At 64.1% G+C, this 56020-nt stretch carries 56 protein-coding genes, 1 tRNA gene and 2 rRNA genes (2 of these 59 only partly in view); 27 read left to right on the forward strand and 32 right to left on the reverse strand.

The window, feature by feature from the left end:
• From LB525_RS19885 to LB525_RS19900, 4 genes are all read left to right on the forward strand, one after another.
• Positions 1-848, forward strand: a 23S ribosomal RNA gene (locus tag LB525_RS19885); it begins 1976 nt to the left of the window's first position.
• A 286-nt stretch (positions 849-1134) separates the two neighbouring features.
• Positions 1135-1249, forward strand: a 5S ribosomal RNA gene (rrf, locus tag LB525_RS19890).
• A 237-nt stretch (positions 1250-1486) separates the two neighbouring features.
• Positions 1487-1563, forward strand: a tRNA-Met gene (locus tag LB525_RS19895).
• Between the two features lie 177 nt (positions 1564-1740).
• On the forward strand, positions 1741-2382 hold the full coding sequence (locus LB525_RS19900; RefSeq protein ID WP_224546136.1) for a ThuA domain-containing protein: 642 nt from the start codon (positions 1741-1743) through the stop codon (positions 2380-2382).
• Positions 2383-2401: 19 nt separating this feature from the next.
• Here LB525_RS19900 and LB525_RS19905 read toward each other — a convergent pair whose 3' ends face one another.
• The 3 genes from LB525_RS19905 to LB525_RS19915 form a co-directional block, all read right to left on the reverse strand.
• Positions 2402-3757, reverse strand: coding sequence for a glutamine synthetase family protein (locus LB525_RS19905; protein ID WP_224546139.1), 1356 nt, complete (start codon positions 3755-3757; stop codon positions 2402-2404).
• Positions 3758-3995: 238 nt separating this feature from the next.
• A complete protein-coding gene (locus tag LB525_RS19910) occupies positions 3996-4694 on the reverse strand; it encodes a GntR family transcriptional regulator (protein WP_224518592.1) in 699 nt (232 codons plus the stop codon).
• 143 nt (positions 4695-4837) lie between these two features.
• A complete protein-coding gene (locus tag LB525_RS19915; RefSeq protein WP_140845068.1) occupies positions 4838-5650 on the reverse strand; it encodes a helix-turn-helix transcriptional regulator in 813 nt (270 codons plus the stop codon).
• A 116-nt stretch (positions 5651-5766) separates the two neighbouring features.
• On the opposite strand from LB525_RS19915, the gene LB525_RS19920 reads away from it, so the two are divergent.
• From LB525_RS19920 to LB525_RS19940, 5 genes are all read left to right on the forward strand, one after another.
• Complete coding sequence (locus LB525_RS19920; protein WP_224546141.1) at positions 5767-6903, forward strand: ABC transporter ATP-binding protein; 1137 nt, start codon at positions 5767-5769, stop codon at positions 6901-6903.
• A complete protein-coding gene (locus tag LB525_RS19925) occupies positions 6884-8047 on the forward strand; it encodes a PotD/PotF family extracellular solute-binding protein (RefSeq protein ID WP_224532099.1) in 1164 nt (387 codons plus the stop codon). Before LB525_RS19920 ends, LB525_RS19925 begins: the two co-directional genes overlap by 20 nt.
• Before the next feature lie 77 nt (positions 8048-8124).
• The gene (locus tag LB525_RS19930; RefSeq protein ID WP_224546143.1) at positions 8125-8988 is read left to right on the forward strand and encodes an ABC transporter permease; all 864 of its coding nucleotides are present in this window, start codon (positions 8125-8127) and stop codon (positions 8986-8988) included.
• Entirely contained in the window at positions 8988-9800 is an 813-nt protein-coding gene (locus LB525_RS19935) for an ABC transporter permease (protein ID WP_040987444.1), read from the forward strand. The genes LB525_RS19930 and LB525_RS19935 overlap by 1 nt, the downstream gene beginning before the upstream one ends.
• 11 nt (positions 9801-9811) lie before the next feature.
• Positions 9812-10573 (forward strand): SDR family NAD(P)-dependent oxidoreductase, encoded by a 762-nt coding sequence (locus tag LB525_RS19940; RefSeq protein WP_224546146.1) that lies wholly within the window; start codon positions 9812-9814, stop codon positions 10571-10573.
• Between the two features lie 18 nt (positions 10574-10591).
• Here LB525_RS19940 and LB525_RS19945 read toward each other — a convergent pair whose 3' ends face one another.
• The gene (locus LB525_RS19945) at positions 10592-11032 is read right to left on the reverse strand and encodes a GFA family protein (protein ID WP_224546148.1); all 441 of its coding nucleotides are present in this window, start codon (positions 11030-11032) and stop codon (positions 10592-10594) included.
• A 113-nt stretch (positions 11033-11145) separates the two neighbouring features.
• On the opposite strand from LB525_RS19945, the gene LB525_RS19950 reads away from it, so the two are divergent.
• The 4 genes from LB525_RS19950 to LB525_RS19965 all read left to right on the forward strand — a co-directional run bounded on the left by LB525_RS19950 (position 11146) and on the right by LB525_RS19965 (position 15059).
• Entirely contained in the window at positions 11146-11445 is a 300-nt protein-coding gene (locus tag LB525_RS19950) for a hypothetical protein (RefSeq protein ID WP_224546150.1), read from the forward strand.
• Positions 11446-11518: 73 nt separating this feature from the next.
• On the forward strand, positions 11519-12889 hold the full coding sequence (locus LB525_RS19955) for a glutamine synthetase family protein (protein WP_224546151.1): 1371 nt from the start codon (positions 11519-11521) through the stop codon (positions 12887-12889).
• 2 nt (positions 12890-12891) lie between these two features.
• Positions 12892-14190, forward strand: a complete 1299-nt coding sequence (locus LB525_RS19960) for an NAD(P)/FAD-dependent oxidoreductase (protein ID WP_224546153.1) — start codon at positions 12892-12894, stop codon at positions 14188-14190.
• Positions 14191-14270: 80 nt separating this feature from the next.
• On the forward strand, positions 14271-15059 hold the full coding sequence (locus LB525_RS19965; RefSeq protein WP_224546155.1) for a DeoR/GlpR family DNA-binding transcription regulator: 789 nt from the start codon (positions 14271-14273) through the stop codon (positions 15057-15059).
• A gap of 5 nt (positions 15060-15064) precedes the next feature.
• Here LB525_RS19965 and LB525_RS19970 read toward each other — a convergent pair whose 3' ends face one another.
• The 6 genes from LB525_RS19970 to LB525_RS19995 form a co-directional block, all read right to left on the reverse strand.
• Positions 15065-15571: an L-2-amino-thiazoline-4-carboxylic acid hydrolase gene (locus LB525_RS19970; RefSeq protein WP_224546157.1), complete on the reverse strand. Its 507-nt coding sequence runs from the start codon at positions 15569-15571 to the stop codon at positions 15065-15067.
• Between the two features lie 57 nt (positions 15572-15628).
• Complete coding sequence (locus LB525_RS19975; protein WP_224546169.1) at positions 15629-16405, reverse strand: ABC transporter ATP-binding protein; 777 nt, start codon at positions 16403-16405, stop codon at positions 15629-15631.
• Positions 16402-17403, reverse strand: coding sequence for an ABC transporter ATP-binding protein (locus LB525_RS19980; RefSeq protein WP_318012414.1), 1002 nt, complete (start codon positions 17401-17403; stop codon positions 16402-16404). Before LB525_RS19980 ends, LB525_RS19975 begins: the two co-directional genes overlap by 4 nt.
• Positions 17400-18230 (reverse strand): ABC transporter permease, encoded by an 831-nt coding sequence (locus LB525_RS19985; protein ID WP_224546171.1) that lies wholly within the window; start codon positions 18228-18230, stop codon positions 17400-17402. The genes LB525_RS19980 and LB525_RS19985 overlap by 4 nt, the downstream gene beginning before the upstream one ends.
• The gene (locus LB525_RS19990; RefSeq protein ID WP_224546173.1) at positions 18227-19213 is read right to left on the reverse strand and encodes an ABC transporter permease; all 987 of its coding nucleotides are present in this window, start codon (positions 19211-19213) and stop codon (positions 18227-18229) included. The genes LB525_RS19985 and LB525_RS19990 overlap by 4 nt, the downstream gene beginning before the upstream one ends.
• Positions 19214-19471: 258 nt before the next feature.
• The gene (locus tag LB525_RS19995; RefSeq protein ID WP_224546174.1) at positions 19472-21082 is read right to left on the reverse strand and encodes an ABC transporter substrate-binding protein; all 1611 of its coding nucleotides are present in this window, start codon (positions 21080-21082) and stop codon (positions 19472-19474) included.
• A gap of 333 nt (positions 21083-21415) precedes the next feature.
• On the opposite strand from LB525_RS19995, the gene LB525_RS20000 reads away from it, so the two are divergent.
• The gene (locus tag LB525_RS20000) at positions 21416-22606 is read left to right on the forward strand and encodes a M24 family metallopeptidase (protein WP_224546176.1); all 1191 of its coding nucleotides are present in this window, start codon (positions 21416-21418) and stop codon (positions 22604-22606) included.
• Between the two features lie 310 nt (positions 22607-22916).
• Here LB525_RS20000 and LB525_RS20005 read toward each other — a convergent pair whose 3' ends face one another.
• Genes LB525_RS20005 through LB525_RS20015 form a run of 3 tightly spaced genes read right to left on the reverse strand, consistent with a single transcriptional unit; the run spans position 22917 to position 25392 of the window.
• Entirely contained in the window at positions 22917-23333 is a 417-nt protein-coding gene (locus LB525_RS20005; protein ID WP_224546178.1) for a cupin domain-containing protein, read from the reverse strand.
• A 4-nt stretch (positions 23334-23337) separates the two neighbouring features.
• Positions 23338-24183 (reverse strand): phosphoenolpyruvate hydrolase family protein, encoded by an 846-nt coding sequence (locus LB525_RS20010; protein WP_224546180.1) that lies wholly within the window; start codon positions 24181-24183, stop codon positions 23338-23340.
• Positions 24184-24195: 12 nt separating this feature from the next.
• The gene (locus LB525_RS20015) at positions 24196-25392 is read right to left on the reverse strand and encodes a Tm-1-like ATP-binding domain-containing protein (protein WP_224546182.1); all 1197 of its coding nucleotides are present in this window, start codon (positions 25390-25392) and stop codon (positions 24196-24198) included.
• Positions 25393-25544: 152 nt separating this feature from the next.
• On the opposite strand from LB525_RS20015, the gene LB525_RS20020 reads away from it, so the two are divergent.
• The 7 genes from LB525_RS20020 (at position 25545) to LB525_RS20050 (ending at position 32259) form a co-directional block, all read left to right on the forward strand.
• On the forward strand, positions 25545-26240 hold the full coding sequence (locus LB525_RS20020) for a TetR/AcrR family transcriptional regulator (RefSeq protein WP_224532084.1): 696 nt from the start codon (positions 25545-25547) through the stop codon (positions 26238-26240).
• A 350-nt stretch (positions 26241-26590) separates the two neighbouring features.
• Positions 26591-27907, forward strand: coding sequence for an ABC transporter substrate-binding protein (locus LB525_RS20025; RefSeq protein WP_095769194.1), 1317 nt, complete (start codon positions 26591-26593; stop codon positions 27905-27907).
• A 64-nt stretch (positions 27908-27971) separates the two neighbouring features.
• Positions 27972-28877, forward strand: a complete 906-nt coding sequence (locus tag LB525_RS20030) for a carbohydrate ABC transporter permease (RefSeq protein WP_095769195.1) — start codon at positions 27972-27974, stop codon at positions 28875-28877.
• A 1-nt stretch (position 28878) separates the two neighbouring features.
• A complete protein-coding gene (locus LB525_RS20035) occupies positions 28879-29835 on the forward strand; it encodes a carbohydrate ABC transporter permease (protein ID WP_095769196.1) in 957 nt (318 codons plus the stop codon).
• Complete coding sequence (locus LB525_RS20040; protein WP_095769197.1) at positions 29832-30053, forward strand: hypothetical protein; 222 nt, start codon at positions 29832-29834, stop codon at positions 30051-30053. The genes LB525_RS20035 and LB525_RS20040 overlap by 4 nt, the downstream gene beginning before the upstream one ends.
• On the forward strand, positions 30050-31156 hold the full coding sequence (locus LB525_RS20045) for an ABC transporter ATP-binding protein (RefSeq protein ID WP_224546184.1): 1107 nt from the start codon (positions 30050-30052) through the stop codon (positions 31154-31156). The genes LB525_RS20040 and LB525_RS20045 overlap by 4 nt, the downstream gene beginning before the upstream one ends.
• Positions 31156-32259, forward strand: coding sequence for an ABC transporter ATP-binding protein (locus LB525_RS20050; protein WP_224546186.1), 1104 nt, complete (start codon positions 31156-31158; stop codon positions 32257-32259). Before LB525_RS20045 ends, LB525_RS20050 begins: the two co-directional genes overlap by 1 nt.
• A 138-nt stretch (positions 32260-32397) precedes the next feature.
• On the opposite strand, the gene LB525_RS20055 is transcribed toward LB525_RS20050, so the two are convergent.
• Positions 32398-32745, reverse strand: a complete 348-nt coding sequence (locus LB525_RS20055; protein WP_224546189.1) for a GFA family protein — start codon at positions 32743-32745, stop codon at positions 32398-32400.
• Between the two features lie 119 nt (positions 32746-32864).
• On the opposite strand from LB525_RS20055, the gene LB525_RS20060 reads away from it, so the two are divergent.
• Positions 32865-34160, forward strand: coding sequence for an amidase (locus LB525_RS20060; protein ID WP_224546191.1), 1296 nt, complete (start codon positions 32865-32867; stop codon positions 34158-34160).
• Between the two features lie 80 nt (positions 34161-34240).
• Here LB525_RS20060 and LB525_RS20065 read toward each other — a convergent pair whose 3' ends face one another.
• The 4 genes from LB525_RS20065 to LB525_RS20080 form a co-directional block, all read right to left on the reverse strand.
• The gene (locus tag LB525_RS20065) at positions 34241-35221 is read right to left on the reverse strand and encodes a hydroxyacid dehydrogenase (protein ID WP_224546193.1); all 981 of its coding nucleotides are present in this window, start codon (positions 35219-35221) and stop codon (positions 34241-34243) included.
• Between the two features lie 180 nt (positions 35222-35401).
• Positions 35402-36118, reverse strand: coding sequence for a FadR/GntR family transcriptional regulator (locus tag LB525_RS20070; protein ID WP_095769202.1), 717 nt, complete (start codon positions 36116-36118; stop codon positions 35402-35404).
• A gap of 2 nt (positions 36119-36120) precedes the next feature.
• Positions 36121-37290 carry a mandelate racemase/muconate lactonizing enzyme family protein gene (locus tag LB525_RS20075; protein WP_140845158.1) on the reverse strand — a complete coding sequence of 390 codons (1170 nt, stop codon included), beginning with the start codon at positions 37288-37290 and terminating at the stop codon, positions 36121-36123.
• Between the two features lie 46 nt (positions 37291-37336).
• Complete coding sequence (locus tag LB525_RS20080) at positions 37337-38224, reverse strand: sugar phosphate isomerase/epimerase family protein (RefSeq protein ID WP_224546195.1); 888 nt, start codon at positions 38222-38224, stop codon at positions 37337-37339.
• 401 nt (positions 38225-38625) lie between these two features.
• Between LB525_RS20080 and LB525_RS20085 the strand changes: the two genes are divergently transcribed.
• The 3 genes from LB525_RS20085 to LB525_RS20095 all read left to right on the forward strand — a co-directional run bounded on the left by LB525_RS20085 (position 38626) and on the right by LB525_RS20095 (position 42087).
• A complete protein-coding gene (locus tag LB525_RS20085) occupies positions 38626-39681 on the forward strand; it encodes a sugar phosphate isomerase/epimerase family protein (RefSeq protein ID WP_095769299.1) in 1056 nt (351 codons plus the stop codon).
• 144 nt (positions 39682-39825) lie between these two features.
• Positions 39826-41013, forward strand: a complete 1188-nt coding sequence (locus LB525_RS20090) for a Gfo/Idh/MocA family protein (protein ID WP_224532078.1) — start codon at positions 39826-39828, stop codon at positions 41011-41013.
• Positions 41014-41235: 222 nt separating this feature from the next.
• Positions 41236-42087 (forward strand): sugar phosphate isomerase/epimerase family protein, encoded by an 852-nt coding sequence (locus tag LB525_RS20095; RefSeq protein ID WP_224546197.1) that lies wholly within the window; start codon positions 41236-41238, stop codon positions 42085-42087.
• A 295-nt stretch (positions 42088-42382) separates the two neighbouring features.
• Here LB525_RS20095 and phnE (LB525_RS20100) read toward each other — a convergent pair whose 3' ends face one another.
• The 9 genes from phnE (LB525_RS20100) to LB525_RS20140 form a co-directional block, all read right to left on the reverse strand.
• On the reverse strand, positions 42383-43750 hold the full coding sequence (phnE, locus tag LB525_RS20100; protein WP_224546199.1) for a phosphonate ABC transporter, permease protein PhnE: 1368 nt from the start codon (positions 43748-43750) through the stop codon (positions 42383-42385).
• 1 nt (position 43751) lies between these two features.
• Positions 43752-44705 carry a phosphonate ABC transporter, permease protein PhnE gene (gene phnE, locus LB525_RS20105; protein ID WP_224546201.1) on the reverse strand — a complete coding sequence of 318 codons (954 nt, stop codon included), beginning with the start codon at positions 44703-44705 and terminating at the stop codon, positions 43752-43754.
• Positions 44706-44761: 56 nt separating this feature from the next.
• Entirely contained in the window at positions 44762-45670 is a 909-nt protein-coding gene (gene phnD / locus LB525_RS20110; protein WP_224546203.1) for a phosphonate ABC transporter substrate-binding protein, read from the reverse strand.
• 141 nt (positions 45671-45811) lie between these two features.
• Positions 45812-46669: a phosphonate ABC transporter ATP-binding protein gene (phnC, locus tag LB525_RS20115; protein WP_224546213.1), complete on the reverse strand. Its 858-nt coding sequence runs from the start codon at positions 46667-46669 to the stop codon at positions 45812-45814.
• A 116-nt stretch (positions 46670-46785) separates the two neighbouring features.
• On the reverse strand, positions 46786-47490 hold the full coding sequence (locus LB525_RS20120; RefSeq protein ID WP_263492833.1) for a DUF1868 domain-containing protein: 705 nt from the start codon (positions 47488-47490) through the stop codon (positions 46786-46788).
• Between the two features lie 521 nt (positions 47491-48011).
• Positions 48012-48623 (reverse strand): DapH/DapD/GlmU-related protein, encoded by a 612-nt coding sequence (locus LB525_RS20125; protein WP_224532073.1) that lies wholly within the window; start codon positions 48621-48623, stop codon positions 48012-48014.
• The gene (gene phnL, locus LB525_RS20130; protein ID WP_224532072.1) at positions 48620-49327 is read right to left on the reverse strand and encodes a phosphonate C-P lyase system protein PhnL; all 708 of its coding nucleotides are present in this window, start codon (positions 49325-49327) and stop codon (positions 48620-48622) included. Before phnL ends, LB525_RS20125 begins: the two co-directional genes overlap by 4 nt.
• 2 nt (positions 49328-49329) lie before the next feature.
• Complete coding sequence (gene phnK, locus LB525_RS20135; protein WP_042640728.1) at positions 49330-50106, reverse strand: phosphonate C-P lyase system protein PhnK; 777 nt, start codon at positions 50104-50106, stop codon at positions 49330-49332.
• Complete coding sequence (locus tag LB525_RS20140) at positions 50103-51002, reverse strand: alpha-D-ribose 1-methylphosphonate 5-phosphate C-P-lyase PhnJ (protein ID WP_224532071.1); 900 nt, start codon at positions 51000-51002, stop codon at positions 50103-50105. The genes phnK and LB525_RS20140 overlap by 4 nt, the downstream gene beginning before the upstream one ends.
• A 59-nt stretch (positions 51003-51061) precedes the next feature.
• Here LB525_RS20140 and LB525_RS20145 point away from each other — a divergent pair, with 59 nt between their 5' ends.
• The gene (locus tag LB525_RS20145; RefSeq protein WP_224532070.1) at positions 51062-51244 is read left to right on the forward strand and encodes a hypothetical protein; all 183 of its coding nucleotides are present in this window, start codon (positions 51062-51064) and stop codon (positions 51242-51244) included.
• 2 nt (positions 51245-51246) lie between these two features.
• Here LB525_RS20145 and LB525_RS20150 read toward each other — a convergent pair whose 3' ends face one another.
• The 3 genes from LB525_RS20150 to phnG are packed head-to-tail and all read right to left on the reverse strand — an operon-like array spanning position 51247 to position 53436.
• A complete protein-coding gene (locus LB525_RS20150) occupies positions 51247-52362 on the reverse strand; it encodes a carbon-phosphorus lyase complex subunit PhnI (protein WP_224532069.1) in 1116 nt (371 codons plus the stop codon).
• A 1-nt stretch (position 52363) separates the two neighbouring features.
• On the reverse strand, positions 52364-52975 hold the full coding sequence (gene phnH, locus LB525_RS20155; RefSeq protein WP_224546215.1) for a phosphonate C-P lyase system protein PhnH: 612 nt from the start codon (positions 52973-52975) through the stop codon (positions 52364-52366).
• Positions 52975-53436, reverse strand: coding sequence for a phosphonate C-P lyase system protein PhnG (phnG, locus tag LB525_RS20160; protein ID WP_224546226.1), 462 nt, complete (start codon positions 53434-53436; stop codon positions 52975-52977). Before phnG ends, phnH begins: the two co-directional genes overlap by 1 nt.
• A 139-nt stretch (positions 53437-53575) precedes the next feature.
• Here phnG and phnF point away from each other — a divergent pair, with 139 nt between their 5' ends.
• Positions 53576-54319, forward strand: coding sequence for a phosphonate metabolism transcriptional regulator PhnF (gene phnF / locus LB525_RS20165; RefSeq protein ID WP_224546228.1), 744 nt, complete (start codon positions 53576-53578; stop codon positions 54317-54319).
• A gap of 332 nt (positions 54320-54651) precedes the next feature.
• Here phnF and LB525_RS20170 read toward each other — a convergent pair whose 3' ends face one another.
• Together LB525_RS20170 and LB525_RS20175 are read right to left on the reverse strand one after the other, a co-directional pair.
• A complete protein-coding gene (locus LB525_RS20170) occupies positions 54652-55668 on the reverse strand; it encodes a zinc-binding alcohol dehydrogenase family protein (RefSeq protein ID WP_224546230.1) in 1017 nt (338 codons plus the stop codon).
• A gap of 68 nt (positions 55669-55736) precedes the next feature.
• Positions 55737-56020, reverse strand: the 3' portion of a protein-coding gene (locus tag LB525_RS20175; RefSeq protein WP_224546232.1) for an ABC transporter permease. 682 nt of this gene lie beyond the right edge of the window; the window shows 284 of its 966 coding nt (coding positions 683-966); its start codon lies beyond the right edge, outside the window; it ends in the stop codon at positions 55737-55739.

A 56020-nucleotide genomic window follows, 5' to 3' on the forward strand; every position in this document is an offset into this window, starting at 1 on the left:
GGTTCCTGCGGTTAGACGGAAAGACCCCGTGCACCTTTACTATAGCTTTACATTGGCATTCGTAGTGGCATGTGTAGGATAGGTGGTAGGCTTTGAAGCCTGGGCGCCAGCTCAGGTGGAGCCACCCTTGAAATACCACCCTTATCACTATGGATGTCTAACCGCGGCCCGTTATCCGGGTCCGGGACAATGTATGGTGGGTAGTTTGACTGGGGCGGTCGCCTCCTAAAGAGTAACGGAGGCGCGCGATGGTGGGCTCAGAACGGTCGGAAATCGTTCGCTGAGTGCAATGGCATAAGCCTGCCTGACTGCGAGACTGACAAGTCGAGCAGAGACGAAAGTCGGTCATAGTGATCCGGTGGTCCCGCGTGGAAGGGCCATCGCTCAACGGATAAAAGGTACGCCGGGGATAACAGGCTGATGACCCCCAAGAGTCCATATCGACGGGGTTGTTTGGCACCTCGATGTCGACTCATCGCATCCTGGGGCTGGAGCAGGTCCCAAGGGTATGGCTGTTCGCCATTTAAAGCGGTACGTGAGTTGGGTTCAGAACGTCGTGAGACAGTTCGGTCCCTATCTGCCGTGGGTGTAGGAATATTGAAAGGATCTGTCCCTAGTACGAGAGGACCGGGATGGACGGATCTCTGGTGGACCTGTTGTGGCGCCAGCCGCATTGCAGGGTAGCTATATCCGGACGGGATAACCGCTGAAGGCATCTAAGCGGGAAACCCACCTTGAAACGAGTATTCCCTGAGAACCGTGGAAGACGACCACGTTGATAGGCCGGGTGTGGAAGAGCGGCAACGCTTGAAGCTTACCGGTACTAATAGTTCGATAGGCTTGATCGTTCTCATTACTTATATCCATCAAGGCGCAATCCGAAGGATTGTCGCCATTCTCACTCACGCTTGTTCCGCCCTGCGGGCGGCGCTACGTGGGTGCGGCGCAACAGCGCCGACGGTCGGTCGACCTTGCGAAGCTTCGCTTCGAAGGGCGCCAGGCTGAAAGAACGTCAAAGGCACAACAAAGACCAGCGAACAGTTTAGAGAAAGCAGCAAATAGGGCTCCCTATTCGCTACTCACTATTGGCTATTCGCTCAAACAGCTTCTCGATTTGAACATGCGTTTTGCCGACCTGGTGGTTATGGCGGAGCGGCTGCACCCGATCCCATTCCGAACTCGGCCGTGAAACGCTCCAGCGCTGATGGTACTTCGTCTCAAGACGCGGGAGAGTAGGTCGCTGCCAGGTCTGCAAAGCGCATGTTCACCTCACATCCGGATCACAGTCTCCGGATGAAGACAATCTTCTCTCTACGATCTTAAGGCCCGCCAAACGGGATCACGGGCCGCGCAAGCGGCCCTTTCATTTGGCGGCTCTTGAATCAGGTAAGATCAAACTTACCTCCAAGGACGCAAGCAAACGCTTGCTCGTAATCGCAAGCAAACGCTTGCTCGTGGTCGCAAGCAAACGCTTGCTCGTAGTTGACGCGGGGTGGAGCAGCCCGGTAGCTCGTCAGGCTCATAACCTGAAGGTCACAGGTTCAAATCCTGTCCCCGCAACCAAATACAAAAACGGCCCGCTCCTCGCGGGCCGTTTGCGTTTGTGCGCTTCTCTTCGCAATCCAATCGGCGAGTGCCGCAGGCGATGCCATGCAATTTCCAGCTTGCGCTGCTGCCGGCTTGTGTTTCAGCTTGCTGCCTTCCCCAAAGCCAATGCGGGGCTAAACGACGGAGACAAAGATGCGGCAAGCGCTGATCGTATGGGGCGGCTGGGACGGGCATGAGCCCGAAGCCGGCGCGCGCGCCGTCAAGGCGATGCTCGAGGAAGAAGGCTTTGCCGTGCGCGTCGAAAACACGACGGCAGCTTTTGCCGATCCGGCGATCGCCGATCTCAGCCTGATCGTGCCGATCTATACCATGTCCAAGCTCACCAAGGCCGAAGAGGCGAACCTAACCGAGGCGGTCGAAAACGGCGTCGGCCTCGGCGGTTATCATGGCGGCATGGGCGACGCTTTTCGCGAATCAACGAACTACCAGTTCATGTGCGGCGGCCAATGGGTCGCGCATCCCGGCAACATCATCGATTATCAAGTGAACGTCGTGCGGCGCGACGACCCGATCATGCAAGGCATCGAGGATTTCTCCTACCGCTCCGAACAGTATTACATGCATGTCGATCCATCCAACGAGGTGCTGGCGACCACCACTTTTTCTGGCGACCACGCGCCGTGGATCGACGGCGTCGTCATGCCGGTGGTGTGGAAGCGCCGGCACGGCAAGGGGCGCGTGTTTTATTCCTCGCTCGGTCACGTGGCCTCGGAGTTCGAGGTCCCGCAGATGCGCACCATCCTGCGCCGAGGGCTGGCGTGGGCGGCGCGCTGAGCGACCGGCTGGAGGTCGGCTAAACACTTTCGAGATAGGTCTCGATCTCGAAGTCGCTGACGTTGAGCGCGAAAGTGTTCAGCTCCTGGCGCTTGCAGGCGACGAAGGCGTCGCGCAGCACGTCCGGGAAGATTTCGGCGACACGCTGGCCCGCCTCGAAGGCGGCGATCGCTGAGGCCCAATCCGGCGGCAGTTTGGCGAGCGTCAGCCCCTGGCCTTCGCCGCCGGTCGGCTCACCGGGCGAGAGCTGGCGCTCGATACCGATCAAGGCCGCGCCGAGAATCGCCGCCAGCACCAGATAGGGATTGGCGTCGGCGCCGGAGACGCGGTGCTCGATGCGGCGTGCGGCCGAGGGGCCACCCGGAATGCGAATCGCCACCATGCGGTTTTCATAACCCCAGGCGACGGCCGTCGGCGCATAGGATCGCGGCCGCAGCCGGCGGTAGGAATTGAAATGCGGCGCAAACACCAGCGTGCTCTGGGCCATCGCGGCAAGCAGGCCGCCAACCGCATGGCGCATAGCGTCGGAACCCTGGTCTGAGCCGTCGTCGAAGATGTTGCGGCCTTGCCTGTCGAGGACGCTGAAATGGACATGGAAACCGTTGCCGGCGCGTTCGCCATAGGGCTTGGCCATGAAACAGGCGGCGAAGCTATGCTTGCGGGCAATGCCCTTGACGGTGCGCTTGAAGAGCACGGCGTCGTCCGCGGCGCGCAGGGCGTCGGGCACATGGTTGAGGTTGATCTCGAACTGGCCGACGCCGTTCTCGGCAATCGCGGTGTCGACCGGAATGTCCTGCATGCGGCAGGCTTCATAGATGTCGTGGATGAAGGCTTCGAAATCGTCGACCTCATCGATCGAGAGCGCCGCGTCGGAATCGAGGCGCCGCCCGGTTACCGGCGAGACCGGTCCGACAGGCCGCTGCGACGTCGGGTCGACAAGGTAGAATTCTAGCTCGGTCGCGGTGACGGGCGTCAATCCTAGCGCGGCATAGCGGTCGAGGATGCGGGCCAGCGCGCGGCGCGGATCGCCAAGGTAGGGCGCGCCGCTGTCGTCCGCCAACCAGACCGGCAACAGCGCCGTCGGATGCGCCGTCCAGTTGACGGGCAGTATGCCTCGTCCTGTCCAATGGCAAAGCCCGTCGGCGTCGCCGGTCGAGAACACCTGGGCGTTGCCTTCGATATCCTCACCCCATATGTCGAGCCCGATGGCCGAATAGGGCATGCGCAGCTTGCCTTCGAGCGCCTTACGCGCCTGCTCGACCGGAATGCGCTTGCCGCGCATGATGCCGTTCAGGTCGCACACCGCCGCCCGCAGGCTCTGGATGTCCTTCCTGCTGTCCAGCCACGTCAAAACGTCCGCAATCGCATCGCTCAATTTCCAGCCCCCTGTTTCTCTAGGTGCTGTAGCCCTGCCGGCTACCACATCCATTTTCAGCTTGTGAGTTCGTGAAGATCAGAACGGCCGACGCCGGGCTGATTATCTTCATTTTTTCAATTCACTAGCTGGGATATCGGGCGGCATTTCGGGTCCACATTGTGCGATCTGCGATCGCAACATAGCGGCCCGACCGACGAAAGCCAAGCCGGATTCGAAGTCGGCTTGTTGCGGCTGGTCAGCGGTGCAGTTCCGGAAACTTGACCTGGCCGAGGATGTGGGCCGCGCCCTCGGCGATATCGCGCACGATCGCGGCCCGCGCCCGCTCACCGTCGCCGGCCCCGATCGCCGCCACGACCTCCTCGTGGTAGTCGATGCCGAGAATGCCGGCCAAGTCATCCTCGAAGCCGATGTGCAGGTTGCGCAGGAAAGGGCCAACCTGCATCCATACCGTCTCGATCAGGAAGATCATCTGCTCGTTGCCGCAACGGCGGTAGATCGAGAATTTGAAGTCGTGGTTCTTGCGCAGATAGTCGTCGATGTCGCCGCTGCGGGCGGCCTGGGTGAGCTCGGCGCAATGACGGCGGATGGCGCGCAGATTGTTGCCGTTGATGAGTTTGGTGGCAAGCTCGGTGGCCGTGCCTTCTAGGATCGTGCGCACGTCGGTCAGTTGCTGGAAGCGGTCGGCCGAAATCAGCGGCACCTCGACGCTGCCGTTCGGCATCGGGCTCAGCGCTCTCAGCGCCTGCAGCCGCATGAAGGCGCTGCGAACCGGCATGTCGCTGGTACCGAGCTCCTTGGCGAGCTTGCGCGAGGTTAGCTTCTGGCCAGGCCGGAGCTGGCCCGACATCAGTGCCCGCACCAGTTCCAGATAGACTTTTTCATGCAGCGGAACGGTATCGACAGCGGTCAGTCCGAATTGCGATTTGTCGGCCATTGGCGATGCGCTGCTTGATCGGTCCTGAAACTTGTTTCGTCACGTCCGACGCGGGAATAGCTGGTCGCCGCCGGGATACCTGGCCGGTCGTTCGGCGCACGATAGACGGTCAACGCGAACCGCCGCAAGGGCGACTGGGGTCGCTATCCAATCCGAGCGTCGATGATCTCGACGAAGCGCGCGAACAGGCCGGCCTGCGATTTGATCTTCAGCTTGCGGTAGATGTTGCGGCGGTGGACCTTGACGGTCCCCGGCACGATGCGCAGCGCCCTGGCGATCGATTCCGTGGAGTGGCCCTGAAGCACCAGGTCGACGACCTGCTTTTCGCGCGAGGTCAAGGACAGGCTCTTCCAGATATGCGCCCGGTCGAGTTCGTTGGTCATCGCGAAGGTTTCGCCGGAGGGTTGGGCCGCCACCTCATCGGCAGGCAGTGACGGCCAGCGCTGCTTGCAGAAACCGATCACCGCCGGCGCCATGTCACGCAGCAGCCTGGCATCCGCCGTTCCGAACGGCCCAGTGGCGCGCAGCCGCATCAGCGACAGCACCAGCGCGTCCTTGCCGGCTAGCGGCACGAAAAAGCCGACCTCCTCGGCAAGTTTGGTCTGGCTGTAATAGGAGCGGTAGTATTCGCTGGCATAGAAGCGGTCCGGCGCGAGCTCGCGCATGCGCCAGAAACCCTCCTTGCGCTCGACCGCGGCGTGGTGGAATGGGTCGAGCAGATAGGGCCCCTCCTGGTAGAGCGCGACGAAGATGTGGCTCTCCGCCGGCGAGAAGGTCTCGAACAGGAGCGGTGGCCGTGCGGCACCCCGATAACCGAAGATCACGCAGTGATCGAAACGGACATGTCCGCTGAGCCAGCCGACGATCGCCTTGCCGAAATGATCGCCGCCGGTCTCGCGCGACGCGGCGATCACGGCGGCCAAGGCGTTGTAGTCGTCACTGCGGGAAGCAGCCAATCCATACCCCTCTAAACGATAAAATCGGCTAAATATACCACCTGCGAGGTATATACCAGGTGCATTGCCTCTGCTAGCGTCAAGGCATTGCCTCACGCTGTCGCTGGAGCCTTGGCTTGACTGCAGTGCCCGATATCGAATTTCGCGCGGTCACCAAGCGCTACGGCGCCGTCACCGCGGTCAGCGGTATCGATCTTGCCATCCCGCCTTCCGCGTTCGTCGCTTTGCTCGGCCCTTCAGGCTGCGGCAAGACGACCTGCCTGCGCATGATCGGCGGCTTCGAGCAGCCGAGCGAAGGCCAGGTGCTGATCCGCGGCCGCGACATGGCCGGAACGCCGCCCTACCGGCGCCCGGTGAACATGGTGTTCCAGCAATATGCGCTGTTCCCGCATCTCGATGTCGAGGAGAACATCTCCTACGGGCTGCGCCAGGCAAGGCCGCCCCTGTCGTCGCGCGAGATCGCCTTAAGGGCAGGCGAGGCGCTTTCGATGGTGCAGCTCGCCGGCTACGGGCGCCGCAAGATCCACGAGCTTTCCGGCGGCCAGCAGCAGCGCGTGGCGCTCGCCCGCGCGCTGGTCAACAAGCCGGCGGTGCTGCTGCTCGACGAGCCGCTGGCGGCGCTCGACAAGAAGCTGCGCACCGACATGCAGATCGAGCTGCAGAACCTGCAGCGCGAGATCGGCATCACCTTCGTGCTGGTCACCCACGACCAGGAGGAAGCACTGTCGATGAGCGACTTCGTCTGCGTCATGAATGGCGGCCGCGTCGTCCAACTCGGGCAGCCGAGCGAGATCTATGACGAGCCGGCCGACCTGTTCGTGGCCGACTTCGTCGGCAAGACCAATCTTCTCAGCGGCAAGGTGGCCGGACTCTCGGGTGACCTCGTCGATGTCGCGCTCGCCGATGGCACGGTGATTTCGGCGCGCAGGCGGGTGCCGCTCGGCCGCGGCGAGGCCGTCTCCGTCAGCTTGCGGCCGGAATCGCTCAGCCTTTCGGCGCCTGGGGGCGGTGCCTTGAAAGGCATCGTGCGCAATCGGATCTTCCTGGGCTCGACAGCCGAATACGCGATCGAAGTCCAGGGCATCGGATCGCTGCTCGCCAAGGCCGATCACGTGATCGGCCAAGGCAATCTGTTCAAGCCGGGCGAACCCGTCGCCATCGGCTTTGCCGCCGGAGCGCCGCTGGCGTTTCCGCACGCCAACAATAACGGGACAAACCAGAGGGAAGACCAACATGCCGAAATCCTATCGTGACGGACTGCCGATAAGCCCCGATAAATTCGTCGACCAGTTGATGCGTTTGAAGCGCGGCTCGATCAGCCGGCGCGACTTCCTCGGCCTCACCGGGCTCGGTGTCGCCACCGCGGTGATGGCGCGTGAGCTCGGTATCATGCCGACACCCGCCTTCGCCGCCGAGAACCTCGGCGACCGCATGTCGATCGCCACCTGGCCGAACTACCACGACCCGCAGACCTTCGAGAACTTCAAGGCGGAGACCGGCGTCGCCGTCGAGGTCAATGTCTTCGGCTCGAACGAGGAGATGCTCGCCAAGCTGCAGGCCGGCGGCTCGGGCTGGAGCCTGTTCGTGCCCACCAACTACACCATCTCGACCTACAAGAAGCTCGGCATCATCGAGGCGCTCGACATGGCCAAGCTCGGCAATTTCGACGGCAAGTCGGAAGATGCGCGCTTCACGGCGGAAGGCACGATCGACGGCACGATCTACGCCGTGCCGAAGAACTGGGGCACGACCGGCTTCGCGGTCAACACCAAGAAGCTCGCCAAGCCGATGTCGAGTTGGAAGGAGTTCTGGGACACGGCCATGGCGGAAGGCGACGGCCGTACCATGGTGCATGACTATCAGCTCACCACGATCGGCAATGCGCTGAAATATTACGGCTATTCGTTCAACTCGCTGAAACAGGACGAGCTGGCCAAGGCCGAGGAACTGCTGCTGAAGGTCAAGCCGCATCTGTTCGCGGTGTCGAGCGACTACCAGCCGGGAATGCGCGCCGGCGATGCCTGGATGACCATGTGCTGGACCAATGACGGGGCACAGCTCCATCGCGATATTCCCGAGATCGCCTATGTGCTGGGCAAGGAGGGCGGCGAGATCTGGACCGACTTCTACGCCATCCCGAAGGACGCGCCGAACAAGCCGGCCGGCTATGCGCTGCTCAACTACCTGATGAACCCGAAGGTGGCGGTGAAGGAGCATCTGGCCAATGGCGCCCCCTCGACCGACGCGCGCGTCAACGCGCTGCTGCCAAAGGAAGTGCTCGACAACCCGATCCTCTATCCGGCGGCCGACCTGTTGAAACCGCTCGAATTCGGCGCCGCCGCGACGCTGACCGATCCGGGCCGCGCCGAGCTTATGGCGCGCTTCAAGTCGGCTTGAGCGGGACCGGCAACAAACCAGAACCAGACAATGCGACCGGCGGACGAGAGTCCGCCGGCTCCCAACCGGCTTTCCCGATGCGCCGCACTCTCTCTCGTAAAAATCTCGTGACGGCGCTGCTGCTCGCCCCGGCGACGCTGTGGCTGGTCGTGTTCCTGGTGTTGCCCTTCGTCGCCATCGCCATCTTCAGTGTCGGCGAGCGGGCGCCGGAGGGCGGCTACCAGGCCGCGCTGACCTTCGCGCAATACGCCAACCTGCCGGCGCGAGCGACCGCCTTCTGGAACACGATGGTGCTGGCGCCCGCCGGCGCGCTTGCCTGCCTGCTCGTCGCCTATCCGGTCGCCTATTATCTGGCGCTGCGCGCGCCGCAGCGCTGGCGGCTGATCCTGCTTGCGCTGATCGTCATCCCGTTCTGGACCAGCCTTCTGATGCGCACCTATGCCTGGATGTATATCCTTGGCGGGCGCGGCATCCCGGTTTTGCTCGCCTATGTCGGCATAGAGGACCTCAGGCTGATCAACACGCCGGGCGCGGTGCTGCTGGGCATCGTCTACGGCTACCTGCCGCTGATGATCCTGCCGATCTATGTCAGCCTGGAACGGCTTGACCGGCGGCTGCTGGAGGCCTCCGCCGATCTCGGTGCTACGCCACTGTCGACCTTCCTCGGCGTGACGCTGAGACTGTCGCTGCCCGGCGTCATGACCGGCTTCTCGCTGGTGATGATCCTATTGCTCGGCGAATATCTGATCCCGACGCTGCTCGGCGGCGGCAAGGTGTTCTTCATCGGCAACGCGCTGGTCGATCTCTTCCTGCAATCACGCAACTGGCCATTCGGATCGGCCATCGCCATCACGCTGGTGCTGGTCTCGGTCGTGGTGCTGATCGTCGCCAATCGCATCTCGACCCGGCTTTCGGGCGCACGCCGGGTGGACCTGATCTGATGCGCGCCTTCGTCGTTGCCGTTTTTGCGTTCCTCTATCTGCCGATCGCGCTGGTCGTGCTGTTCTCCTTCAATGCCGGCCACCATGCCAGCGAGTTCACCGGCTTCTCCGTACAATGGTACGGCAAGGCGCTGTCCAATCCCTTCCTGGTCGAGGCGCTGAAGAACAGCCTGTTCATCGCCACGACGAGCGCGCTGCTCGCGGCTTTCTGCGGCACCGCCGCGGCGCTCGGACTGCAGCGCGTCGGCGCGCGGACGCGGGCGCTCTTCGACGCGCTGCTAGGCGCCGCCATCGTTGTTCCCGGCGTCGTCATCGGCATCTCGACGCTGGTGGCGCTGGTGCAGCTCTTCGCCGTCGTCAATCCGTTCCTCGCTTCGCTGTGGCCGACCGACCAGCCGCCGCGGCTTTCGCTCGGCTATGGGTCGATCATCGCCGCGCACGGCTTGTTTTCGATGGCGCTGGTGACGATGATCGTCGGCACGCGGCTTGCGAGCCTCGACCGCAACCTGGTCGAGGCCTCGAGCGATCTCTACGCCACGCCGCTGACGACATTCCGCTCGATCGTGCTGCCGCAGATCATGCCGGCGGTGATCGCCGGCTTCTTGCTCGCCTTCACCTTCTCCTTCGACGATTTCATCATCGCCTTCTTCGTCGCCGGCGCTCAGACGACGCTGCCGATCTATGTCTTCGCCTCGATCCGGCGCGGCGTGACGCCGGAGATCAACGCCATAGCGACGATCGTGCTCTGCGCGTCGGTCCTGCTCGTGCTGCTGGCGCAATGGCAGCTCGGCCGACGGAAGCCATCGCCTTGAGAGACCAATCCATGATCTTGAAAGACCGTATCGCCATTGTCACCGGAGCCGGATCTGGCATCGGGCGCGCCGGCGCGATGATCATGGCGCGGGAAGGGGCAGTCGTGGTGATCGCGGACCGCGACCCGGCGGCCGGCGAAGCCACCGCTTCGGACATTCGCGAAACCGGCGGCCGCGCCGAGGCCGTCGCCACCGATGTCGGCAATGATGCAGCCGTCGAGGGCCTCATCGAGGGAACGCTCGGCCGGCATGGCCGGATCGATATTCTGCACAGCCATGCCGGCATCCAGGTGGGCGGCACGCTGACGGAAGTGGGCACCGACGGCATGGACGCTTCGTGGCGCATCAATGTGCGGGCGCAATTCCTGGCGGCCAAAACCGTCATGCCGGCGATGATCGCGCAAGGCGGCGGCGTCATCCTCAACACGGCGTCCAATTCCGGCGTGTTCTACGACCGCGAGATGATCGCCTATGCCACCTCCAAACACGCCGTCGTGGCGATGACCCGGCAGATGTCGCTCGATTATGCCAAGCACAATGTGCGCATCAATGCACTCTGCCCGGGCTGGGTCGACACGCCGTTCAACGAGCCGTTCATCGCCCAGATGGGCGGGCGCGACGCGATCGAAAACTATGTCCGCACCAAGATCCCGATGGGGCGCTGGGCGAGCGCGGAGGAGATCGCGGAGGCGATCCTGTTCCTCGTCTCCGATCGCTCGTCTTTCATGACCGGCCAGGCGCTGGTGGTCGACGGCGGCGAGAGTATCGGCTGAGGCGCCTTGGCAAATCGCCTACCGGTCGTTGGGATTTCCGAATGCCGGATCGCGGCGCCGCGAGTAGGTGTCGATGCGCGGCAGATCGTCGGCAAATTCCAGCCACGGCAGCCGAAGGCGCCAATAGGCGTGGGCGTGCGGCTTGAACCGCTCCGGATGATCGAAGAAGCCGATCGTGACATAGAGTTCGTCACTCAGCCCTTCGTCGCGATAGGCGATGGAGGTACCGCATTTCTCGCAGAAGGTACGAACGACAGCTTTCGTTCTCGAGAAGCTCCGGGGTTGGCCGCGCGTGAAGCGGAACTGGTCCGGCCGGTAGCCGACCCAGATGGTCAGCGGGCTGCCAATCGCGCGGCGGCAGTCGTCGTCATGATCGAAGCAGATCCAGAAGGGATCGCCGTGCATCTCGGCGGCAACCGCTCCGCAAAAACATGCGCCCGTATCGACTCTGCTTTCCATCTGATCACTCCTGGCTTTTTCGCAATCGTTCGGCCGGCGGCGCATATGGGGAACAGTACAAACAGGTACCCGGTTCCTTCCGCCCGTTTGGGCCAGCAATGTGCAGCGGTTTCATGGGCGGGCTTGCGCTGCGAGCAACGATCGGCCAAACCATGGATCAGGTTCTCGACAAGGCTTGTCATGCGAGCGGTAGAAAGGCTTTCCACCACCCGGCCGTTTCCAGCTACGGCCGTAACGGCGCTCGCCTTGGCGAAGTACCGATAACGATGCGCTGCTGCCGCCACGAGAACCTGCAGCGCGCGGAGGAGACCAAGGTCGGCTCGCATGTCGTTCGCGACGGCTGGACCGAAGGAGTGCAAGGCGCGCTGGCCCGGCCTCGGCCGGTCAACAGGCGGGCGGCCGTCCTCGGATAACGCAGCTTAGATAACGCCCTACCGGAACGGACATGCCCGCCGAAGCGATCTCTCCTTCGTACGGACATTACCAATGCCTGACAATCTGAACACCTCATTCGCCGGCGCGGACACGCAAAGCTGGCTGAAAACGCATGCGATCAACGAACTCGAGTGCTTCGTGCCGGACGTCAACGGCGTGCTGCGCGGCAAGACCTTGCCGGTCGCCAAATTTCTGAAGTCGCTCGACGACCGCGCGCTCTATCTGCCGAGCAGCGCCTTTCTGGTCGCCATCGATGGCCGCTATTCCGGGTCCATCGACGAAGGCTTCGCCTACCAGGATCCGGACATGCGCATGGTGCCGGATGTTTCGAGCCTGTGTCTTGCGCCCGGAGGCGCGGGCCGAGCCTATGTTTTCGCCGACGCGTTCCACATGGACGACCGGCCGTGGATGGCTTCGCCACGCCATGTGCTGAAAGCCGTGCTCGACCTTTATGAGCAGCGCGGCTGGCGGGCGGTGATGGCGCCCGAGCTCGAATTCTACCTGACGGCGCCCAACCCCAACCCCGATCAGCCTTTGACCGCACCGGTCGGGCGCAACGGGCGGCCGGAAAACGTGCAGCATCCTTACGACATGCAGGCGATGGAAGAGTTCGAAACGGTGACGCGGCAGCTCTATGAACATGCCGCAATCGCCGGCTTGCCGGTGGAGACGCTGATCCATGAATCCGGCACGGCGCAGCTCGAGATCAATCTCGTGCATGGCGATCCGCTGACGCTTGCCGACCAGGTGCTTTTGTTCAAGCGCCTGGCGCGGCAGATCGCGCAGGCCAATGGCATGCACGCCACCTTCATGGCCAAGCCGATCGCCGCGCAGGCGGGCAGCGCAATGCATCTGCACATGTCGATCGTCGACAGGAAGGGCGAGCCTTTGTTTGCCGGCGGAGACGGCGAGGACAGCGAGATGTTCGTGCACTTCATCGGCGGCCTGCAGAAATATATCCCTGAAATCATGCCGCTGTTCGCGCCGCATGCGAATTCCTACCGGCGCATCCGGCCCGGCCACAGCGCGCCGGCCAATATCGAATGGTCGCACGACAACCGCTCCTGCGGCCTGCGCGTGCCGCTGGGCGGCCGCGCCGCGCGCCGCATCGAGAACCGGCTGCCGGGGGCGGATGCCAATCCCTACCTTGCCATGGCCGGCTCGCTGATCGCCGGCTATCTCGGCATCGAGGAGAAGCTTGCGCGCTCCGAAGAGGCCTTCGGCAACGCCTATAAGAGCAAGAGCACACTGCCAAAGACGATGGAGGAAGCGCTTGATCGTTTCGCCGCTTGCGAGCCCGTGCGGGCGCTGCTCGGCGAGGATTTCTTCCAAACCTATCTGCGCGTGAAGAGTGTCGAACTCGACATGTTCCAGAGCGTCGTGACGTCCTGGGAACGCGACCATCTGCTGCTCAAGGTGTGATCATGGCTTCGCGTTCGACAGGTTTCAATTCCGGTCTCGACATCGACAAGTCCTATTATGTCGCCACCGCCAATCCGGCGCCCGACCATCCGGCGCTTGCCGGCGATGTCGAGGCCGATCTGGTGGTGGTTGGCGGCGGCTGCACGGGTCTGTCGGCGGCGCTGCATGCGGCCGAGCGTGGTCTTAAAGTGGTGCTGCTCGAAGGCGGCAAGATCGGCTGGGGCGCCTCGGGCCGCAATGGCGGCCAGATGATCCCCGGCCTGCGAAAGGGCGCCAGGGGCCTGGTCAGAAGCTTTGGGGCGGAACGGGCAAAGGCGCTGTTCGATCTGGCTTTCGAGGCGCTTGGGCTGGTGCTCGATATTATCGAGCGCCACGGCATCGAATGCGACTTGCGCCAGACCGGCCATCTGGTCGGCGCGGTCAGCGCTTCGGATATGTGCGACTTCGAGGAAGAGGCCGAATGCCTCGCAAAGGTGATGAGCTTCACCGATGTCGAGATCCTGTCGGCGGCTGAGGCGCGGCAGATGGTCGACACGCCCTATCAGGGCGCGGTGTTCGAGCGGCTCGGCGGCCACATGCATCCGCTCAACTACACGCTGGGGCTTGCCCGCGCCGCTACCGCCGCCGGCGTCGTCATCCATGAGAACTCGGTCGCGGTGCGGCTGGAGCGCGAACCTTCCATCCGGGTGTTCACCGACAAGGGCTCGGTCCGCGCCAGGCATGTGGTGCTGGCCGGCGATGCGCTGCTTAAGGGATTGGAGCCGCGCGTCAACAGCCGCATCATGCCGGTCGGCAATTACATCGTCGCCACCGAGCCTCTGGGCGAGCGCAATGTCATCCCGGCCGATGTCGCAGTCTCGGACACACTGTTCGTCGTCAACTACTACCGCATGTCGGCGGACGGACGCCTACTGTTCGGCGGCGGCGAGCGCTACACGCCGTCGGCGCCGGCCGACATTGCCGGCTTCGTGCGGCCGCATATGGAGAAGACCTTTCCGCAGCTCAAGGGCTGCCGGATCGACCATGCCTGGGGCGGTCTGGTGTCCATCACCACGTCGCGCCTGCCGCATGTCGGGAATTACGGCGACGTCTATTTCGCGCATGGCTATTCCGGCAAGGGCGTCATCCTGTCGACGCTGTCGGGCAAGCTCTTGGCGGAAGCGATCACGGGCGATGCCTCGCGGCTCGACCTGTTCTCGGCGCTGACGCCGCTGCCCTTCCCGGGCGGCACGGCGCTGCGCGGCCCGCTCTATGTGCTCGGCATGCTGTGGTATGCCATGCGCGATCGGTTGCGTCACTGACGCTGGTTTCCTTTCCCCGGCGTGGCTAATGTCTGGCGGCGCCGGGGACGAACCTTCGGTGTCATAGCTAGGGAAGAGCGATGAACATCGAGCCGGGCCGACTGACGAAGAAGGAGCGCCATGAGTTGATCCTGTCGGAGGTTCGGCGCTCGGCCTCGATCCGCATCTCGAAGCTTGCGCGCCGCATCGGCGTCGCCGGCGAGACCATCCGCCGCGACTTGATCGAGCTTGGCGATGCGGGGCTCATCAACCGCACCTATGGCGGCGCCACCATTTCACTGGTGACGTCGGAACCAGTGATCGCCGAACGCGGCCTCACAATGGTCGAGGAGCGGGCCCGTGTCGGACGAGGTGCGGCCGGACTGATCGAGAGAGGCAGCATCGTGATGATCGACGGCGGATCGACCACCTACGAGGTCGCGCGCAGCCTTTCGCAACACGGCCGGGACCTGACGATCATCACCAACTCCGTCGGCGTCGCCTCGGTGGCCGGGGCCAATCCGGGCTTCCGCGTCATCCTTTGCCCCGGCACCTATGACAGCCGCGAGGCGGCCGTGCTTGGCGAGGACACGGTCGAGTTCGTGCGCCGCTACAATGCCGACGTCGCCATCATCGGCGCCTCGGCGCTGAATGCCGAAGGGCCGAGCGACATGATCTCGGGCGCTGCGGCGGTGAAGCGCGCGATGATGGCACGGTCGCTGTCGACCATGCTTGTCGTGACCAACGACAAGTTCGGCCGCAGCGGCCTCGAACGCGTCTGCGCGCTGAGCGAGATTTCCGATGTCGTCACCGACAGCGAGCCGGCAGCCGAGATGCGCGCAGCGATCGACGAGGCAGGCGGCGAGCTGCACGTGTTTGCCGAGAGCTGAATAGGTTAAGCGTCGCGGTTTGTCAGCGCGATATGGCAGCAGCCGGAGCCATGACCCGGCGTCCAGGTGACATTGGCGAAGCGCACGCCGGTCGCCTCGAACAGGGCGCGGTCGAAGGCGCCGGCGATGCGGCAGAGCGTGGCGAGTTTCTCCTCGCCGACGCCGGCCTCGATCCAGGCATCCTTCAGCGGGCAGCGCTTCACCTTGAAGGCGATGTGGTCAGGCCCGCGCTCGACATCGGTCGGATACATGCGCCCGCCATCCGGGCTGACGGCGAGGAATGCCTCGCCGATCGCCGGCGCATCATTGGGGCCGAAATCGGCGAAAGCCGCAGCCGCGACTTCCCGGCCGCGCTTCTCGATGGTGCGGATCATTAACGCCTCGGCTTTCTCGGCGCCAAGCTCGGCGGTCAGCTCGTCGAGGAAGAGACGATAGAGATCGGCGCGATTGCGGAAGGCGGAATCGAGCTCGCGCGACAGTTTTTCGGCTCTGGCTGCTTCGGGATTGGTCATGGTGAGTCCTGATTTGTCGTTTGACCATGCCCCGAAACCGGGTCCCACTTTGCGGGATCATGGTCGGTTCCTGGTCAATTTTGGCGTCGCCGCCACCAGCGCCTTGCCGATCGCCGATCGCGGGTTGGCGAGGACGGCGCGGGCATCGCCGCTCTCGGCGATCCGGCCGGCGTCGAGGATGACTACTCGATGCGCCACGGCGCGGATGACGCCGAGATCATGCGAAATGAACAAATACGCGATCCGTTCCTGCCTTTGCAGGTCGAGCAGCAATTCCAGGATCTGGCCGCGCACCGAAACATCGAGCGCCGACACCGCCTCGTCGAGCACGATCAGCGACGGCCGCGTGGCGATGGCGCGGGCGATCGCCACGCGCTGGCGCTGGCCGCCGGAAATCTCATGGATGGCACGAGCCGCGAGGCCGGCATCGAGGCCGACGCGCTCCAGCAGTGCCGCGATACGGCGCGGGCGCCCCGCACGTGGGGCAATGCCATGGATGCGCAACGGATCGTCAAGCACGCGCGCCACGGTGGCGCGTGGATTGAAGGCTGCGAGCGGATCCTGGAACACCATCTGCAGACGGGCGCGGCGCGCGCGCAAAGCGGCGCCGGATAGCGCGAGGAAGTCCGCGCCTTCGAAGTCGACGCGGCCGGCATCGGGCTCGATCAGCCGCAAGACCAGCCTCGCGATCGTCGACTTGCCGCTGCCGGACGGGCCGGCGAGCGCCAGCGTCTCCGCAGGCTCGATCTCGAAGGACACATCATCGACCGCCGCGAAGGGTTTTCCGCCGCGACGGTAGCGCTTGGCGAGACTGGAGACGGCAAGCACGGTCATGCCGAGGCGCCTTGCCGGTCAAGCAGCGGCTCGGCGTCGAGGCCGAGATGAGCGTCGAGCAGGGTGCGCGTGTAGGCATGGCGCGGCGCTTCGATGATCTGGTGGGTCTTGCCGAGTTCAATCAGCTCGCCTTGGCGCAGCACCGCGATGCGATCGGCAAGCGTGGCGGCAAGCGCGATGTCATGGCTGATGAAAAGCAGCGTCATGCCGTCCTCGGCCACCAGCCGGCGGATCAGCGCGACGATCTCGGCCTGGACGATGGTGTCGAGCGCGCTCGTCGCTTCGTCGGCGATGAGCAGCTTCGGCCCAGCAGCGATTGCCGCAGCGATGGCCACGCGCTGCTTCTGGCCGCCGGACAACTGGTGCGGGTAGGTGTGGAAGGCCGAGTCCGGGTGAGGGAGGCGGATGCGTTCGAGGAGGGTTTTGGCTTTCGTATATGAGTCTCGCCAGCTGAGCTTGAGATGCGTGCGGACGACTTCGGCGATCTGCTTGCCGACGGGCATCACGGGGTCGAGGCTTGAGGAGGGGTCCTGGAAGACGAAGCCGATGTCACGGCCGAGGAGGGGTCGAAAGTGCAGAGGCTGGCGATCCTTCGCACCCCCCTCTGTCCTGCCGGACATCTCCCCCGCAAGGGGGGAGATCAGGCCGTCATCTCCACTTTCGCCAATCGCCAGCGTTGCAGGAAGAGAGCCGACAGCGGAACCGCCAATCTCCCCCCTTGCGGGGGAGATGGCCGGCAGGCCAGAGGGGGGTGTGACGGAATGAGACGATTGAAGTTGGTTTGCTGACCATTCGATCGTTCCACCCACAACGGCACCCCTCGCCAACAACCCCGCAACCGCCAGCGCCAACGTGCTCTTGCCCGAGCCGCTTTCGCCGATGATCGCGAGGCGCTCTCCGGTTTTCACATCCAGGCTGATGCCTTTCAGCGCCGGCGCCTCGGCCCTGTCGCGCCGATAGCCCACCGAAAGATCGCGAATCGAAAGCAGCGTGGTCACGACAGGCTCCTGCGCAGAGCGGTGCTCTGCACAACGCCTTCGCCGGCGAGGTAGACGCCGAGCACGGTCAGCACCAGCGCGATTCCGGGAACGACCGACAGGAAAGGCGCGGTGCGCAGCACCGCGCGGCCTTCGGCGATCATGCCGCCCCAGGTGACGCGGTTGGGATCGCCCAGGCCAAGGAAGGACAGCGCGGCCTCGGTGAGGATCGCGGCGGCCACGATCACCGAGGATAGCGCCAGCACCGGCGGCAGCGCGTTGGGCAGCACCTCGCGAAAAGCAATCTCCAGTGGATGCATGCCGATGACGCGGGCGCCGGCGACATAGTCGCGCTCACGGATCGACAGCACTTCCGCGCGCGCAACCCGCGCGGGTCCAGTCCAGGCGCCGAGCGCGATCGCCGCGACGACGACGCTGAGCGAAGGTCCGACGATGCTGACGAAGGCGAGCGCGAGCAGGAAGCTCGGCACGGTCTGGAAGGCATCGGTGATGCGCATCAGCACGTCGTCGATCAGGCCGCCGGCGAAGCCGGCTAAAGTGCCGACGACCGCGCCGATCAGGAGCGCCGCGGCAGCCGCCGCCAGCCCCACCGCCAACGACGTGCGGGCACCATGGAACAGCTCGGTCAGCACGTCGCGGCCGAGCCGGTCGGTGCCGAGCGGCAGCGACCAGTCCTGGAACGGCGGCAGCAGCGCCGGTCCGGCGATCGCTTGCGGGTCGCCGGGAAACAGCAGCGGCGCCGCCAGCGCCATCACAATGAGCAAGGCCAGGATGATTGCGCCGGCGATTGCTTCCGGCGTGCGGAAGAAACGATGCAGGCGGTTCATGCGCTTGCCTCGCCGACGCCGACGCGCGGATCGAGGACAGCGTAGGCGAGATCGACGAGAAGGTTGATGACGACGACCAGGACGGCGCTCACCAGAATGATGCCGAGCAGCAGCGGCGTGTCGCGCCCGGCGACGGCTTCCTGCGCCAGACGGCCGAGGCCCGGCACGGCGAAAACGCTTTCGATGACGACGCTGCCGCCCAGCATCTGCGCCGATTGCAGGCCAAGCATGGTGACCAATGGCAGAAGCGCGTTGCGGGCAACATGGGCAAGCACGATGCGGCGGCGGGGCAGGCCCCTGGCGCGGGCGGCGAGGATAAAGTCTTGCCGCCAAGCCTCGGCCATGCCGGCGCGCATCATGCGCAGATAGAGCGCCAGATAGATGAAGCCGAGCGCCGACACCGGCAGCACGAGATGGGTGGCGATGTCGGCGGCGCGTGCCAGCCCGGTTTTGCCGGAGGCGATGGTCTCGATGCCGCCGATCGGCAGCCAGCGCAGGTCGACGGCGAAGACGACGATGAGCACCAGGCCGAGCCAGAAGCCGGGCACGGCATAAAGCGCCAGCGAGCCGATGGAGAGGAAGCGGTCGCGAACGCTGCCGGGTCTGGCGCCGGCATAGATGCCGAGCGCCGAGCCGAGGCCGAAGGAGAGCGCGGTGGCGCTGCCCATCAGGATCAGCGTGGTCGGCAGGCGTTCGAGGATGATTTCGCGGATCGGCCGCGAGAAGGTGACGGACTGGCCAAGGTCGAGATGCAGCAGCGCCCAGAGATAGTTGGCGAGGCGCGTCAGCTCCGACTGGTCGAGGCCCCAGCGGTGGCGCAGCAGTTCGATCATGCCGGCATCGCCGCCGGTCGAGACGATATAGGCGTCGACCGCGTCGCCGGGAGCGGCTTCGAGCAGCAGGAAGCTGCCGACGACGACGATGAGGAGCACGAAGACGCTGCCGACGACGCGGCGGCGCAGGAGGCGGAGGGCGCGGGTCATGGCGAAGCCTGGTTGAGGCCAAACCACGGACGTTGCGCTCTACGGCGCCCCCCTCTGTCCTGCCGGACATCTCCCCCTCTAGGGGGGAGATTAGCCGTCATATCGGCTTTCGCCAATTTTCGACGCTGCAGAAATGAGCGAGGCGCGAGAACTGCCAATCTCCCCCCAAGAGGGGGAGATGTCCGGCAGGACAGAGGGGGGCGCGAAGGAACTCTCATTCTCAAAGCTGAGCACCCCGGCAGCCGATCCGCAAGGAGATCAGCCGGCCAAATAGGTGTCCGCCCAGTTCGATACTGCCCAGCGCGGGTTGTTGGCTATGTTGCCGACCGTATCGCGGGCGACGGAAATGAAGCTCCATTCGGCGACGTTGATCAGCGGCAGGTCGGCCGCCACCTTCTTCTGGAACTCCTTGTAGAGCTCGGTGCGGGCCGCTGTATCCAGCGTCTCCGATGCTTTCGCGATCAGCGCGTCGAGCTCGGTGTTCTTGTAGCCGCCCTGGTTGGAGAAGGGCACGCCGTCGGGAATGCCGCTCTGCACCAGGATGGTGGTCGAGATCGCCGGGTCGCCGCGGAACACCGGCGGGCCGACGGCGAGGTCGAAGGCGTGGTCGGTGTAGACGGCCTTGATGTGCGCGGCGGAGTCGTTGTTGACGATCTCGGCGTCGATGCCGATCGCTGCGAGTGCCTGGCGCAGGTAATCGCCGAACTGCTTCGTCTCGTTGAAGTAAGGCGCCGGCAACAGCTTCAGCGCAAAGCGCTTGCCGTCGTCGGCGCGCTTGTAGCCGGCTTGGTCGAGCAGCGCATTGGCCTTGGCGACGTCGAAGGGATAGGTCGGCACGTCGGCGGTGTAGAATTGCGGATCGTTCTTCGGCACCGGGCCGGTTGCGGTCGCGGCGTAGCCAAGGAAGATCGTCTTGACGACGAAATCCTTGTCGATGGCATGCGCGATCGCCTGCCGCACTTTCAGATCGGCCAGCTCCTTGCGGCGGTGGTTGATCTCGACGACGAGCTGGTAGGTCAGCCCCTCATAGCCCTTGGTGATGACCTTCAGGCCTGGCACCTTGGAAATGCGGTCGAGGTCGGCGAGCGGCACAGCGGAGAAGGCGGCGAGCTGGATCTCTTCCGCCTCGAGCGCCGCGGCGGCGGACGTGCGATCAGGGAGCACCTGGTAGACGATCTCGTCGAGATAGGGCTCGTCCTTGCCCCAATAGGCGTCGTTCCTTGTCAGCCGGTAATATTGCCCCGCCTTGTATTCGGCGAATTTGAACGGACCGGTGCCGACCGGCGCATTGTTGGCCGGGTTCTCCTCGATCTTGCCCACCTCATAGAGGTGCTTCGGCACGACGCTCGACAGCGCCGGCAACGCGTTGCGGATCAGCTGGAACGGGGTCGGCTTGGCGAACTTGAAGATTGCGGTCAGGGCGTCCGGCGTGTCGACGGCCTCCAGGTCCTTGAACACGGTGCGGCCGAGATTTTGCAGCGGCTTCCAGATCTGCAGCGCCGAGAAGGCGACGTCGGCCGAGGTGAAGGGCTTGCCGTCATGCCATTTAACGCCGTCGCGCAATTTGAAGGTCACCGACAAGCCGTCGGCCGCACCTTCCCAGGAAAGCGCGAGCCGCGGCTGCAGCCCGTCCTTGCCGTCGAAGGCGGCTTCGGCCAGCGTCTCGACGATCTTGCTGGAGATGAAGAAGACGCCATTGGAGGCGACGATCGCCGGATTGAGGTTGCGCGGTTCGGAATCCGCGGCGACGATCAGCCGGCCGCCCTTCTTGGGCGTCTGCGCAAGGCCGATGGTCGGAAGCGCGGTGGAGGCCAGCAGCAGCGCCGAGCCGGCCAATAGGCCGCGGCGTGAAATCGTCAATTCGGACATCGCTCAAACTCCCCTCTTCGCGCCGTGGCAGGCGCGGCAATCCGGTGATTATGGCCCTTGGCAAAGGTTTCGCCAGAGACGGATTTGGCGCATCATGGCTTGGCTTTGAAATTTCCGTCCGCTGGACCAGCCAGCCGACGGAGGCTCTCATGCTCTCATCTGGTAGGACCAGATTACAAACAAGCGTGATCGGGATTTGGACGGAAACCGGCTTTGGCGGGAAAGTGATCAATTCTGGCTGGACCAGAGTGGCCAAAAAGATGCAGATTTGGCCAACAGCCATACATCATGACTTTCGGCGCTCCTGCGGCCGATGAAAACAGGGAGAGGAAGATGAACATCGCTCCGGGCAAAACCGAGGTCAGCAATGTCCCGTTCGATCAGGCGCGGGTGGATCGGCTGATGGAAGACGCCGGCATCGACGTGCTCTTCGCCACCTCCAAGCACAACACGCAATATCTACTCGGCGGCTACAAGTTCATCTTCTTCGCGGCGATGGATGCGATCGGTCACAGCCGCTATTTGCCGATCGTCCTTTACGAGAAGGGCGAGCCGGAACATGCGGCCTATATCGGCAACAAGATGGAAGGCGGCGAACATCAGAATCATCCGTTCTGGACGCCGACCTTGCATGCCGCCTGCTGGGGCACGCTCGATGCCGCCAATCTGGCGGTGGAGCATCTCAAACAGATCGGCAAGCAAGCCGCCCGCATCGGAATCGAGCCGGCCTTCCTGCCGTCGGATGCCTACACGCTGATCCGCAAGGCGCTGCCGGATGCAAAGCTGATCGACGCGACCGACATGCTGGAGCGTATGCGCGCCATCAAGACCGAGGCGGAACTCGAACAGCTGCGCATTGCTTCAGAGCTGATCACCGATTCCATGCTGGCGACGATTGCCTGGGCGCGCGAGGGCACGAGCAAGACCGACATCATCGAGCAGCTGAGGCGCGAGGAGACCAATCGCGGCGCGCATTTCGAATATTGCCTGCTGACGCTGGGTTCCAGCCACAACCGCGCGGCGTCCAGCCAGGCGTGGAAGAAGGGCGAGGTGTTGTCGATCGATTCCGGGGGAAATTACCACGGCTATATTGGCGACCTCTGCCGCATGGGCGTGCTCGGCGAGCCGGATGCCGAGCTGGAGGATCTTCTGGCCGAAATCGAGGCGGTGCAACAGGCGGCATTTTCCAAGGTGAAGGCAGGCACGCTTGGCGGCGACATGATCGCGCATGCGGAGAGTGTGCTGAAGGCTTCGAAGGTCGCGGCCTATACGGATTTCTTCGCCCACGGCATGGGGTTGATCACGCATGAGGCGCCGTTCCTGATGACCAATCACCCGGTCGCCTATGAGGGTACTTATACGGCGAAGCCGCTGGAGAAGAACATGGTGCTGTCGGTCGAGACCACCATGCTTCATCCGACACGCGGCTTCATCAAGCTGGAGGACACGGTCGCGGTGACGGACAGCGGATATGTGATGTTCGGTGATCGCGGGCGTGGGTGGAACAGGGGCGGGATTTCTTAAGGAGAAGGTCGGCGCTGCCCCTCATCCGCCCTTCGGGCACCTTCTCCCCGGTTGCGCTACGCTATGCACATATCTTCCGTAACTGGCGTGAGTGATCGACCTGAGGCTTGATTGCCAGGTGGTTCCCCCAATCCGTCGCTGCTTCGCAGCGCCACCTTTCCCCCCTCCGGAGGGAAAGGAAAGGAGCCAGCGCTGACGGCAAAAAGCTTGGCGCCTTTCCTCTCCCCCGTCGATCGGGGGAGAGGTGGCTCGGCGAAGCCGAGACGGAGTGGGGGTCGACCAGCGCTGGAACGGGGAAAAGGAAACATCATCATTTGCCAGCCGGCAGCAGCCTGAAGTCCGGTAGCTCTCGCAGCGCGAGTTCCGGCCCAGCCGGCGAATAGACAACAAACAGCTGCATCGGCTGGTCGCCAGTGTTGAGCGTCGAATGGAAGCGGCTTTCCGGCACATAGATGGTGCAGCCAGGGCCGACTTTCGCCACCACAGGATTGCCGCTCTCGTCCTCGACCATCTGCTCGCCATTGCCGGAGATGACGAAGATGATCTCTTCGGCGCCCGGATGGTTGTGGCGGGTGTGGCCTTTGCCCGGCGGTAAGTCGACGACACCGCCGGAGAAGCGCTCCGCGCCGTTCACTTCCGGCGCGACGGTCAGCGACAGCTTGCCCCAGTCGAAGCCGAAGGCGCTGACATCCTTCGGGTAGACGAACACCTTGCTCCTGTCGGCCATTGCCTCATCCCTTCTTTTTCGTGATCGCGACCGTCTTGAAATCCGCTGTCTGCCTGGCGATCGCCGCTTCCGCCGGCAGCCGTTCCATCGAGCTTGCGCCGTAAAAGCCATGCAAGCCCTCGCAGCGTTCGAGAATGTAGCGCGCGTCGTCGGGCATCGAGATCGGTCCGCCATGGCAAAGCAGGATGACGTCCTTGCGCACCGAGCGCGCGGCATCGGCAATGGCGTCGATTTCCTTGACGCAGGCGTCGAGCGTTTTCGCCGAAGTGGCGCCGATCGAGCCGCCGGTGGTGACGCCCATATGGGCGACGACGATATCGGCGCCGGCACGTGCCATGGCGCGCGCCTCGTCGGGGTTGAAGACGTAGGGCGTGGTGAGCAAGTCGAGCTTGCGCGCCTCGGCGATCATGTCGACCTCGAGGCCAAAACCCATGCCGGTCTCCTCGAAACTCTGGCGCATGGTGCCGTCGAACAGGCCGACGGTCGGAAAATTCTGCACGCCGGAAAAGCCCATCGTCTTCAGCTCTGCGAGCAGCAGCGGCATGATGACAAAGGGGTCGGTGCCGTTGACGCCGGCCAGCACCGGCGTCTTCTTGACCACCGGCAGCACCTCATAGGCCATTTCCTTGACGATCTTGTTGGCGTTGCCGTAGGCAAGCAGGCCGGCGGCCGAGCCGCGGCCGGCCATGCGATAGCGGCCGGAATTGTAGATGATGATCAGGTCGATGCCGCCGGCTTCCTCGGCCTTGGCCGACAGGCCGGTCCCGGCGCCGCCGCCGATGATCGGCACGCCGTCGGCGATCATGTTGCGGAATTTTTCCAGGATCGTTTTGCGCGGAATGGCAGCCATGCTTGTCTTGTCTCACTTCTTGGCGATGTCGAGGAAGGCCTCCGCCGCGGCCTTGGCGAAGGCGGGGTCGTTGATATGCAGCGGCAGGCGCGTCACGGTGCGGTTCCTGGTCGGCTCGATCGTGCGTTCGATGGCGTCAAACAGTGCCGCATCGGCCTCCGTGTCGAAGAAGGCGCCGCCTTCGATATCCAGCGCCGATACGCCCTTCTCCGGGATCAGGAAGCGGACCGGACCTTCGCATCGGGCGAGACGGCCGCCGATCCATTCGCCGATCTTGCGGCATTCCTCGGCCGTGGTGCGCATCAGCGTGACATTGGGATTGTGCTCGTAGAAGAGCCGCCCATGATATTTTTCCGGAATGGTCGGCGGCGCCCAGAAGTTCACCATGTCGAGCGCGCCGACCGAGCCGACATAGGGCAATTTCGTGCGCGCAATCGCGCCGAAGCGATCCTCGGTCGCCGGCAGCACCCCGCCGAAGAGGAAATCGCACACCTCGGTCGTGGTGATGTCGATGACGCCGGCCATCAGACCGCTGTCGGCGAGCTTCTCCATCGAGCGGCCGCCAGTGCCGGTGGCGTGGAAGACCATACAGTCATAGTCGGGGCGCAATCGGTCGACGATCGCCGTCACACAGGGCGTGGTGACGCCGAACATGGTGAGTCCCAGCGCCGGCTTGCCGGCGGCGGCCGAGGCGGGCTTCGCGGCCATGCCGGCGATCGCCTGGGCGGCATTATGCAGCACAATGCGGGAGAGCCTGTTCAGTCCCGCCATGTCGGTGACCGACGGCATCATGATGATGTCGGAGATGTCGACGTAAGGCGCGGTATCGCCGGAGGCCAATGTCGAGACCATGATCTTCGGCAGGCCGAGCGGCAGCGCCCGCATGCCGGCGGTGACGATCGAGGTGCCGCCGCCGCCGCCGATGCCGATCACCCCGGCGATGTCGTCACGTGACTGGATGAAATTGGCGAAGGCCGCGCCCATGCCGGCAACGGCGGTGCCGCGATCGTCGATGCCGAGAACAGCGCCGGCTCCCTTGGGATGATGCGCGGCGACCTCGCTGGCAGAGATATCCACCGGGACGGTCGCGCCTCGCGTGCCGATATCGACACGGACGACCGCGCCGCCGGCCTTGGCGACGGCATCGGCCAGGAAGGCGAGTTCCTCGCCTTTGGTGTCGGCGGTGCCGATCACATAGATGCGCTTCATCCGCGGTTCCCCGTCCGGCATGGCCGGCTTTGCCGCCGGCCTTTTTTGCCCCACCCTCAAGCTCCTAGGCTAAAGCCTCGTCGCTGGTGGGGACCCGTTATTGACCGGCATTGCGCCATTGCAAATTTTTGAGACGCGCGTATCGTATTGATATGGATGTCTCACGTCAACAAGCCGCCTCCATCGATGACGCCGCACAGGCGCCGGCCGCCGAGAAGGGGCCGCGCGCCCGCACAAAGCGGCTGATGCTGGAAACGGCGACGAGGCTGATGCAATCAGGCATGACCCCTTCGGTCAGCGAGGTCGCGGAGGCGGCAGAGGTGTCGCGCGCCACCGCCTACCGGTATTTCCCGAGCCAGGCGGCGCTGGTGCAGGCCGTGGTCGATGAAGGGCTCGGCCCTATCCTTACCTGGAAGTCGACGTCCGACGATGCCGAGCGGCGCGTGGCAGATCTGTTCGCGACCGCGATGCCGCGCATCGAAGCCTTCGAGGCGACCTTCAAAGCGGCGCTGAAACTGTCCCTCGACCAATGGGCGCGGCGCCAGGCGGGCACGCTCGGGTCCGAGCCGGCCTTCATTCGCGGTCATCGCGTCGACCTGTTGAAGGATGCGATCGCGCCGCTCAAGGGACGCCTGAAGCCGCGCCAGCTCACGCGCCTTGCCCAGGCGCTGTCGCTGATGTTCGGCGTCGAGGTGGTCACGGTGCTGAAGGACATCTGGGGACTGAACAGCGCCGAGATGATGTCGGTCGCGCAGTGGGCGGCAGGCGCGCTGGTGCGCGCCGCAATGGCGGAATCGGAGGCGAAATCGGCAGGAATGGCTGCGGCGCCTGGGGCGACGATCGGATAAATCTGGTTCGACCAGATTGTGGGGACGATTTTGAATGTTAAATGGGGTGAGCTGGCCCTCACAAGGGATCGGCGTATCAAGGAGTAGGAAAAACAAGGGAAAACAGGCAGATGCCATAATGGTGGGCTCGTTCGTCTGCGCCTAGCCTCCCAAGAAAGCGCTTGACGTCAAGCGGGAATTGGTAATACCAGATTTAGGACCGATAAAGCGGATCAAAGTGAAGGCTGCGATCCATTTCCGACAGGGTGGAAGGCCTGGACCGGAGAGGTGCCATCACAGGAGGAACTACCAAGGCCGGCTTCGCCGCCGGCTCGCATGAGACGGTAGAATGCGCACAAGGGAGGAAAACTATGCGCAAGATTATGACCAGCGTGATTGCTGGTATTGGGCTGGCGCTTGCCTGCGGGACATCCGTCCGCGCGCAGGATAAAGAACTCACCATCTTCTGGGCGGAATGGGACCCGGCGAACTATCTGCAGGAACTCGTCAACGACTACACGGCCGAAACCGGCGTGAAGGTCACCGTTCAGACGACGCCGTGGCCCGACTTCCAGACCAAGGCCTTCACCGAGTTCAACGCGCATGGCGATGCCTACGACATGGTCGTCGGCGACTCGCAATGGCTGGGCGCCGGTTCGACGCAAGGCCACTATGTCGACCTGACCGACTTCTTCAACCAGCACAAGCTTGGCGACGTGATGGCGCCCGCGACCATCAAGTATTACGCCGAGTATCCGGGCGGTTCCGGCAAATACTGGGCGATCCCGCTGGAAGGCGACGCGATCGGCTGGTCCTATCGCAAGGACTGGTTCGAGGACCCGAAGGAGAAGGAAGCCTTCAAGGCCAAATACGGCTACGACCTCGCGGTGCCGACGACCTATGCGCAGCTGCGCGACATCGCCGAGTTCTTCCACCGTCCGGACCAGAAGCGGTACGGCGTGGCCATCTACACCGACAATTCCTATGACGCGATGGCGATGGGCGTCGAAAGCGCCATCTTCAGCTATGGCGGCGATCTCGGCGACTACGCGACCTACAAGGTCGACGGCATCACCAACTCCAAGGAAGCCGCCGCCGGCCTCGACATGTACAAGCAACTCTACAAGTTCACGCCTCCGGGCTGGGGCAAGACCTTCTTCGTGGAAGACAACCAGGCGATCACCGGCGGCCTGGCAGCGATGAGCATGAACTTCTTCGCCTTCTTCCCGCCGCTGGTGAACAAGGCCACCAACCCCTATGCCGACGTCACCGGCTTCTTCGCCAATCCGGCCGGCCCGGACGGCAAGCGCTTCGCCGCGCTCGGCGGCCAGGGCATCTCGGTCGTCTCGTATTCGAAGAACAAGGACGAGGCGATGAAGTTCCTCGAGTGGTTCATCAAGGACGAGACCCAGAAGAAGTGGGCCGAGCTCGGCGGCTACACCTGCAGCCAGGCCGTGCTGAAGTCCGAAGCCTTCCAGAACGCGACGCCCTACAACAAGGCGTTCTATGACACGATGTTCATGGTCAAGGACTTCTGGGCAACGCCTGAATACGCCGAAGTGCTCGATCAGCTGAATCAGAACATCTATCCGTTCGTGGTCGGCGGCAAGGGCACCGCCCAGGAGGCGCTCGACAAGACGGCCGCCGACTGGAAGGCGACCTTCACCAAATACAATCGTTACAAGTAAGTATCGCAGTCAGAATGCCGGAGGAGGTTTCCCCCTCCGGCATTCCTGTTTTCAGGAGACAAAGTTGGCTTCGGTAGCCCTTACCAATCTTGATCCAGCGTCCAGGGCCGCCGCTCGCGGCTGGTCCGATCTGACCATCCGCAACCTGTTCATCATCCCGACGCTGGTTTTTCTGATCGTCTTCAACATTTTCCCGCTGATCTATTCGCTCGGCTACTCCTTCACGAACTTCGCCGCGAACCGCAGCGAACCCTGGCAGTTCGTCGGCTTGCAGAACTATCGTGAGCTGCTGAGCGACGATCATATCTGGTCGAACTTCGTCATCACCGCCAAATACGTGATCGTTTCGGTGGCTGGGCAGATGATCGTCGGCTTCGGCCTTGCGCTTCTGCTCAACCGCAGCTTTCCGATGAAGGGCCTGATCACCACGCTGCTGCTCTTGCCGATGATGATGTCGGCGGCGGTCGTCGGCCTGTTCTGGCAATTGCTCTACAGCCCGTCCTGGGGACCGATCAACTATGTCTTCGGCCTTGGCGACTTCGCCTGGCTGTCCAATCCCGACAGCGCGCTCTACGCGGTCGCGATCACCGATATCTGGATGTGGTCGCCTTTCGTCATGCTGCTGTCGCTCGCCGGTCTCTCGGCCGTGCCGCAGCATCTCTACGAGGCGGCCGCGATCGACCGCGCCGGGTGGTGGTACACCTTCACTCGCATCACCTTGCCGCTGGTCTCGCCGATCCTTCTGATCGCGCTGATCTTCCGCACCATGGAAGCCTTCAAGACCTTCGACATTGCCTACACCATGACCACCCAGCCGACCGCCGAGCTGATCGCGATCCGGCTCTACAAGCAGGCCTTCCAGCAGTGGGATACGGGCAAGTCCTGCGCGCTGGCCTACATCGTGCTGATCATGGTGCTGGCGATCACCAACCTCTACGTGAAGTATCTCAACAAGGTGAAGGAGCGCTGACATGGCCGCCGTCCGCACTTCTTCCGAGGTCGCCTTCAACCGCATCGCCATCGCCGCGGTGCTGATCGCGACGCTGATCTTCCTGGCACCGATCTACTGGATCGCCTCGACGGCCTTCAAGCCGAAGGAGCTCGCCGTCAGCGTCCCGCCCACCGTGCTGTTCGAGCCTGAGGTGACGCCGTTCGTGCGGCTCTTCACCAAGCGCGTGCAGATGCAGAAGCCCGTCGATCCGCAAGTCTACGATGCCGCGCCCTGGTGGGAAAAACGCATCTATGACGGCGGTGAGCGGGTTCTCAAGGTCGGCAAGGACGTGCAGCTTTCGCAATATCCCGACCGGTTCATGAACAGCCTGATCGTGGCTGTGATCAGCACGGTGCTGGCTGTGGGCATGGGAACCTTTACCGCCTATGGCTTCTCACGCTTCAAGATCGCGGGCGAGGCGGACCTGCTCTTCTTCATCCTGTCGACCCGTATGCTGCCGCCGGTGGTGGTCGCAATCCCAATGTTCCTGATGTACCGGATGGTCGGCCTCAACGATTCGCATATCGGCCTGATCATCCTCTACGTCGCCTTCAACCTTTCCTTCTCAGTCTGGCTGATGAAGGGCTTCATGGACGAGATCCCGAAGGAGTATGAGGAGGCGGCACTCGTCGACGGCTACACGCGCATGCAGGCCTTCTTCAAGATCGTGCTGCCGGAGGCGGCGACCGGCATCGCGGCGACTGCCGTGTTCTGCTTCATCACTGCCTGGAACGAATACGCCTTTGCGCTGATCATGACCAACCGGCGTGCCCAGACGGCGCCACCCTTCATCCCCTCGCAGATCGGCTCCGGCCTGCCGGACTGGACGACGATCGCGGCGGGTACCTTCCTGTTCCTGTTGCCGGTCGCAATCTTCACCTTCCTGCTGCGCAACCATCTGCTTCGCGGCGTGACGTTCGGAGCAATCCGCAAATGAGTTTTCGCTCCACCAACGAGAAGTACCTGCTGCCGGCCTCGCAAATCCTCATGGTGCTGGGCATCGTAGCGCTCTGCCAACCATGGAGCCTCGGCCTGCATTCATACGGTGTGACGATCATCCTGATCGGGCTGATCGGCTTCAACATCACGTCCAAGATCGCACCGGAGCAGAGCGAGGAAACCGGCGCCGCGACGCATGAGGGAGCCCGCCAGTGACGCAGATCGAACTTCGCGGCATCGAGAAATTCTTCGGTGCCGTCCAGGTCATCCATAATCTGAACCTGGCCATCGCCGACAACGAGTTCATCGTGCTGCTCGGCCAGTCGGGCTGCGGCAAGACCACGACGCTGCGCGCCGTGGCAGGGCTGGAGACGGTCGACCAGGGCGACATCCTGATCGACGGTAAGCCGGTGCAGCACCTCAAGGCGGCGGACCGCGACATCGCCATGGTGTTCCAGTCCTTCTCGCTCTACCCGCACATGACGGTGTTCGAGAACGTCGCCTTTCCGCTGCGTGCAATGCGCATGAGCAGCGGCGAAGTCGACAAGTCCGTGCGCGAGGTCGCCCGGGTCCTGCGCATCACCGATCTGCTCGACAAGAGGCCGTCGGCGCTCTCGGGCGGCGACATGCAGCGCGTGGCCATCGGTCGTGCGCTGGTGCGGCGCCCGAAGGCGATGCTGATGGACGAGCCGATAGGCGCGCTCGACGCCAAGCTGCGCGAGGAGATGCGCGCCGAGATCAAGCGCCTGCACGTCAAGCAGGGGTCGACCACGATCTATGTCACGCACGACCAGATCGAGGCGATGAGCCTCGCCGACCGCATCGTCATCATGCATGAAGGCTTCATCCAGCAGGTCGGAACGCCGGATGAGGTCTATTCGCATCCGGCAAACCTGTTCGTGGCGCAGTTCGTCGGCAGCCCGGTGATGAACATCGCCGAGGTCAATGTCGCGGATCAGGCGGGCACTGCCTCCGTAACCGTCGGCGATGCGCCGGCTGGCTTCGAGTTCCCGCGCCAGCTCCTGTCCAAGCTCAACGGTCATGCAGCCAATGGCGGCCTGACGCTCGGCATCCGCCCGGAGGGCGTACTCGTGCGGCACGATGCGGCGCCCGGCTACATGCCAGTCGAGGCGAGCATCATCGAGCCGCTCGGGTCCTTCGATATTGTCGATCTCAGGCTCGGCTCCACGATGCTGCGCGCCCGCACCAAGGCGGGCTACGTCTCGGGCCCCGGTGAGAAAGTCCATGTCCGCATCGATCCCGAGCAGGCGCACTTTTTCGACACGGCAAGCGGCAAGTCGCTGGGAGTAAGGCTGTAATGGCCCATATCGAACTGAAGAACATCACCAAGAAATACGGCAGCCACACCGCGCTGACGGGTCTGAACCTCGACATAGCCGACGGCGAGTTCTTCGTGCTGCTTGGCGAGACCGGCGCCGGCAAGACGACGACGCTACGCCTGATCGCCGGACTGGATAAGCCGACCGAGGGGCAGGTTCTCATCGACGGCGTCGACGTCGCCGACTGGGGCGCGGCCGAGCGCGACGTCGCGCTGGTGCTGCAGCAATATTCGCTTTATCCGCGCTACACTGTGCGGCAGAACCTCGAATTTCCGCTGAAGCCGAAGATCCGCCGGCTGCCGGATGCCGAGATCAAGGACCGTGTCGCGCGCGCCGCCCGCACGCTCAGGATCGAACATCTGCTCGACCGCAAGACCGACCGGCTTTCCGGCGGCGAGATGCAGCGCGTCTCGATCGGCCGCGCCATCGTGCGCAAGCCGCGCGTGTTCCTGATGGACGAGCCGCTCTCGGCGCTCGACGCCAAGCTGCGCGAAGCGCTGCGCACGGAGTTGAAGAACCTTCAGATGCAACTCGGCGCCACGTTCCTGTTCGTCACGCACGACCAGATCGAGGCCATGTCGATGGGCGACAAGGTCGGCGTGCTCAACCATGGCCGCATCGTGCAGACGGGCACGCCGCATGAGATCTACAACAATCCGCGCGACACCTATGTCGCGAGCTTCGTCGGCTCGCCGCCGATGAACCTCATCGACGGCAGGCTGGTCGACGACCGCGCGGTGATGGCGCCGGTGAATTTCGAACTGCCGCTCACAATTGGCGCCAAGAGCTTTGGCGGGGGCAGGACGAGCGGCGCGGCCGACGGTCGCCCGCTCGTCTTCGGCATCCGTCCGGAGGACGTCTATCTGGAGAGCGGGGCTCCGGTCGAGGCACGCGTGCACGATGTCGAGAACCATGGCGTGGAAAAGATCCTGACGCTCAGGGTCGGCGACACGATGCTGCGGGCCACGGTGCCGGCCAGGACCGACGTGGCTATCGAAGAGCCGGTGCGCTTTGCCTGGAACCCCGACAAGGTGGTGATGTTCGATAAAGGCAGCGGCGTGAGCCTGCGGCACGCCGGATAGAAGTCTTAGCCTGCTGACTTGCTCGCGGCGCTGTGGCCTTCCTGATGGGGCCCAACCGGCCGCCGAATAGGCCAGCCCGCTCGCCCTCGCGAGTATCGGCCCCGGCGGCTCTTAGGAGCGTCGGGCCGTTAATTGGCTTCAAGCCGAGCGGCCGTCGAACTCGAACACCTCGATTGCGGTGATATCAACATCGTCGAGGCAGTTGATGTTGATATAGGCGGACCGTTCGTTGCCCTGGCCGACGTCCTCAGCAAAGGGGTGCATGCCGCATGTGCGGCAGAAGCGGTGCGCGATTTGAGCCTTGCCGAAGGTGTAGCGGCCGAGGTCGTCGCCCCAGGCGACCAGATTGAGCTTCTCATGCGGCACGGCCCACAAAAGCGCGCCCTTGCGCCGGCAGATCGAGCAGTTGCAGCGCACCGCGCCGCCGATCTCCCCCTCGACCTCGAACGCCACCTTGCCGCAGTGGCAGCTGCCTTTGTACAGCATCAGCATCTTTCCATCGCTGGCAGGGTGCAAAGGCACACTTGCCGGGTTATCTCTTCGCCGGCCAAGACCAGGCCGCACGCTTAAAAGACGTTGCAATTTTGCAAGGCCCGACATCGAAAATGCAATCCATCCGCGACCGTCTCGAAATCATCCTGTCACGTCTTGCCAATCGTGCGGCCGACGAGAAGGTCTTTACGAAGCTCTATGCCGGGGCCGCGCGGGCAGCCGCCGATGCGTCCGATGCCCGCCGCAAGGCCGGCGTCAGCCTTGGGCCGCTCGACGGGCGCATCGTTTCAATCAAGGATCTGTTCGACGTCGCCGGGGAGCCGACAGCGGCCGGATCGCTGATCCGCGCCAGCGCCGAACCGGCGGCGCGGGACGCAGCGATCGTGCAAAGGCTGCGCCAGGCGGGCGCGGTCATCCTCGGCAAGACCAACATGACCGAGTTCGCCTTCACCGCGATCGGCGACAATCCGCATTACGGCACACCGGGCAACACTGCCGATCTCGGCCTGATCCCGGGCGGCTCGTCATCTGGAGCCGGCGTTGCGATCGGCGAGGGCACAAGCGACATCTCGATCGGTTCGGACACCGGCGGCTCGGTGCGCATCCCCGCCTCGCTCAACGGCGTTGTCGGCTTCAAGCCGACGGCGCGGCGCGTGCCTTTGACGGGAGCCTTTCCGCTGTCGATGACGCTGGATTCCATCGGTCCGCTTGCCCGCAGCGTCGCCGATTGCGCGATCGCCGATGCGATCATGGCGGGACAGGAGCCCGCCGGTCCTCAGCCGGGCTCGCTCGCCGGCCTCCGCGTCGGCATTCCACGCGGCGTCTTGTTCGGCGAAACGCAGGCGAAGGTCGCCGAAGCTTTCGAGGCCTGCATCGACAGGATCGGACGAGCCGGCGCCCGCGCCGCCGATTTGTCCATCGACGATCTTATCGCCGAGATGCGCGCAGCAACCAGGCGCGGGACGATCGCGTCCATGGAAGGCGCGGAGGTGCATGCCGATTGGCTGGCGGGCGGCGCCTCTGTGCCGGTCGATCCGCATGTCACCGGGCCATTGGCGCGCGCGCTGGCTGTCCCTGCCTCGGCCTACATCCGGACGATCTGCCGGCGCGCCGAGCTTGTGGCGGCCATGGCGCAACGGCTGGAGACGGTCGATGTTCTGGCATTGCCGACCGTGCCGATGGTCGCGCCGTCCATCTCCGCCATGGCCGGCGACGAAGCTCTGCGCGACAAGACGGAAGGACTGCTCTTGCGCAACACGCAGGTCGCCAACCAGTTCGACCTTTGCGCGATCTCGCTGCCGATGCCCGGCACGAACCTGCCGGCCGGATTGATGCTGGTGGGCAAGCATGGGCATGACAGTCATCTGCTGCGCATTGCCGCCGCGGTCGAGGCTTTGCTTGGCCGGTGACTGCGCAGGCCATCAGGATGCAAGTCCGGAAAGGCTGGCCCGCATCTCAGGTCTACACCGTCGCGATGCTCGCCGCGGAACTATTCGCCGACCGGAAAACGCCGGCGATAGTGCTCGATAACTTCCGGATTGCGCAGATTGACGGGCAGCTTGCCGGCGAGCACCAGCAAGGCCTCGCCAGCGGCGCCGACACCCATGCGCATCATCGATTCCTCGGTGATGCCGGCCATATGCGGGGTGACGATGACGTTGTCGAAGCCGAAATAGGGATGGTTCGGCGGCAGCGGTTGGGTCGCAAAAACGTCGAGCGCAGCGCCGCCGATGCGGCCGGCACGCAGGGCTTCGATCAGCGCCTCGTCATCCACCACCGGGCCGCGCGAGACATTGATCAGCAGCGTGTTGGGTTTCATGCGGGCAATGCGCTCGCGACTTATGAGGCCGCGCGTTTCCTGCGTCAGCGGGCAGCATAGCACGATGATGTCGCTCTGCTCGACCAGCGCATCGATCGACAGGAAGCCGACACGCTCGGGCGCGGGGCGCAGGCTGCGCGTGGTCGCCACGACATTAAGGTCGAAGCCGTGCGCGGCGATGTGGCCGACAGCCTGGCCGACCGCGCCGAGGCCGAGGATGCCGATGGTCTTGCCGGCCAGCTCGCTGGTCGAGTTGGCGTGCTCGCGGCCGGCAAGCCAGCCCTTGGCGCGCAGGTCGCGGTCCATCACGCGGAAGCGCCGCAGCAGCGCAAGGGCGGTGAACATCACATGCTCGGCGACCGAGCGGGCGTTGACGGCGGGCACGTTCGCCACTAGCACGCCGGCGGCGGTCGCGGCCTCGACCGGGATCATGTCCAGTCCGGCGCCGTGGCGGATCGCGGCGCGCAGGCTCGAAGCACCCGCAAACAGCTCCGGCGGCAGCGGCGCGCGCACTATGACGATGTCGGCGTCGCGGGCCTCAGCGGTCAGCGTCTTGGGATCGAGCGCGGAAGCGATCGCAAGCCGCCCGGCGCCGGCCAGCATCGCCGTGGCGCGTGGGTGCAGCGGATGCGTCGACAGGATCTTGCGCATGGGGTTCCATTTCCGCATTTGTGCGATGCCAAGCTAAACGTCTGGCTGCAAAATGCTCAAGCGCATTTCGCCGTTTCACGGAAACGGAGAACTGCCCTGTTTCTGCGGGTTGACGCAGTTTCGGACGGAAGGCTACGGCGAAGGTGCCGAACCTGACGGTCCACACCTTCCTGGAATTGCTTAAGCCTTTTCGAGCGCCGCGCTTTTCGGCTCCATTCCGCGGCCTTCGATGATCCCCTTCCAGTAGCTCTCGGCGCCCTGCAAATGGGCATTCATGAGGGCCTGGGCGAGGTTGCCGTCGCGGCGCAACAGCGCTTCGTAGATCTGGATATGCTCGGCATGCGAACGCACGGAGCGTTCGGGATCGTTGAAATAGATCGGCAGGCGCTGCTCGCCCATCAGGTAATAGACGCTGCAGATGTTGTGGAAGACGCTGTTCTTGGTCGCGCGCACGATCTCGAGGTGAAACTCGCGGTCTTCCTTGGCGAGGCCTTCGCCGGCGGCGATGCGCTCTTCGGAAGCCTTCAGGATTTCGCGCAGGCGCTCGAAGTTCTCCTCGGTGGCGCGCGAGCAGGCAAGCTCGGCCGCCTTGATCTCGTGGATCTTGCGCAGCTCGACGGTTTCGTAGATCTGCACCGGATCGAGCGGCAGGCCGGCGCGGGCGAACAGCGCCAGCGCTTCCACGCTCGCCTGCTTGGTGTCGATATAGATGCCGGATTTGGCGCGCCGCACGACAATGCGCATGGCCTCGAGGATGGCCAGCGCCTCGCGAATTTGGCCGCGGCTGACGCCGAAATGTTCCGCCAGCTCTCGCTCGGAGGGCGTGCGGCCGGACTCCTTGTCCGAGTTGGAAAAGAGATAGGCGGCGAGTTCCGCGAGAAGGTTCTTTTCTTTCATCGTCAAATACGTTGCGCGTGCGCCTCCAGGAATCGCTCGGAGATGGTGAATCCCAATCCAGGCTTTTCAGGGATCGCTATCATACCGTCCTTCGCCTCGACAGTCTCCTCGACGAGGTCGTGGATCATCGGGTTGGCGCCGAGCGAATATTCAATGGTGAAGCTGGCGGGCGAGGCGGCACACACATGCAGCCCGGCAAAGAAGCAGGGCGCGCCGGCCCATAGATGCGGCGCGAAGCGCAGGTTGAAGGCGCTGGCGATGGTGCCGATCTTCATCGCCTCGCTAATGCCGCCGCAGAAGGCGGGATCCGGCTGGAAGATGTCGGCCGACTTCAGCACAGCCAGATCGCGGAAGGCATAGCGCGTCGCCTCGCTTTCGCCGGTGGCGATCGGCGTCGATCCCGAGGCGCGCACGTCGGCCATGCCCGGCTTATCGTCGGCGGTCACCGGTTCCTCGAACCAGGCAAGGTCGAGATCGGCGGTGAGGTTGATGAAGCGCTTGGCCTCGGCGACGGTATAGGTGCCGTGCGCGTCGACCATCAGATCGACATCCGGCCCGATCGCCTGCCTTGCGGCGCGCACGCGCGCGGCCGAGACATGTGGGGCGCCGTCCATGGCGCCGATGCGCATCTTCAGCGCCTTGAAGCCGCCCTTGGCGATGTAGGATGTCAACTGCTCGCCGATGGTGTCGGCTGAGGCCCAGCCGCCCGAGGCATAGGCCTGCATGCGCTCGACCTTGCGGCCGCCGAGCAGCCGCCAAACCGGCTGCCCCAGCGACTTGCCGAGGATGTCCCAGAGCGCGATGTCGACGGCGCTGATCGCCGCCACACTCATGCCGCGCCGCGCCAGCTGCGGCATGGCATGGCCGGCATGCGCCGCCGTCTCATGCCGCACGCCGTTGTAGAGCATTTCCCAGATGATGCCGATGTCGGCCGGATCGCAACCGATCAGCTGCGGGCCGATCTCGTGGTTGAGCATATGGACGAGCGCGCCATAGCTGCCGGCGCTGCCGGCGGCGTTCTTGCCCTCGCCCCAGCCGACAAGGCCGTCAGCGGTCTCGATGCGCAGAATGGCGGCGTCGAACGTCGTCACCTGACCGAAGTCGCTGCGATGCTGCTTCGCCACTTCGATCGGGATACGAACCCACCAGGCCTGGACGCTTTTGATGCGCATGTTTTCCCTTCGGCCCCTCCGCCCGCCGGGTGGAAGGGACAGGTTTCTACTTGATCAGCGGCAGCAGCGTTTCGGCGGTGATGCGCATCTGGTCGGTGTAGAATTTTTCCGTGAGCACGCTGGAGCCGTGGTCCTGGATGAATTTGAGCTGCTCGGGCGAGATGTCGACCGGATTGCGCTCGACCATCTCCGGATAGGGCGCCGCCGGCGTGCGGTCGACGGGCGCGACGAACTCGTTGGTCAGCGCGCCGTCATAGCCGACTTCCTTCAACGTGCGCACGATCTTCGGCCAGTCGATCTGGCCAAGGCCGGCTGCGAAGCGGTTGTTGTCAGCGACATGGAAATCGAACAGGCGCTTTCCGACCTGACGGATCGCGTCATAGACGTTAAATTCCTCCATGTGGATATGGTAGGCGTCGAGGCAGACGCCGCATTCGGGGCTCACCGCATCGGCGAGCGCCAGCGCCTGAGCGCCGCGGTTGAAGAGGTAGGTCTCGAAGCGGTTGAGCGGCTCGACGGCGATCCTGACGCCGACCTTCTTGGCATGGCTGAAACATTCGCGCGTGGCATCGACCACCCAGCCCCATTCCTCCGCCTCGGTGCCGTCCGGCACGACCTTGCCGACGGTTGCGGGCACCAGCGTGATGATCTCGCCATCGAGCTCGCTGACCATGGTGAGCACGTCCTTGACGTATTGGACGGACCGCTCGCGCTGGCCCTGGTCCCTGGCGGCGAGATTGCGCTCGCCGAGCATCAGAGTCACCGAGCCCCAGCAGCGGATGCCGTGCTCCTTCAGGAGCGCGCGCGTCTCCTTGGTCTTGTACTGCTCGGGCTCGCCGGAAATCTCGATCGATTCGTAGCCGAATTTCTTGATGCGCTTGAGCGTCACCTCCAGCGGTTCCGCCCGCATCCAATTGTGAGTCGAAAGATGCATGGTCTATCCTTCCCAGAATTCGCCTGTCACATTCTACCCCGCGACGCCTCCAGCAGAGGCGGGCGTATGATTCCTCCCCAAGGCGTTGCCAGCATTTTCCTCGAAACTGGTTCGACCAATTGGGCCCTCCATGACCTCTACAGCAAATTTTCATGCACGGCAACAAGTGGGCGGCTGAAGCTCTATCAGCCGAGCAATAGTCTGATTTTACGTGGTAATTCCACTTATCTGTTTGCAAGCTCGGCTCGCCTCCGCGGTTTTCGGCCGCTTGACCGAATTCCGAGATTTGGTAATACCAGAATGGCGCAATGCGTAGACGCCGATAGGGTTGACCAAACAGGCTGGCCCTCATTTCAATAGGCGCTATGCTTGGTCGCGAAAACAAACGAGGGAGGATGCCGATGCCGACGACGATGAAGGGCCCCGGCCTGTTTCTGGCGCAGTTCGCGGGCGACGCCGCGCCGTTCAATTCGCTGGGTTCCATCACCAAATGGGCAGCGGGGCTGGGCTACAAGGGCGTGCAGATCCCGACTTGGGACGCGCGCCTGTTCGACCTCGAGAAGGCGGCGTCGTCGAAGGCCTATTGCGACGAGGTGAAAGGCGTCTGCGCGGATGCAGGCGTCGAGATCACCGAATTGTCGACGCATCTGCAGGGGCAACTGGTCGCGGTGCATCCCGCCTATGACGCGCAGATGGATGGCTTTGCGCCGCCATCGGTGCACAACAATCCCACGGCACGGCAAAAATGGGCTGTCGAGCAGATGAAGTTCGGCGCCAAGGCATCGCGCAATCTCGGGCTGAACGCCTCGGTGTCGTTCACCGGCTCGCTCGCTTTCCCTTACCTTTATCCGTTCCCGCAGCGCCCGGCCGGCCTCATCGAGGAAGCCTTCGGCGAACTCGGCAAGCGCTGGAAGCCGATCCTCGATGTCTATGAGGACAATGGGGTCGATGTCGGCTACGAGATCCATCCTTCAGAGGACGTGTTCGACGGCGCCACCTTCGAGATGTTCCTCGACGCGGTCGGCGGCCACAAGCGCTGCAACATCAACTACGACCCGTCGCATTTCCTGTTGCAGCAGCTCGACTATCTCGAGTTCATCGACATCTATCACGAGCGGATCAAGGCGTTCCACGTCAAGGACGCCGAGTTCAACCCGACCGGGCGGCAAGGCGTCTATTCCGGCTACCAGGGCTGGGTGAACCGTGCAGGGCGCTTCCGCTCGCTGGGCGACGGGCAGGTGGATTTCAGCGGCATCTTCTCCAAGCTCACCCAGTACAATTACGATTCCTGGGCGGTGCTGGAATGGGAATGCTGCCTGAAACATCCCGAGGACGGCGCCGCAGAAGGCGCGCCTTTCATCCAGCACCACATCATCCGGGTGACCGAGAAGGCCTTCGACGATTTCGCCGCCGGCACGACCGATAAAAAGCTGCTGCGGGCGATGATGGGGATTTGACTGCAGCTCCCTTGAGGAGGTTCGGACCGCAGGTCCGGGTGGGTTGAATCCCAAGTCGCAGCGGACTCTTACACCCCACCCCGACGCTGCGCGTCGACCCTCCCTACAAGGGGAAGGGTGAGGAACTAAAGAGAGAGGACAAGAATGGTCGGCGCATCGAAATCGGAAGCGGGAGGCGGCCCGATCCGCTATGGCATGGTCGGCGGCGGGCAGGGCGCCTTCATCGGCGCGGTGCATCGCATCGCTGCGCGCATGGACAACGACTTCGTGCTGGTGGCCGGCGCGCTGTCGTCGGATCCGGCGCGGGCCAAGGCATCGGCCGAAGAACTCGGGCTCGATCCCGCGCGCAGCTACGGCTCCTATGCCGAGATGGCCAAGGCCGAAGCCAAGCGTCCAGACGGCATCGAGGCGGTGGCGATCGTGACGCCGAACAACGTGCATGTGCCGGCGGCGAAAGCCTTTCTAGAGGCGGGCATCCATGTCATCTGCGACAAGCCGCTGGCGACGTCGCTGGCCGAGGCGAAGAAGCTTGCCGCCCTGGTCGAAAAGACCGGCAAGGTGTTCGTGCTGACGCACAATTACACCGCCTATCCGATGATCCGGCAGGCACGCGAGATGGTGGCCAAGGGCATGCTTGGCGATATCCGCATCGTGCAGTCGGAATATCCGCAGGACTGGCTGACCGAGGACCTTGCCGCCACCGGCCAGAAGCAGGCCTCCTGGCGCTCCGACCCCAAGCAGGCCGGCGCCGGCGGCGCGCTCGGCGACATCGGCACGCATGCCTATAACCTGGCTCGCTTCGTCTCGGGACTTGAGCTCGATACGCTGTCAGCCGATCTCGACGCCTTCGTGCCGGGGCGCCAGCTCGACGACAATGTCAACGTGATGCTGCGCTTCAAGCCGGTCGGCAACAAGCATCCGGCCAAGGGCATGATCTGGGCAAGCCAGGTCGCGCCCGGCCACGAGAACGGGCTGAAGCTGCGCATCTACGGCACCAAGGGCGGGCTGGAATGGGTGCAGGCCGACCCGAACTATCTCTGGTACACGCCGTTCGGCCAGCCGAAGCAACTGCTCACCCGCGCCGGAGCTGGTGCAATGCCCGTCGCGGCGCGCGTCAGCCGCGTGCCGTCGGGCCATCCGGAGGGCTATCTCGAAGGTTTTGCCAACATCTACCAGGAAGCGGCCCGCGCCATCCGAGCGGCGCGCAGGAAAGGCGGCAAGCCGGCTAAGGATGTGGTCTTCCCGACGGTCGCGGACGGCGTCGAAGGCATGGCCTTCATCGAGGCTTGCGTGAGGTCTTCGAAGAAGAACGGGGCGTGGACGAAGCTGTAGGGACGGCTGCGTCGTCCAAGCGAGTCCCTCTCACCCGGATTGCCAGCCGAATTGCGAAGGCAATTCGGGCAATCCGACCTCTCCCCGAGGGGAGAGGAGGCGCCGGTGCCGACGACAACCTCTTCTCCCCACCGGGGAGAAGGTGGCCGCGAAGCGGCCGGATGAGGGGGAGTGTGGCCCGCCAACGCAAATGGCTGGCCGCAAGTTGGGGAGGGGGTGTCGATGAAAATCGGCATGTGCATGTTCTTGTGGACCACCAGCGTCTCGAAGAAGCACGAGGCGCTGCTGAAGGACATCAAGGCGACCGGTTTCCACGGCGTCGAGATACCGGTCTTCGCGGGCGCGCCCGACGACTACAAGAAGTTGGGCGAGATGCTCGACCGCATCGGGCTGGAGCGTACCGCGGTCTCGGCCATGGGCGATCCGGCGATGAACCTGATCTCGCCGGATGCGGCGACCCGCAAGGCCGGCATCGACTATATGAAATGGGCGATCGACTGCAGCGCGGCCCTGGGCGCGGATACCCTCAGCGGGCCGTTGCATTCGACGCTCGGCGCCTTTTCCGGCAGCGGCCCGACGACGGCCGAAAAGAAGCGCTCGGTCGCCTCGCAGCGCGCGATCGGCGACCATGCCGGCAAGAGAGGCGTGACCATTGGGTTGGAAGCGCTCAACCGCTTCGAATGCTATCTCGTCAACACCATGGCCGACCTGTCGGAACATGTCGACGCCATCGACCGGCCGCACATCAAGGCGATGTACGACACGTTCCATGCCAATATCGAGGAGGCCGATCCGATCGGCGCTTATACAAAGCATCGCCGGAACGTTGTCCATATCCACATTTCGGAGAATGATCGTGGCGTGCCGGGGCGCGGCAACATCCCGTGGAAGGAGACGTTCTCCGCCATCCGCAAGAGCGGCTATGACGACTGGCTGACCATCGAATCCTTCGGGCGCTCGCTCAAGGACCTGGCGGCGGCGACCAAGGTTTGGCGCGATTTCGCGGAGAGCCCGGAGGCGGTTTATCGCGAGGGGTATCGGCATATCAGCGACGGGTGGAAGAAGGCGGCTTAGGGGCCCTGCGCCTGATCCATTTTCTATTTGCCGTGGCAGCGGTTGCCAGGTGGTTCCCCCACTCCGTCTCGGCTTCGCCGAGCCACCTCTCCCCCCTCCGGAGGGAGAGGAAAGGAAGCCTGGTGGCGCCGGGAGAGGAAAAAAGCCTCGGCCTTCGACGACAGGCGCGGATCGGACAGCTTGGCGCCTTTCCTCTACCCCGTCGATCGGGGGAGAGGTGTCGAGCGAAGCTCGACGGAGTGGGGGTCGACCTTTGGCGCAGGCGAGACGATGCTTGCGCTTCTGCGCCACAAGGTTACCCCTGCGCAGCCTGCAGCCGATTGTAATCATGCAGCGTGCGGCTCAGCCTGCGGCGCAGGAAGTTCGAGATGTTGTCGAAGATGAAGACGACGAGCAGCGTCAGCAGCACCATGTAGAAGACGTTGGCCCAGTTCGAATTGGTGCGCATTGCTTCCCAAAGCTTCAGGCCGATGCCGCCGGCGCCGACGGCGCCGATGATGGTGGCGCCGCGGGTGTTGGATTCCCACTGGTAGAGCGTCTGGCTGATGAAGACCGGCACCACTTCCGGCAGCACGCCGTAGCGCTGCACCAGCAGGCCGTTGGCGCCGGTCGAAAGCACGCCCTCGCGCGGCTTGTCGTCGATGTTCTCCAGCGCCTCGGAATAGGTTTTGCCGAGCGTACCGATTTCGGTGAAGAAGATCGCGGCGCTGCCGGCCAGCGGCCCGGGGCCGAAAGCGCGGGTGAAGAACAGCGCCCAGATCAGCATGTCGACCGAGCGCATGAAATCGAAGAAGCGCTTCAGCACCTGGCTGAGCAACCCGCTCGGCGTGATGTTGCGGGCGGCGAAGAAGGCGAGCGGGAAGGCGACGATGCCGCCGAGCAGCGTGCCCAGAAACGCCATGACGATGGTCTGCAGGAGCTTCGTCCAGACATCGCCATGCTGCCACTGCGCGTTGTTCCAGATGTTGTCGGCGGCCAAAGCGAGGTTCGAGGTGCCTGGCTTGAGCTCTGGCCCGGAGGCGATGAGCGAGATGACCTCGCCGGCCGATTTGCCGAAGAAGGGCGAGCGGGTGTCGAAGACGAAATTTGCCCAGCCGAGGAAGCGCTTGCGCACCTTGACGCGATCGACGGTGACGCGCACCTCGCCGACAAAGCCCATCTTGGCGACGACCTCGTCGTCATGGACGGTCACCCAGTCGGGCACCGGACCTGTAACCACCGGCTTGCCGCCGGTGAGCGATACCGGCACCGTCTGGCCGTTGGCGACGATCGTTGCGCTGATCTTGTCGAAGGTGACGGACTTGTCCCGGCCGTCGATCAGGACGGTGACGGTGCCGTCCGGATTCTTGATCACCCAGTCGGGATCAGGATGCTCGCCGAGCGCCGAGAAGCGCGGATATTTCGGCGTGATCTCGGGCTGGTCGAGCCGGAATTCCGGCTGCAGGTCGTAGCTGATCCATTGCGACAGGAAGAGCGGCAGGCGCTCCCAATGCGATTCGCGCAGCACCTGCGGCAGGCTGAAGAACCACAAGGCGTAGGCGAGATAGAGCACGGTGCCGGCGATCAGCAGCAGCGGCCAGAAACGCTTATAGGCCGGCCGCTGGAATATCTGCGGATGGCGGCCTTCGATGGCGCTCAGTTCGGAGGCGGTCATGGCGGCCATTTCAAGCGCTCATCAGGAAGGCCTGCTCGCCGACGAGCTTGCGGCGCAGCCAGGCGGAGAACTGGTCGACCAGGAAGATGGTGACGAAGAGCAAGAGCACCAGCGCCAGGGTCTTGGCGCCGAAGCCGCGTGAAATGGAAAGCTTCAGCTCCTCGCCGATGCCGCCGCCGCCGACCGCGCCCATGATGGTCGAGATGCGCACGTTGATCTCGATCCTGAGCAGCGTATAGGACATGAAATTGGGCAACACCTGCGGCAGGTCGGCGAAGCGCACGCGCTCGAACCAGTTGGCACCGACAGCACGCAGGCCCTCTTCCGCGCGCATGTCGATATTCTCGTTGATCTCGTAGAACAGCTTGCCCAGCGCGCCGATCGAATGCAGGCCGATGGCGATGATGGCGGCGACCGGGCCGATCGAGACGATGGCTGCGAACAGGCCGGCAATGACGATTTCGGGGAAGGCGCGCAGCAATTCCATGAAGCGCTTGACGATGAGCCGCAGGACCGGGCTCGGCGTCAGGTTGCGCGCGGCGATGAAGGAGAAGGGAACGGCGAAGACGAAGCCGATGAAGGTCGAGACCAGCGCCACGTTCACCGTGGTCAGCATCAGCTCGAAATATTCAGGGATGTAGAAGCCGTCCCAGATGTAGACGCGGCCGAGCGGGAAGTTGAATTCCTGCGTACCCTTGTCGTTGGGCGAGGCGATGTCGAACAGCGCCCGCCAGACATCGTTCCAGTCCTTCGGGACCAGCCAACTCAGGAAATCGAGGATGTGCGGCAGCCGGTCGAAGAAATGGCCGGCATTGGCCTCGTCGGCGAACCACATGGTCGCGCACATGGCGACAAGCAGCAGGCCGACGCCAAGCGCGGTGTAGAAACGGCGCAGCGATGTCTGGCGCCGCCAGGCATCGGCCTGCTGGCGGGTGGCGTCGGAATGGAGTGTCGCTGATGTCATGATCGGGACATGCAAAAAGGGCGGCGTTTCAAACGCCGCCCTTTTTCCTGAGGCCTTTAACCGCCGATGGCGGCTTTGCGGGCTTCGACGATGACGCTGTAGAAGTCAGGCTTCACCGGGACATAGCCGGTGAAATCGCCACCCTCGACACCTTCGAAGCAGGCCTTATCCTTGGCCGGCAGCGCGGTGAAGAAAGCGGTGAGCTTGGCGGTCATCTCGTCGCCGAGCGCGGTGCGGACAACCAGCGGGCCATTCGGGATCAGGCCCGAGCGCCACACTTCGACGAAGTCATTCGGGTCGACGGCGCCCTTGGCAACTTCCTTGTGGAAGGTGCCGGAGGTGTAGCCGTTCTTGAAGTCGCCGATGCCGGAGGAATCGTCCACCGCCACGTCGACCTTGCCGTCGCGCACGGCCAGCACGTTGTTCTCGTGGCCGCCGTTGAACTGGGTCGAGGCGAAGTAGGTTTCGTTGGAAGCGCCGGTGTCCTTCGGAATCTGGGTCAGCGGGATCAGATAGCCGGAGGTCGAATCCGGATCGGCATAGCCGAGCTTCTTGCCCTTGGCCGACTTGATGTCGGTGATGCCGGAAGACTTCAGCGCCAGGCCGATCGAATAATAGCCGGTCGAGCCGTCGGTCTGCTTGGTGGTGAGGATCGGCGTGACCGCCTTCGGGTCCTTGAGATAGACGCTGGCGTAACCGGACGCGCCGAGCTCGGCGAAGTCGAGCGTGCCGCCGAGCAGGCCCTGGATAACGCCGTCATAGTCGGCGGCCGGGAACAGCGACACCTTTTCGAAGCCGAATTCCGACTTCAGGTGATCGGCGAGGCACTGGTAGTTGCGCAGGCGGTCGGTCTCGTTCTCACCGCCGAGGATGCCGACGCGGAATTCCTTGATGTCAGCGGCGTACGCGGCGCTGGCCGCCATGGCGAGTAGCGAAACCGCCCCAAAAACCATCTTCCTGAACATTTTGTCTCTCTCCTGTTGCTCCGGCTGCGCGCCGGCGGCGTTCTGATTTTTCAAGTCTTGCCTTTGACGCTGGCGGGCGATCCGGGTTGCTCTGCTGAAGTCCACGATTTGCCCGCACCGGCTGGGGCCGGGACGGTGGATTCAGTAGCCAGGAAAGGCTGGTTCGAGCGGTCCGGCGGATGCGGTGATCTTCGGCTTGATGGTCACGGCGGTCGACGTGATGGCTTCCGAGATCTCGGCGCCGGTGGCATCGGCGCCATAGACCGTGCGCACGGCATCGCGGTCGAGGTCTTCCGGAGCGCCGTCGAAGACGACCTTGCCGGCGGCCATGCCGATGATACGGGTGCAATAGGCGCGTGCCGTGTCCAGCGTGTGCAGGTTGGTGACGACGGTGATGCCTTCGCGCAGATTGATGTCGCGCAGCGAATCCATCACCACCTTGGCGTTGAGCGGGTCGAGCGAGGCGATCGGCTCGTCTGCCAGAATCACCTTCGGCTGCTGCATCATGGCGCGGGCGATCGCCACGCGCTGCTGCTGGCCGCCCGACAGCGTGCCGGCCGGCTGCAGCGCGGTGCGGGCGATGTCGAGGCGCTCGAGCGCGGCCACGGCCTCGGCGCATTCGATGCGCGTGAACATGCCGAGCAGATTGGAAATCGTCGAGCGATGGTTGAGGCGCCCGAGCAGCACGTTGGTCAGCACGTCGAGGCGCGGCACGAGGTTGAACTGCTGGAAGATCATGGCGCAGTCGCGCTGCCAGCGCCGCAGCGGCGATCCCTGCAGGCTGGAAACCTCCGCGCCCTCAAAAAAAATCGACCCTTGGCTCGGATCGATGAGACGATTGATCATCCGCAAAAGCGTCGACTTGCCGGCGCCGGAACGGCCGATGATGCCGACCATCTGGCCGCGCGGGATCGAGATGTTGATATCGCTGACGGCGGTGTTCTTGCCAAATCGTCGGGTTACGCCGCGGATCTCAAGCGTGGCCGATGATGCTGACATACCAAAACTCCAGTCCGTCGCGCTTTTGCAGGTCTGTTAACCTTCGCTAGCGCAGGCCGATGAAGCTGGGGTGTCGGATTGATGTCAGTTTTGTTACGTCCCACAGGCTTGGAGATTCAACCAAGCACCAGCAATTCCTCGAAATGCTTCATGTCCTTGAAGCTGCAGAAGGCCGGAGGCTTGAGCTCGATCACAGGAGCCTCGCCTTCGAGGAACGACAGGCAGTCATCGAACAGATCCTGCCAGGCTGCGGCTCGCTCGTCGGCTAGACGGCGGATCTGATAGGCGAAGGTGATGTGGAAGACATAAGCGTCGTGGTCCGGATGGCGGTAGCCGAACGGCACCGACAGCGCGTTGCGCCAGGCCTTCAGGACTTGGCGGTCTTCTTCGGTGGCGCCGGCGACGGTCAGGCCGTTTGGCGTAACGCCGATGGTCTTGATACGAAACGGAGGGCAGGCCTCAAAGCCCTCCAGGCGCTGCAGATAGAGGCGGGTCATGTCGTCGATGCTGGTGTCGAGCGGCACGTCGGAGGGCCAGTAGGGGAGCCGGCGCCGGTATTCGATGACGCCCTGGAACAGTGTCATGTGCAGGCTTGAGACCGGCGTGAAGGCGAGGCGGTCCGCGTCCGGCATGGCGCGGATGCGCTCGCGCACCTCGATGATCGCAGCTTGCGAAGGCGAGCCGCCGACGAGGTGACTGACGACCGTGTTGCCGGGCTCGGGGAGGAAGTTGCCCGAGGTATCGTAACGGGTGCCGAGATGCACCGGCGCCGTCGGGTTGGTGCCTTCGAAAAATCCGGCGAGCGAGGGTCTGACGATCATGGCAATCTCCTTTGGGAGAGATGCCTCCTGTCCGAGTCACATATCAGGGATGTGAATGGTGCCTGCACGAGTATCGTGCCGAACAGATGAGTAGGAGCCAGTCTCGCTGAGGACTGGCACAATCCCAAGATAATCAGCATGGCCGTGGAAACGGCGTCTGACCGTCCCCTTCGCCTAACCTGACGTTCCACGGTCCAGAGACCATCGCCAGCCCGCGCAACAGTATGATGGAAACGATCTCTGGCTTACAGGAAGGCTGCTAGCCTGGCTTTCCGGTAAGGTTGGCGAGGAACCATAAGTGGTACTAATCCTGTCGCCGATAATCCCAGGCCTACCACTATCATAATGATTGAGGAGACTACGTCAGACTGGCCCCAGCGACTAATCTCACGCTTCACTGCCAAAATTCCCAGTACCAACAGGGCCATTCCAACGCAAAAAAGTATTAAGACAATAAAGCCCATACCTGCTCTGTGCCGCTGAGTTTTTCTAAACGATACTTTGGCAAAACATCAATGGCGTCAACCGTATTTCTCCAAAAACGCCTCCGCCGACAGCTCGCGGAAATCGTCGAGCGCAGCGCGCAGCCTTGCATGATCCCAATCCCACCAAGCTAAAGCCTGGTAGCGCTCGGCGGTGCGGCGGTCGAAGCGCTCGCGGATCGGCTTCGCCGGCACGCCGCCGACGATTGTGTAGGGCGCGACATCCTTCGACACCACGGCGCCCGCACCGACCGCCGCGCCATCGCCGACGGTGACGCCGGGCAGGATGGTCGAGCCATGGCCGAGCCAGGTGTCGTGGCCGATGGTGACGCGTTTGGCGCGGCGCTCGGCGAAGAACGCGCTTTCATGCTCGGCGTCGTCCCAATAATCGGAGGCGCGGTAGGTGAAGTGGTGCAGCGTCGGACGCCATGTCGGATGGTTGGTGGCGTTGATGCGCACACTTGCCGCGATGTTGGAGAACTTGCCGATGGTCGCGCACCACACGGCGCAGTCCTGCATCATGTAGGAATAGTCGCCGAGCTCGCATTCGGCGACGCGGCTGCGCTCGGCGATCTCGGTCCAGCGGCCGAGCGTCGAGTTTTCGACCTGCGCCGTCGGATGAATCAGCGGCGCCTCCGAAAGCTTCTTCATGCGGCGATCTTTCCGGCGGCAAAGGCCGTGACGTCGATGACGCGGTCGGCGACAGCCTCGCGCACATCGAGGTCGTGGAAAATGCCGAGCAGGGCGACCCCCGCCGCCTTCTTGGCGGCGATGAGCTCGACCACGACATCGCGGTTCTTCGCGTCGAGCGAGGCGGTCGGCTCGTCGAGCAGCAGGATCGGATGCTCGGTGATGAAGCCGCGCGCGATGTTGACGCGCTGCTGCTCGCCGCCGGAGAAGGTCGCGGGCGGCAAGGCCCAGAGCTTTTCCGGCAGGTTGAGCTGCGCCAACAGGGCACGCGCTCTCTCCCGCGCGCTTTCCCTGTCCTCGCCGCGCTCGACCAGCGGCTCGGCGACGACGTCGAGCGCGGAGACACGCGGCACGGTACGCAGGAACTGGCTGACATAGCCGATGGTATGGCGGCGCACGGAAAGCACGGTGCGCGGGCTGGCCGAGGCGAGGTCGATCAACCCGCCCCCGTGCTGAACGATGATCTGGCCTTCATCGACCGCGTAGTTGCCGTAGAGCATCTTCAGGATCGAGCTTTTTCCGGCACCCGACGGACCGCCGAGCACCGCGCATTCGCCGGCGCGGATCGAGAAGGAGACACCCGTCACCACCGGCAGCGTGACGCCGTCGCGCAGATGCATGGTGAAGCTTTTGGCGACATCGGAGACAACGAGAGGAGTGGCCATCATCACACCTGCAGGATGGAAGAAACGAGAAGCTGGGTATAAGGCGCGCGCGGATCGTCGAGCACGCGGTCGGTAAGGCCGCTTTCGACGACGCGGCCGTCTTTCATCACCATCATGCGCTGCGACAGAAGCCGCGCCACGGCGAGGTCGTGGGTGACGACGATCGCCGCCAGCCCGAGATCGGTGACCAGCCCGCGCAATAGATCGAGCAGGCGCGCCTGCACCGAGACGTCGAGACCGCCGGTCGGCTCGTCCATGAACACAAGGCGCGGCCCGGTGACCAGGTTGCGGGCGATCTGCAGGCGCTGGCGCATACCGCCGGAAAAGGCGCGCGGCTCGTCGTCGATGCGGTCCTCGTCGATCTCGACGCGCGACAGCCAGTCGACGGCGGTGGCGCGGATCCTGCCGTAGTGGCGGTCGCCAACCGCCATCAGCCGCTCGCCGACATTGGCACCGGCCGACACCGTCATGCGCAGGCCGTCCGCCGGGTTCTGGTGGACGAAGCCCCAGTCGGTGCGCATCAGGAAGCGGCGCTCGGCCTCGCTCATGCGGTAGAGCTCGCGCCATTGGCCGTCGCGCATGCGGTAGCTGGCCGTGCCGGAGGAGGGCAGCAGGCGGGTCGACAGGCAGTTGAGCAGCGTCGTCTTGCCGGAGCCGGACTCGCCAACCACCGCCAGCACCTCGCCTGGCCACAGATCGAAGGTGACGTTCTCGCAGCCGACGCGCGAGCCGTAAAATTTGGACAGCGCTGAAACGCGCAGCAGCGGTTCGTCGGTCATTCGGCCGGCTCCGTTTTTTCAGAGGCTAGGTGGGTCTCGGGAGCAAGGTGGCCGTGATGGCCGTCGGCTCGCCGCTTCTCGCAGTGGTCGGTATCGGAGCAGACGAACATGTGGCCGCCATGGTCGTCGAGGATGACCTCGTCGAGATAGACATTCCCGGCGCCGCAGAGCGCGCAGGGCTGGTCGAAGGTCTGCACCTCGAAGGGATGGTCCTCGAAGTCGAGGCTGACGACGTCGGTGAAGGGCGGCACCGCATAGATGCGCTTCTCGCGGCCGGCGCCGAACAATTGCAAAGCCGGCGAGCGGTGCATCTTCGGATTGTCGAATTTCGGCGTCGGCGAAGGATCCATCACGTAGCGGCCTTCGACCTTGACCGGATAGGCGTAGGTGGTGGCGATGCGGCCGTGCCTGGCGATGTCCTCATAGAGCTTCACATGCATGAGGCCGTATTCCTCCAGCGCGTGCATCTTGCGCGTCTCGGTCTCGCGCGGCTCGAGGAAGCGCAGCGGCTCGGGGATCGGCACTTGGAAGACTAGCACCTGTCCTGCCGTCAGCGGATGCTCGGGGATGCGGTGCCGGGTCTGGATGATGGTGGCGGTTGCCGTGTCGGTGGTGACAGCGACATTGGCGACTTTCCTGAAGAAAGCGCGGATCGAAACGGCGTTGGTGGTGTCGTCGGCGCCCTGGTCGATGACTTTCAGCACGTCATCCGGACCGATGATCGAGGCGGTGACCTGGACGCCGCCGGTGCCCCAGCCATAAGGCATCGGCATCTCGCGCGAGGCAAAGGGCACCTGATAGCCGGGAATGGCGATGCCCTTCAGGATGGCGCGCCGGATCATCCGCTTGGTCTGCTCATCGAGATAGGCGACGTTGTAGGTGGCGATGTCGGTCATGGCGATCACGTCCGCTCTCTGCTATGAAATTGGCGCCCAAGACGCGGAAGGACGCCCGAATGGACTCTACCGGTTGGTTGCATCTTGGCGTGCTGCTGCTGGTGTTCGCCGGCTTCGCGACCTTTGCGCTGCGGAAAATGGTTCTCCCCGCGCCAAGGGAACCTCCGTACGGCGAGTCCTTCGGTGGCGGCGACTATACTGGCGGCTTCGACGGCGGCGGGCATTCCGGTAGCGGACACTGAAGTCATTCCGCCGCCTCGCGCTTCTCCTCGGCGGCCTTGTCCTCGTTTTCCCGCGCTTCGTATTCGGCGCGCATGCGGCGAACCAGGCCGAGCTCGGCCTGGAAGTCGACATAATGCGGCAGCTTCAGATGCTCGACGAAACCGGTGGCCTGGACATTGTCGGAATGCGAGATGACGAATTCCTCGTCCTGCGCGGCGGCGACGACATCCTCGCCAAGCTCCGTGGCGCGCAGCGCCCGGTCGCACAGCGCCATCGCCATCGCCTTGCGCTCGCTCTGGCCGAAGACCAGGCCGTAGCCGCGCGTGAACTGCGGCGGCGCCTTGGCCGAGCCCTTGAACTGGTTGACCATCTGGCATTCGGTGACGCGGATGGAGCCGAGCGGCACGGCGAAGGGCAGCTCCGGCACGTCGAGCTCCAGCTCGACCTCGCCGATGCGTATCTCGCCGACAAAGGGATGGTTGCGGGCGTAGCCGCGCTGCGTCGAATAGCCGAGCGCCAGCAGAAAACCTTCGTCGCCGCGCGACAACGCCTGCAGGCGGATGTCGCGCGCCATCGGGAATTGCAGCGGCTCGCGCGTGATGTCGCCGGGCACGTGGTCAAGCGGCATCTCGCCATCGGCTTCGATCAGGCCTTCATGGGCGAGGATCGCCGAAACGCGCGGCATGGCCTCCGGCTCGGCCAGACGCTGCGCCGGTATCTCGACCTCGGCGCCGGCGGCAAGCTCTGGATCGAGCAGGCGGTGCGTATAGTCGAAGGTCGGGCCGAGCACCTGGCCGCCCGGCAGGTCCTTGTAGGTGGCCGAGACACGACGCTCGACCTGCATGGCGCCGGTGTCGACCGGATTGGTGTAGCCGAAGCGCGGCAGCGTGGTGCGGTAGGCGCGCACCAGAAAGATCGCCTCGATCATATCGCCGCGCGCCTGGGTAACGGCGAGAGCCGCGAGCTCGCGATCATAGAGCGAGCCTTCGCTCATCACCCGGTCGACGCCGAGCGCCAGCTGCTCGACGATCTGGTCGAGGCGCAGCGCCGGTACCGAGCGGTCGCCGCGGCGGCGGTCGGCAAGCAGGCGATGCGCATTGGCAATGGCGGCTTCGCCGCCTTTCACCGCGACATACATGTCATGCCTCCATCGTCTTGATGCGGGTGGTGCGCGGCAGGCAGGCGAGGCTGCCGGGCGCCGCCAGAATGATGTCGACGCCGCGCGGGAAACGCTGGTTGTTCTGCTTCCACTGCTCGACGAAATGGCGGGGCATGCCGGGAGGCGCGATCATCGACGTCTTTTCGATCCCCGGACCTTCGAGCAGCAGCGACGGGCCCGAGGCAAGATCGTCGACCAGGAGGATCAGCGTCGTCGAGCGGTCGGGATATTCCTGCGTGCCTTGCGCAAAACCGTCGAGCGCCGCCATCTCCTTCGGATTGGCGATCAAGGCGAAATGCGCGTCGGCCGGCGTGTTGGCCGAGGGCGCGCCGGTGTGAAAGCCGAGCCAGGCCTTGACCGCGGCTTCGGCCTGCAGCGGCTGGTCGAGCCAGACCGGCGTGTCGTTGTCGCAGAGCGAGATCGCCACGGCGCCGGCCGTCGCCGACAGCGGCGCCGGCGGGCGGGCGAGCTGCGGCAGCGGCTGGACGGTGCCGGGGCGGGCCATCGCGTCCATGATGGCGCGGAACACCGCCTGGGCGTTGAAGACCGGCTCGGCGAAGCCGCCGTCGATCGATTGCGTGGCGATATCCATCAGTCCTCTCCGCGCACCATGGTGAAGAAATCCACTTTCGTGGCCGCCGTTTCGACGCGCTTTGTCTCGCGCGCCGCAGCAAGCGCCGCGCGCAAGGGCGCGGCAAGCTTTGTCTCGACCGCTTCGCGGTGCGCCGGGTCCTGCCACAGCGCGTCGGCGATCGCCGCTAGCTTGGCTTTTCCCTTGTCGCGGCCAAGCGCATAGGAGTGGCCGACCTGGCCGGAGGGCAGCCGCACCGTGGCGCGGGTGACCGTCGCTTCGCCGACATTGAACGGTGCGCCACCGCCGCCGATCCGCCCGCGCACCGTCATCAGTCCGGTTTCGGGGCCACGCAAAAGCTCGGCTTCGGAGGGCAGGCCCGACTCGTTCCACAGGCGGGCGATCTCGTCGGCCGCGGCATGCGCCAGCGTCGCCATCAAGGCCTTCCGCCCGGCCTGCTCGCGCGCTTCCTGTCCTCGCATGGCATCGCTCCCTGCATAGAGAAATTTGTCTATTGATATAGACAACTATACAAATTATACTCACTTGGTATCGGGAGTCCATGACGGGTGGATGACAACGGGTGCAAAAGTTAGGGGTGAAGACGTTGGAGGCGGGGAAATGACCGGGCTGGCAAGCAGCATCGAAAGGCGCAACGGCGTATCGCTATGGCGGCAGATCGCCGACAGGATCCTGCAGGGGATTGCGAGCGGCGATTTCGCCGAGAATGCCGCGCTGCCGCCTGAAGTCGCGCTGGCCGAGCGCTACGGCGTCAACCGCCATACGGTGCGTAGCGCCATTGCAGCACTGGTGCAGGAAGGCGTGCTGAGGGCCGAGCAGGGACGCGGCACCTTCGTGTTGTCGCGCAAGCGGCTGTCCTATCCGATCGGCGCGCGGACGCGCTTCTCGACCGGGCTGCAGGGGCAGACGAGCGAGCGGCATATCGCGCTGCTGTCGTCGTCGACCGAGCCGGCCGGCCGGCGCATCGCCGAGGCGCTGGGCATCGCCAAAGGCGCTGCCGTCATCCGCCTGGAGACGCGCGGCGAGGCCGACGGTCATGCGGTGTCGCGCGCGACGACCTGGTTCGATGCCAAGCGCTTCGCCGGCATCGAGGCGGCAATGGCGGAAACGGGATCGATCACCGCCTCACTGAAGCGCTTCGGCATCAACGATTATCTGCGGCATTCGACCGTGCTGTCGGCGCGCCACGCCGACGCAGACGATCTTGCAGCACTCGATCTGCAGCCCGGCGCCATCGTGCTGGTCACTGTCGCCGTCAACGTCACGCTCGACGGTGAGCCGATCCAATTCGCGGAATCGCGCTTTCCCGCGGAGCGGGTGGAGCTGAAGTTGTCGGTGTTGTAGGGAGTGCCGGTTTTATACGAGACCGTGATTGATCTGCTTCACGCTGATGTCAGGTCGCTTACTTGTCAGCGGCTTGGCGTTTGAGGCTCGCCTTCCCCCACTCCGTCTCGGCTTCGCCGAGCCACCTCTCCCCCCTCCGGAGGGAGAGGAAAGGAGCACGCTGGCGACCGGAGAAGCAGTGTGTCCGGTTGAAGAGCGTTGGCTGCAAGGCTCGCACTCTTCCTCTCCCCCGTCGACCGGGGGAGAGGTGGCTCGGCGAAGCCGAGACGGAGCGGGGGTCGACCTGTGCGGCGCTCCGTCAATTCGGGCTGAGTTCACCGCCTGTCATGTTATCACCCGACCTCTATGACCGCCTTGATCAGTCCCGACTTCTCGTGCGTCCATCGGGCAAGGTCGCGCGGCGTTCCGGCGAGCGTGGTGCGATGGGTGACGAGCTTGTTCAACGGCACAGCGCCGTTGCGGATCGAATCTGCGACATGGTCGAAATCGGCCTTCAGCGCGTTGCGGCTGCCGACCAGCATCATCTCGCGCTTATGGAATTCAGGGTCGGAGAAGGTGATGTCGTCCTTGACGACGCTGACCAGCACCAGCGTGCCGCCATGCGCGACGTGGGCGAAGGCCGACTGCACGGACTGGGTGTTGCCAGTCGCGTCGAACACGAGGTCGAACCCTTCGCCGGCTGTTGCCTGTTGGACCAGCTCGGCAGCCGGCGCCTTCGAGCTGTCCAGCGGGGCAAAGCCGAGCTGCTTCTCGGCGAATCCGAGACGTTCGGCGCTCATGTCGAGCAGGCTGACATCCAGCCCGGCGATGCGCGCGAAGATCGCCGTGCCGAGGCCGATCGGGCCGGCGCCGATGACCAGCGTGCGCTGGCCGGGCAGCCCGAGCGATCGGCGTACCGCATGCGCGCCGATGGCCAGGAATTCCACCGCCGCGGCGTCGGCCAGCGACAGGCCGTCCGCGGGGTAGAGGTTCTGCGCCGGCACCAGGATTTCGTCGCACATGGCGCCGTCGCGATGGACGCCCAGCACCTCGATCTTCACGCAGCAGTTCGGCTTGCCGCGCCGGCAGGCAATGCATTTGCCGCATGAAAGATAGGGGTTGATGACGACCGGCTCGCCGACGCTGATCTCGACGCCTTCGCCCTTCTCGACGATCGTGCCGGCAACCTCATGGCCCATGATGCGCGGATAGGCCAGAAACGGGTGCTTGCCTTCGAAGATGTGGTAGTCGGTTCCGCAGATGCCGACATGGCTGACCGCAACGCGCGCCCAGCCGGGCGGCGGTGCGCCGGGCCCGGCGCGGTCTTCGAGGACAAGCTCGCCGGGCGAACGGCAGACAACGGCTTTCATATCGCAAATCCAGGCAAAGAGCGCCGGCGCCGCTCGAGCGGGGCCGGCGCGTTAGTTTCACGTAGGAGTCATTTGCCGCGACGACGCAGGCCGTCGAAGTAGACGATGACGATGATCAGCAGGCCGGTGATGACGCGCTGCCAGAAGGTGTTGACGTTGAGCAGGTTGGCGCCGTTGTTGATCGTCGAAAGGATGAAGGAGCCGATCAGCGGTCCATGCACGGAGCCGATGGCGCCGAACAGCGACGTGCCGCCGATCACCGACGAGGCGATGGCCTGAAGCTCATAGGTGTCGCCCTGCGTCGGATTGCCGATGCCGATGCGCGAGGCCAGGAGCACGCCGACAATGGCCG

This window comes from Mesorhizobium sp. CA16 (genome assembly GCF_020165175.1).
Lineage (GTDB): Bacteria > Pseudomonadota > Alphaproteobacteria > Rhizobiales > Rhizobiaceae > Mesorhizobium.

Coding starts and splice junctions, on each gene's coding strand:
- LB525_RS20140 (WP_224532071.1), bottom strand. CDS start 51,002: ATGACCGACATCGCCACCTACAACGTCGCCTATCTCGATGAGCAGACC.
- phnD (WP_224546203.1), bottom strand. CDS start 45,670: ATGTTCAGGAAGATGGTTTTTGGGGCGGTTTCGCTACTCGCCATGGCG.
- LB525_RS19945 (WP_224546148.1), bottom strand. CDS start 11,032: ATGGAAAGCAGAGTCGATACGGGCGCATGTTTTTGCGGAGCGGTTGCC.
- LB525_RS19940 (WP_224546146.1), top strand. CDS start 9,812: ATGATCTTGAAAGACCGTATCGCCATTGTCACCGGAGCCGGATCTGGC.
- LB525_RS19910 (WP_224518592.1), bottom strand. CDS start 4,694: ATGGCCGACAAATCGCAATTCGGACTGACCGCTGTCGATACCGTTCCG.
- LB525_RS20085 (WP_095769299.1), top strand. CDS start 38,626: ATGCCGACGACGATGAAGGGCCCCGGCCTGTTTCTGGCGCAGTTCGCG.
- LB525_RS19990 (WP_224546173.1), bottom strand. CDS start 19,213: ATGACCCGCGCCCTCCGCCTCCTGCGCCGCCGCGTCGTCGGCAGCGTC.
- LB525_RS20075 (WP_140845158.1), bottom strand. CDS start 37,290: ATGCGCATCAAAAGCGTCCAGGCCTGGTGGGTTCGTATCCCGATCGAA.
- phnG (WP_224546226.1), bottom strand. CDS start 53,436: ATGCGAGGACAGGAAGCGCGCGAGCAGGCCGGGCGGAAGGCCTTGATG.
- LB525_RS19975 (WP_224546169.1), bottom strand. CDS start 16,405: ATGACCGTGCTTGCCGTCTCCAGTCTCGCCAAGCGCTACCGTCGCGGC.
- LB525_RS20055 (WP_224546189.1), bottom strand. CDS start 32,745: ATGCTGTACAAAGGCAGCTGCCACTGCGGCAAGGTGGCGTTCGAGGTC.
- phnF (WP_224546228.1), top strand. CDS start 53,576: ATGACCGGGCTGGCAAGCAGCATCGAAAGGCGCAACGGCGTATCGCTA.
- LB525_RS19950 (WP_224546150.1), top strand. CDS start 11,146: ATGGGCGGGCTTGCGCTGCGAGCAACGATCGGCCAAACCATGGATCAG.
- LB525_RS20065 (WP_224546193.1), bottom strand. CDS start 35,221: ATGCGCAAGATCCTGTCGACGCATCCGCTGCACCCACGCGCCACGGCG.
- LB525_RS19995 (WP_224546174.1), bottom strand. CDS start 21,082: ATGTCCGAATTGACGATTTCACGCCGCGGCCTATTGGCCGGCTCGGCG.
- LB525_RS20025 (WP_095769194.1), top strand. CDS start 26,591: ATGCGCAAGATTATGACCAGCGTGATTGCTGGTATTGGGCTGGCGCTT.
- LB525_RS19960 (WP_224546153.1), top strand. CDS start 12,892: ATGGCTTCGCGTTCGACAGGTTTCAATTCCGGTCTCGACATCGACAAG.
- LB525_RS19925 (WP_224532099.1), top strand. CDS start 6,884: ATGCCGAAATCCTATCGTGACGGACTGCCGATAAGCCCCGATAAATTC.
- LB525_RS20035 (WP_095769196.1), top strand. CDS start 28,879: ATGGCCGCCGTCCGCACTTCTTCCGAGGTCGCCTTCAACCGCATCGCC.
- LB525_RS19930 (WP_224546143.1), top strand. CDS start 8,125: ATGCGCCGCACTCTCTCTCGTAAAAATCTCGTGACGGCGCTGCTGCTC.
- LB525_RS20090 (WP_224532078.1), top strand. CDS start 39,826: ATGGTCGGCGCATCGAAATCGGAAGCGGGAGGCGGCCCGATCCGCTAT.
- phnE (WP_224546199.1), bottom strand. CDS start 43,750: ATGGCCGCCATGACCGCCTCCGAACTGAGCGCCATCGAAGGCCGCCAT.
- LB525_RS19985 (WP_224546171.1), bottom strand. CDS start 18,230: ATGAACCGCCTGCATCGTTTCTTCCGCACGCCGGAAGCAATCGCCGGC.
- LB525_RS19900 (WP_224546136.1), top strand. CDS start 1,741: ATGCGGCAAGCGCTGATCGTATGGGGCGGCTGGGACGGGCATGAGCCC.
- LB525_RS20010 (WP_224546180.1), bottom strand. CDS start 24,183: ATGGCTGCCATTCCGCGCAAAACGATCCTGGAAAAATTCCGCAACATG.
- phnK (WP_042640728.1), bottom strand. CDS start 50,106: ATGACCGACGAACCGCTGCTGCGCGTTTCAGCGCTGTCCAAATTTTAC.
- LB525_RS20125 (WP_224532073.1), bottom strand. CDS start 48,623: ATGAAGAAGCTTTCGGAGGCGCCGCTGATTCATCCGACGGCGCAGGTC.
- LB525_RS20060 (WP_224546191.1), top strand. CDS start 32,865: ATGCAATCCATCCGCGACCGTCTCGAAATCATCCTGTCACGTCTTGCC.
- LB525_RS20070 (WP_095769202.1), bottom strand. CDS start 36,118: ATGAAAGAAAAGAACCTTCTCGCGGAACTCGCCGCCTATCTCTTTTCC.
- phnL (WP_224532072.1), bottom strand. CDS start 49,327: ATGGCCACTCCTCTCGTTGTCTCCGATGTCGCCAAAAGCTTCACCATG.
- LB525_RS20050 (WP_224546186.1), top strand. CDS start 31,156: ATGGCCCATATCGAACTGAAGAACATCACCAAGAAATACGGCAGCCAC.
- LB525_RS19970 (WP_224546157.1), bottom strand. CDS start 15,571: ATGACCAATCCCGAAGCAGCCAGAGCCGAAAAACTGTCGCGCGAGCTC.
- LB525_RS20145 (WP_224532070.1), top strand. CDS start 51,062: ATGGACTCTACCGGTTGGTTGCATCTTGGCGTGCTGCTGCTGGTGTTC.
- LB525_RS20150 (WP_224532069.1), bottom strand. CDS start 52,362: ATGTATGTCGCGGTGAAAGGCGGCGAAGCCGCCATTGCCAATGCGCAT.
- LB525_RS20040 (WP_095769197.1), top strand. CDS start 29,832: ATGAGTTTTCGCTCCACCAACGAGAAGTACCTGCTGCCGGCCTCGCAA.
- LB525_RS20095 (WP_224546197.1), top strand. CDS start 41,236: ATGAAAATCGGCATGTGCATGTTCTTGTGGACCACCAGCGTCTCGAAG.
- LB525_RS20020 (WP_224532084.1), top strand. CDS start 25,545: ATGGATGTCTCACGTCAACAAGCCGCCTCCATCGATGACGCCGCACAG.
- phnE (WP_224546201.1), bottom strand. CDS start 44,705: ATGACATCAGCGACACTCCATTCCGACGCCACCCGCCAGCAGGCCGAT.
- LB525_RS20000 (WP_224546176.1), top strand. CDS start 21,416: ATGAACATCGCTCCGGGCAAAACCGAGGTCAGCAATGTCCCGTTCGAT.
- LB525_RS19955 (WP_224546151.1), top strand. CDS start 11,519: ATGCCTGACAATCTGAACACCTCATTCGCCGGCGCGGACACGCAAAGC.
- LB525_RS20120 (WP_263492833.1), bottom strand. CDS start 47,490: ATGATCGTCAGACCCTCGCTCGCCGGATTTTTCGAAGGCACCAACCCG.
- LB525_RS19935 (WP_040987444.1), top strand. CDS start 8,988: ATGCGCGCCTTCGTCGTTGCCGTTTTTGCGTTCCTCTATCTGCCGATC.
- phnC (WP_224546213.1), bottom strand. CDS start 46,669: ATGTCAGCATCATCGGCCACGCTTGAGATCCGCGGCGTAACCCGACGA.
- LB525_RS20080 (WP_224546195.1), bottom strand. CDS start 38,224: ATGCATCTTTCGACTCACAATTGGATGCGGGCGGAACCGCTGGAGGTG.
- LB525_RS20015 (WP_224546182.1), bottom strand. CDS start 25,392: ATGAAGCGCATCTATGTGATCGGCACCGCCGACACCAAAGGCGAGGAA.
- LB525_RS19965 (WP_224546155.1), top strand. CDS start 14,271: ATGAACATCGAGCCGGGCCGACTGACGAAGAAGGAGCGCCATGAGTTG.
- LB525_RS20170 (WP_224546230.1), bottom strand. CDS start 55,668: ATGAAAGCCGTTGTCTGCCGTTCGCCCGGCGAGCTTGTCCTCGAAGAC.
- LB525_RS20005 (WP_224546178.1), bottom strand. CDS start 23,333: ATGGCCGACAGGAGCAAGGTGTTCGTCTACCCGAAGGATGTCAGCGCC.
- phnH (WP_224546215.1), bottom strand. CDS start 52,975: ATGGATATCGCCACGCAATCGATCGACGGCGGCTTCGCCGAGCCGGTC.